Origin of the sequence: Lactococcus protaetiae (genome assembly GCF_006965445.1) — a bacterium.
GTDB lineage: Bacteria > Bacillota > Bacilli > Lactobacillales > Streptococcaceae > Lactococcus > Lactococcus protaetiae.
In genome coordinates, this window is record NZ_CP041356.1 from 807,401 (window position 1) to 865,071 (window position 57,671).

Sequence of the window (57,671 nt, forward strand, 5' to 3'; positions counted from 1 at the left end):
CGATGAGATTTATTAATAACTTGGACTATTTGGCGATGGCCGTCATTGGTGGAGTTAAGGTGGTCTCAGGTACGGTAAATTTGGGGATGTCCAAGCCATGCTTCAATACACCAATCAATTTTCACAGCCCATCACAAATATTTCAAATATGCTCAATACGATTCAGGCAACAGTAGCTTCTGCCGAGCGTATTTTTGAAGTTTTGGACGAAGAAGAACTGACAGAAAGCGTAGATTCTCCTGTAAGTCGGCTTTCAGAGTCAGAAAATGCTGACAGTTTCATCAGTTTTGACAAAGTGGCATTTTCTTACAATGAAAATCAACCTTTGATGACCAATGTCAATATTGAAGTAAAAAATGGTGAAATAGTGGCTATCGTTGGACCTACGGGTGCGGGTAAAACTACAATGATTAATTTACTTGAGCGTTTTTATGATACGACATCTGGGGAAATATTGCTTGAAGGTAGAAATATCCGTGAGATGAAGCGAGAAAATCTAAGACGACGTATGGCGATGGTACTTCAGGAAACTTGGTTATTCAATGGGACAATCATGGATAATCTGCGCTATGGCAGGCTTGATGCGACTGACGAAGAAGTGATTGCTGCTTCCAAGATGGCTTATGCAGACGAATTTATTACTACTCTTCCTCAAGGCTATCAGACTGTTTTAAACGAAGAAGCGACAAATATTTCGCAAGGTCAACGGCAACTTTTGACGATTGCACGTGCATTTCTGGCTAATCCTGAAATCTTGATTCTTGATGAGGCGACGAGTTCAGTTGATACGCGGACAGAACGCTTGATTCAAAACGCAATGAATCGTCTGCTCAAAGGGCGTACGAGCTTTGTTGTTGCTCACCGTTTATCAACCATTCGAGATAGCGACCAAATTTTAGTCATGAATCATGGAAATATCGTAGAAAAGGGCAATCATGAGCAGCTTCTTAACCAAGGAGGAATGTATGCTGACTTATATAACTCACAATTTGCTCAATAATGAAGTCAAGACTTATTCAGGGGAAGTTTTAACTTCCCCTGAATTTAAGGTACAACCTCACATCTTAGATATGAGGTCACCTTGTCCAAGAAACCTAGGCGCTAAAAGCGCCAACGTCCTATGGCAGTCGGACGAAACTCGAAGCTTTAGTGCTGCTTCATCCCCTACCTGCAAGGGAGGGAGGTTAGCACGCACTTGCTTTGATGAAAAATGAAAAGTCTGTCAGTTCAATGCGCCCAAGGGAAGCATTGAATCGGCGAATAAAAGACTTATCAGCAGAGCTGAAAAGTCTGTCAGTATACTGACAGACTTTTTTATATGATTTCTTTCCAAAAGTAAAACATAGTATAATATAATTATGAGATTTATATTAAAACAAAATTAAGAACTCATCATTATATGAGTTCAACTCTTGAATGAAAGGAGAAACGAATGTTTGCAGGTTCTTACAAAATTATTGACGGAAAAACTCAGCTGACAAGACTTGGTATTTTTGGTTCAATCGTTAGTTTTATGATGTTGAGTTTGATGATTCAGTGGCCTTTACTGCAGGCAGAAAGTCAATTCTCAGCCTTTAGCCAATTTATGCTTTGGACAGCACCAGTGTTGGTCCCATTGCTTTTGTCAGGCATTTACTTTGCAATTGCAAAATGGCGCTCAACTCATAATAAAACGAGCTATAGTTACGGTGTAGCTTATCATTGGACATTAGCCAGTCTTTTACCTGTCGCTGCACTTGTCTCGCTCGCAGAATATTTTGCAATTGAAGCCCTTCCTACAGCGGTCGTTCATGCCACTGGACTCATCGTTGCCTTAACCGTTTATGGAATGTTGCTTTTGAGTCGTAGAGCAATGATGAAGCACAGTCGAGTATTGCTTTTCACCTATGGTTTCTATGCCCTAGCCGCAGCACTACAAGTTGTACTATTTGTGGCTTAAAAATTGTCATAAAAACTGTGTCAGTATGCTGACACAGTTTTTATTTTGCCGACAAAGGTTAATAATTTTTTATCTATGAAACAGTACGAATCACGGTGCCAGAATAATTAAATACTTGTTTCCAACTCATTTTGAAACCGGGATGGTAATCACTTAAACGATTAATACCAACCCCACCAGTGGGAGATGAGGGAGAATCATGTAGAAAGAATCCATCACCCAAATAAATCACAACGTGACTATCATCTGGGCGGAAAAGAATAATTAAATCGCCACGTTTAATCTTTGCCCAAGTATTCGAATATCCTTTAGTAGCAAGAGACCAAGTGTTCGTCCAGGCTTGATTATCAATTGTTTTTCCTCCAAGATGATACATCCAGGAAGCGAAACTAGAGCAGTCAAAATGATTTCCAGCAATAGAGGTTGCGGTTCTTCCACCACCCCAACAATAAGGGCTTTTTCCTATCAAAGAAATTCCATGTAAAATTGTAGACTCAATGACCCGATGTGTTCCTTTTAATTTTTGAGAATAGTTATTTATATAATCAAAATAGGCAGTTGAAGCATCAGTATTGGTAAGATATGCTTTTGTGGTTTTTCCAGGAGCAGCACTTCCTTTTCGAACGAGTTGAATCTTAATAGATTCCATACGTGCAGAAATTGCTGAGGTCCCAGCATTTCCACCATTGTGCGTCCAGTCCAGCCAACCAAAAGATTGAATTTGTGTTTGATAATAAACATCAAAATATTTGGATATATCTCCTGTCAAAGAAATAGAAATAGCCTCAATCCGTAACGCTTTCCCAGTTGTTCCAGCAATAGCACCATTTGAAACCATGCTTTGCCAACCGATACTTTGTACGTGTGCTTTATATTGAATGCTTCCAGATAATCCTTGAGGAACGTTAGAAAGAGAAACCCTAATTCCTTCCATACGCAACGCTTTTCCCACAGTTCCAGAGACAGTTCCATTAGTTACAGAATTTTGCCAACCAATATTCTGTATATGTGCTTGGTAGTTTACTGAAGGTTGGTATAAATAAGGAAAGTTAACTGCCTCTGAGTTAGAAGGTGCAGGAGCAGTATTTTTCATAAGTATTATCTCAATGGCCTCAATTCTTAAAGACATGCCAGTACTACCAGAGACGGCACCGTTTTTAGCCCATGCCATCCAGCCAATATTTTGGACATGAACACGATAGTAGACATCGTATTGCTCAGCGATAGTTCCAGTCAAATGCATTTTTATCGCTTCCATTCGTAGACTTTTGCCAGTAGTTCCAGATTGCTGCCCATTACTTATTTCATTTTGCCAACCGGAGTTTTGGACATAGGCGTTGTATGAGATTCCTCCTTGAAGTCCTGTATTAGTTGTACTCAGTGTAGCCTTCAAAGCTTCAGCACGAAGGGCGCGACCAGTTGTTCCAGCAAGAATGCCATTTGATACGGGAGATTGTCAGCCGATACTTTGTATTTGAACTTGATAATTGATATTTGGAGCTAGAGCAATCACTGTAATTGTAGCTGTTTTGATTAGATTACCATTGGTTACTGTTAAAGTATAAATTCCTGGATTAGAAGTATCAATGTTTCCTGAATACTGTACTTGGTCAGCTGAAAGAACGTTTCCTGAAGCATCTGTAGCTGATATAAATACTTGCTCAGGTGAGAAAGTACTTCCTGCATTGCAACTAACATCTTGGACTACTAGACTTGTTTCGTCTTGTGGTTGAGGAGTCGCTGTGCTTTCATCCGATGATGATGAACTATTAGTTGACGAAGGTGTTGTAACTCCACTATCTGCAGCACTTGAACTTTCTTTGGCTGGAGAGTTTTGTGTGGATGCTAGACTACTAGAAGGGTTTGTTGAGTCAGGAGTGGCGTTTGCACCTATGTTTGTTACTGAAGTAATTGCATCCGCACTATTGTTTGATATAGAATTTGTTGTTATAGTGTCTGCAAACGTTTGGAATGGAATTATTAAAAGTACTATTAACATAAAAAATAAAAATATTTTTCTTTGACTCATTGAGAACCCTCTCTATTAAGTTTTGATTAAGTTTATATATACGATTTTATCATACTTTCTTTAATAGCACATATAAAAAGAAGCAATTCACTTGAAATTACTTCTTTTTGTATTAATATTTTTGTTTATTTTTTAAACCCATTTTCCAATGTAGCGATAACTGACAAGATTTGTTCATCGGTGACTAATTTATCAGCACCATTGATAATGCTCTCATAAGCAGTATCGTAAACACGTCCATAATCACCAGTAACAGTTGGAATATGTTTTACAATGCGATCACCATTAGCGTTATAATAAGTCAGTAATCCAAAATCGGCTGGAGTATCACAACCAAAACCGTCAGCTCCTGGCATTATACCGACCTTAAGGTCATTTTCTTGTTGGTCAACATCATTTTTAACAAAAGTTCCGCGTGTGCCGTAAACAATCCATTTTGGATGTGAGAGAGCAGCAACTTCGGTTGCAGCAACAGTTGCACGAAGCTTAGGGTACATAAGATTGACAGAAAAATAATCATCTACACTGTCGTAATCTCTGGTTGCTCTAATGTCGTATTGCACAGACTCAGGAGTGCCAAAAAGTGAAATCATTTGGTCAACCATGTGAACACCATGACCGTACCAAGCACCATCAAAATTTGCACCTTCACTAAAATCATTAGGACGGTAATGGTCCATATTGACCGTGATATCTACTAAATCACCCAAGTAACCTGTTTCTATTACTTTTTTAACTGTCAAAAAATCACTATCGAAACGGCGATTTTGAAAAGGCATGAAGAAAAGATTCTTCTCATTAGCAATATTAATCAGTTCCTTGGCTTCTTCAACTGTTTCTACCAAAGGTTTATCACATAATACATTTTTTCCACCAAGCAAAAGTTGTTTTACTGTATCATAATGTGCAAAAGCAGGCGTTACAACAACAGCGAGGTCGATAGAATCGTCATTGATAATATCATTGATATCTGTGCTAAAGATAGTTCCAGTGGCTTCTAGCTCAGCTTGTTCAGACCGTTTTCCGAGTGTTCGATTGACGACACGAGTGATTGTCATGTTATCACGCGTTTTTACATAAGGAATATGATAGCGATTTGTTGACTTCCCAAAGCCAACATAGGCAATATTAATTTTTTTTTCCATAATAAGATGTGAGATGGGCTTGTTCATACTAGTTCAGCTTCAATTCTACTTAGTAGAATTGTTAGATGGCTCCGCTGTCCGTTTGATTGCCATTTGGCGTTGCTTCTATTCTTGTCACTTTAGTGACTTAGAGATATCATCGGCACTTTATAGGATAGCCGTTTGTGCTTTAGCACTTACGGATATGCTAGTTGTTTCACCTAGTGCCTTACAGCCAATGCCTTTTGCTCTTGGGGCTTTAGCCCCTAAGCAAACGGACAAATGTCCTATGGTCATGCGAAGCTAACTGCTAAAGCAGTAAGAGCAAAAGGCAAAGTGGCAAGGCGAAATGGTAAGTGCAAGAGATGGTTTGCATCTTACGTAAACTTTAACAGTACTAGAAGTCACTGAAGTTAGTAGAACGAAAGCAACACTATGCTTCGAATTTAGTCTTGACTTCATTTTTATGATTTCTAACCCCTCAAACTCAGTTCCTTTCTTTCTTTGATTCTATTTTTTTACGTAATGCTTCGATTTTTGCTTGAGTGGCGTTTTGAGTATTAATCCCTTTTCCACCCTCTGTCGAGTATTTTTCATGAAACTTTCCGACAGCCTTTTGACCTTTATAGTCAAGTTGATATTTTCCCATTTAATAAAAGTCCTCTCACTTCCAAAAACTTAATGAATGATTTTGTGACCAATTTTGCTGAATAACTTTCATTATAAATTGGACACTTGGAGTTGTATGCCACATCAAAGTTTACTGAAAGTTTTCTCTTGATTGCACGCCCGTAAGCCTTTTTCCCTACAAAATGAAAACGATGGAGAGATGATTTTAACTTAGCAAGGGCGGAGATAGCAGACACTTGCTTGGTTAAACTTCTTGATTGGTCAAATTACCTTACGCTCAAATGGATTTGTTGAAATTCCTTCAGCAAGGATTTTTTTTGCCCACTCTTGTGCGCCGAAAAGTGAATGATTTTTATAATTTCCACATTCTTTCTCAGCGACACCAGGCACATTTCTCCAGCCAAATTCAGGGCTTGCAAGCTCTTCAAGAGAAGACTTAATGACAACAGCGATTTCTTCTGTTGAATGTTCTCCCCACATAATCATGTGAAAACCAGTTTGACAACCAAAAGGTGAAAAGTCAATCATACCATCAATGCGGTCGCGAATTAAACTTGCCATACTATGCTCGATAGTGTGCAAAGCTGCCATACCAATGGCGTTGGCATTGGGTTGAACGAAACGGACATCAAAGTTAGTAATGATGTCGCCTTTAGGTCCTGTCTCGCTGCCGATAAGACGTACGTAAGGTGCGAGTACTTTTGTGTGGTCAAGTTGGAAAGATTCTACTTCAGCCATAATATTTTAGATACTGAGGTCGCTTGAGGATTTTGAGTCTAAAAAACAAAAAGGCTCTGTCTCGGAATTCAGTATCTTCCTCCTTTAATGTGTGATATGAGTTTGCTCTGGTTTTTTAGTTTCAAGGAGGGCAAACCCAATTTTTATATGTTTTATATTATTTTAACATTTTTTGGTCGAAATCTTTTTTTATTCTAATTAAAAAGTGCTAAAATAACAGTAGAACGTTTTCACTTCACCGAGTTCATCTTTTTATACAAAGAAAATCAGAGACCTTTTCAAAGTTGATATCTCTGATTCGACTGTTCCAAAAGGATTAACTCATCTCTTAATGTAACTGAGTTTGCTTTCCTAAAAATGAGTGAAGAGGATAAATTATCTCTCATTTTAGAGGAGTTAAGCTCGCATCTCAAAACTGGTTTCGGAAGATGAGAGGATTAGGAAAAAGATAAAATTTAGAAACTGTACTTAGTTCAGGGTCTAAAGATTGTTCTATTTTTCGTAATCTAAACCATTTTCCTCACATTTAATCAAGGAGAATATTATGACTTTAACAGACACTTATACGCTGAATAACGGTGTTAAAATTCCTGTGGTTGGCTTTGGCACGTGGCAATCAAAAGATGGTGAAGAAGCTTATAACGCGGTAAAAATTGCACTTGATGCAGGTTACCGCCACATTGATACCGCAGCTGTTTATGGAAATGAAGAATCTGTTGGTAAAGCAATTGCTGATTCAGGGATTCCACGAGAAGAATTGTTTATTACAACTAAACTTTGGGGAGTTGGTACAACTGCTGATGCAGCAGCTGCATTAGATGAGTCATTGAAAAAATTAGGTTTGGATTATGTGGACTTGTATCTTATTCATTGGCCAAATCCTAAAGCCTTTCGTCCAGATTTTGAGACACGCAATGCTAATGTTTGGAAGGCAATGGAAGCAGGAGTGAAAGCTGGTAAAGCGCGGGCTATCGGCGTTTCAAACTTCCACCCTCGTCATTTGAAACCATTGCTTAAAGTCGCCGAAATTAAACCAGCGGTTAATCAAATCATGGTTAATCCAAGTGACCAACAAGAAGCAATTGTCAATTTCAATGTGGATCATAATATCTTGACTGAAGCTTATAGCCCGCTGGGAACAGGGAAGATTTTTGAAGTTGCTGAGTTAAATAGTTTAGCCACAAAATATGGTAAAACAGTTGCTCAAATTGTACTTCGTTGGTCGCTTCATAAAGGATATTTGCCATTGCCAAAATCAGTGACAGAATCAAGAATTCGCGAAAATGCTGACCTATTTGATTTCCATTTGAGCATCGAGGATATTGCTTTTATTGATGGACTTCATGGTAAAGCAGGGCTTGCTAAGAGTCCTGACGAAGTTGACTTTTAACTTGGCAAGTGTTGGCACTTTGTGGGCTACAGTGTTAAGTGCTTAACACGTCGTTCTGCGAACGCTCTATGCAACTTTTGCGCTTCACGCAATATGTCAAGGTGGCGGATAAGAAAAGCGATGCTTTTCCCAAGCGTACCAGTATGGTGGAAAACGATACAATGAGGGTGAAAGTGACGGAGAAAAGTCTGTCAGTATACTGACAAAAGTGTTGGTTATCTATTGAAAATCTGTCAGTAAAATTTTACTGACAGGTTTTTGTTAAATATTGAATCTGTTCTGAAACTTATTTTTGGGAACAGATTTATTATATAAATATGAATAAAGGAGTAAGTCATGAAGAAATTACTTGTTGTTGTTGATTTTCAAAATGATTTTATTGACGGAAGTTTGGGAACACCAGAGGCGCAGAATATTGTACCAGCAGTAATTAATAAATTAAAACAATATCCAAAAGATGCCCGTGTGGCAACGATGGATACACACTTTGAAGATTATTTAACGACACAAGAGGGGAAAAATCTTCCAGTGATTCATTGTCTAAAAGGTACAGAAGGCTGGCAAATTCGTAAAGAAGCACAAATGGGATTTAAAGAAATTTTTGAGAAATCAACTTTTGGGTCAACTTCACTTGCGGAATATGTGCGAGATGGAAACTTTACTGAGGTTGAATTAATCGGAGTTTGCACAGATATTTGTGTGGTGTCTAATGCGCTTTTGATTAAGGCTTACGCACCAGAAACTAAACTCATTGTGGATGCAGATTGCTGTGCAGGAGTGTCAAGAGAAAGTCATTTGGCAGCATTGGAAACAATGCAGTCCTGTCAGATTGAAGTGATTAATTACTGATAGAAAATCTGTCAGTATGCTGACGAAAAAAAACTGCGATATATCGCAGTTTTATCAAAGCGAGTGCTTGCCTTGAATTTCGTCCGACTGCCCTAGGGCGTTAGTGCTCTAGCACTTAGGCTTCTGGGACAGGGTGACCTCATATCGAAGATGTGAGGTTGTACCCTAAATTCAGTGGTAAGTTGCCCTTTTGTCAGTCGCTTTGCCTGCTAAGCAAACGAACAGCGTAGCGCAGCGAAGATAGCGACTAGAGAAAATGGACAAATGTTTTATGAAACTCTCATTGAATAAGTCTTGACTTCATTTGATTCGTAAATATTGACCAATCAGTATAGTGTCAGAAGATAAATGATTCCAAGCCTTGATTGAAGCAATTGGACTTCCTGATTTTTGAGAGAGTGCCCAAAGGGTGTCCCCTTTGACTACTTTGTGAATTGAAGATTGATTTGTGGGAGTGTTTTGTGCAGGTTTATTGTTGACAGGTGTTGTGCTTGTAGAGCTGCTACCAACAATTAAGTTTTGACCAATATAGATGGTGTCAGATGATAGACGATTCCAAGTTTTAAGTTGTGCTACACTTGTTTTGTAACGATTTGCCAATGCCCAAAGTGTATCTCCAGATTTAACTTTGATTGTCGTGTTTGTGCCGTTTGGTTTAGCTGGAGTTACTGGTGTTGTGGGTGTAGTGGTACTTGGCTTTGAGCTAGTGTTATTATTTGAACTATTTCCACTTAGGACAAGTTTTTGTCCAATGTAGATAACATCACTCTTGAGCTTGTTTAGACTTTGGATTTGTGTGACACTGATGCCATATCTTTGTGAAATTCCCCAAAGTGTGTCTCCAGCTTTTACGGTGTAGGTTTGTGTAGGTGTATTTGTGGTAGGTGTAGTGGTATTTCCAGTAGTGTTAGAACCATTGGAAGTTCCTCCACCGTCAAAGCGAGTGAGGTTATATTGAGCGATGATGTTATTTAGGGAAGCACCATAACTAGGGTCAGTGGCATATTTTCCTGTTAAGGCGGCAGTGGCTTGTTGATAGGTTGAAGCGTTAGCGCGCCATGCCTTGATGTAATAAGGTCCGCTACCAAAGTTTGTTGTTTTTAGCACATAGGCATTATCTTGGAAACTTTCGTTGAATGAGGGGTAAACTCGGAAAGGCATATCTTTGGTTACCCATTTTCCATTAAGATATTCTTGTGTTTTAAAGACGACGCTTTTGCCTTGATAGCTTCCTTGGATGCCAAAGAGATTGTAGTAAGGGCTATTAGCGAGTTGACTTGTTCCCCAGTTACTCTCTAAGATGGCTTGAGCAATCATGACGGATGGATAAAGTCCATTTGCATCTGCAATTGGTTTGGCGGATGATGCAATGTTTTCAATAAATGCTTCTTTTGAAGTTGTTGCGGCTTGGACGACAGACTCAGAATGTTGGATTAAAATGTCCTGAGTAGTCGTCAAAGTACCAGCAATAATGACAGCTCCTGCTATTTTTGAAGCAGGTTTATAGAGAATAATCGGTTTTTTGGGTTTCTTTTTAAGATGACGATTTTTAACTTTTATACGTGAAGCGGGCATAGATGAGTCCTTTCGATTAAGAGTTGATTTTACATAGGCAAGTCATGAGCTGATAGTGTTCAACCCATGCAAGTATTTTTTCTTTTAATGAATTTTATGCGAAAGCATTTCTGATACTATTCTAACATGATTAAGGTGTAAAACAATAACAATATTATAAAAACATTAGAATAAAATATGTCATTTGTGTGGCCTTTTGTGAAAGCCTTTTTCTGAATGTATCATTTGATTTCATCTGAGATTCTGTTATAATCGAGTGCGCAATACCAGAAGTTATGAGACTGGATGGTGGCACCTATGCTCTGTGAGCAAAACCGCATTTTTCTATCTACGTGCTTTCAGTACATAAGCCAAGTGGCATTTCTCTCCGCTTCTTGACAGTATTGCTCACATCTTGTTATAATTGAGTTCGTACGATTAGAAATGAGTGAAAAAAGATAAATCTCTCCAAGAAACTTCGTTTCTCTCCGAGATTTTCTATTTTTCATCATTTCTTGCAAATCGTGCTCACATCTTGTTATAATTGAGTGCGGCTGCTTAGAACTCAGGAAAATAGATAAAAGTCTCCAATGAGCAAAGCTCATCTCCGTCTTTTCCTAATTTTCATGGGTTCTGGACAAACAGCCTCACATCTTGTTATAATTAAGAGGAACTCAAGGGAGTAGCAGGAGCAAGTATTTATATTCCACGCTCTGGTAAGATCGACAGAACCGAAAGAAATTTCCGGTCTTATCAATCGCTCATGTCTTGTTATCAAAAATGCTTGTGCTATTTTTTGATTCTGACTGGGTAAATTTGCAAGACTTGTGGCAGATTGCTACAGGTCTATTTTGTTATCTTGCACCTGTTTCTTAATTTTTTGGAGGAAGAATTTTGGCTGAAATTCAAGAGAAAAAAGTACAATCGCAGGCTCTTTTTCACCATTTGCCACTGACAGAGGTCTTTGATGAGCTGTCAGCAACTGACAAAGGTCTCACAGAGCAAGAGGCGAAAAAACGTCTCAACCAATATGGTGAAAATGAGTTAAATGTGAGTAAAAAGAAATCTTTACTGGTCAAATTTGCTGAACAGTTTAAGGATTTGATGATTATCATTTTGATTATTGCGGCGATTTTGTCTGTCATCACGAGTGGTGGACATGATTTATCTGATGCGATTATCATTATGGCGGTCGTCATTATTAATGCGATTTTTGGAGTCTATCAGGAGGGAAAAGCTGAGGCTGCGATTGAAGCGCTCAAAGATATGAGCTCGCCAATGGCAAGAGTTAAGCGAGATGGACATATAAAAGAGGTTGATAGTAAAGAGTTGGTGCCAGGAGATGTTGTACTTTTGGAAGCTGGCGATGTTGTGCCCGCGGATATGCGACTTTTGGAGTCGGCAAGTCTGAAAATTGAAGAAGCGGCACTGACAGGGGAGTCTGTTCCTGTTGAGAAAGATGCCAGACATTCTGTCAGTGCTGACAGTGGTATTGGTGATCGGCTGAATATGGCTTATCAAAATGCTAATGTTACTTATGGTCGAGGGAGTGGACTTGTGACGAATACAGCGATGTTTACTGAGGTTGGTAAAATCGCAAGTATGATTGAATCTGCTGATGAAACTGAAACGCCGTTGAAACGCAACTTAAACAAGCTCTCAAAAGTGCTGACATGGGCAATTTTAGCGATTGCAGCAGTGACTTTTCTGGTACATCTGCTGCGTGGTGGCGAAATTGTGCAAGGTTTGATGACCTCTGTGGCGCTTGCTGTAGCAGCGATTCCAGAGGGGTTACCTGCGATTGTCACGATTGTTTTGGCACTAGGAACGCAAGTGTTGGCAAAGAAAAATGCAATTGTCAGAAAGTTGCCTGCTGTGGAAACGTTGGGTTCAACTGAAATCATTGCCTCAGATAAGACGGGAACTCTGACAATGAATCAGATGACCGTGGAGAAAATTTTTACTGACGGCGTGCTTATTAATGCTGACGAAAAGCTATCAGTAGATGACATGACTTTGCGCGTGATGAATTTCGCCAATGACACGAAGATTTCGGCTGACGGAAGTTTGATTGGTGACCCTACGGAAACGGCATTAGTCAAGTTTGGGCGAACGAAAGATTTTGACGTTCGCACGGAACTGACAGAATATCCGCGGGTGGCAGAGCTGCCTTTTGATAGTGACAGAAAGCTAATGTCCACCATTCATCAGCTTGCTGACGGAAAATATTTGGTAGCAGTCAAAGGGGCGCCTGACCAACTCCTCAAACGTGCAAATAAAAAACTGGTCAAAGATGAAGTCAGTCCTTTGTCAGCAACTGACAGAAAAGAAATATTGACGGTCAATCATGAAATGGCTCATGAAGCCTTGCGTGTGCTGATGATGGCATTTAAATACATTGACAAAGTTCCATCAGTTCTGACAAGTGAGGATTTGGAGAATGACCTGATTTTCGCTGGACTTGTTGGGATGATTGATCCAGAGCGTGCCGAAGCCGCTGAGGCTGTGCGCATCGCCGTCGAGGCTGGCATTCGTCCGATTATGATTACAGGTGATCATCAAGACACTGCTGAAGCTATTGCGAAGCGTCTGGGTATCATTAATGCTACTGACACAACAGACCATGTACTGACAGGTGCGGAGCTTAATGACATGGACGATAAGACTTTTCAAAAAGTGGTTAAACAATATAGTGTTTATGCGCGAGTTAGTCCAGAGCACAAAGTTCGCATTGTCAAAGCTTGGCAAAACGAAGGTAAAGTCGTCGCTATGACTGGCGATGGTGTCAATGATGCACCAGCGCTTAAAACGGCGGACATTGGTATTGGTATGGGGATTACTGGTACGGAAGTGAGCAAGGGTGCTTCGGACATGGTGCTTGCCGATGATAATTTTGCTACAATTATCGTTGCTGTCGAAGAAGGACGGAAAGTCTTTGCCAATATCCAAAAAACAATTCAATATCTCCTTTCTGCTAACACAGCGGAGGTGCTGACTATTTTTCTTGCCACTATGTTTGGTTGGGATGTGCTGCTTCCTGTACATCTCCTTTGGATTAACCTTGTGACAGATACTTTCCCAGCAATTGCGCTAGGTGTAGAGCCAAATGAACCAGGCAGTATGCAACAAAAACCACGTGGTAAAAAAGCATCATTCTTTAGTGGTGGTGTGCTATCTGCGACGATTTATCAAGGACTTTTGCAAGCAGCGTTGACACTCGGAGTTTATGGACTTGCGCTTGCTTTTCCTGAACACGCAGGCAATCATACCATGATGCATCAAGATGCATTGACAATGGCCTTTGCGACACTAGGCTTGATTCAACTTTTCCATGCTTTTAATGTCAAGTCGATTCATCAGTCCATCTTTAAAGTTGGCGCATTCAAATCAAAGACATTTAATTGGTCCATCCTTGTCAGCTTTGCTCTACTTGCTTGTGTTATCCTCGTTCCAGGTCTTAATGGGATTTTCCACGTCAGTCACTTGGATTTATACCAATGGGGAATGGTACTGGGCATGAGTTTTGCTGTCATTATCATTGTTGAAATTGTCAAATTCGTTCAAAGATTGATGATGAAAAAAGCATAAACATCATTATCAAACGGTGATGAAAAAATAAAATCTTGTCAGTATACTGACAAGATTTTTTGAATTCAAAATATGACATTTTTTGAACAAAACAGATACATTTACACAGAAATTTTTAATAATTACCTGAAAACACAACGACACAAGATATAGTATGGATTTACATAATATACCACTAGATGTTGTGCCTTGCGAGATAATTTGATAGAATAGAGAGTAAAGAAAATTAGATTTAAAGAGGATAGGTAGATGAAAGTTGGAGTAGTAAGCCCTGATGCCGAAATTGATGTAATCAATGTTGTTAAACGTGATGGACGTTCTGTCAAATTTGACAGCCAAAAGATTTTTGATGCGCTAACAAAAGCAGCTGAAAAAGTTGGAACGGTTGACCTGTCAGAACTGACAGAAATCACTGACAGAGTGGTCAGCGAGATTTTTAGTCGTTTTCATGAAGATGTAAAAATTTATGAGATTCAGAGCATTGTTGAGCAAGAATTAATTGAATCAGGCAACATAGAACTTGCTGAAGAATACATTAGTTATCGTGCTAATCGTGATTTGGCACGTACCAAAGCAACTGACATCAACTTCACTATCGAAAAACTCATCCAGCGCGATGCGACGGTTGTCAATGAAAATGCCAATAAAGACAGCAACGTTTTTAACACGCAACGTGACTTGACCGCAGGGGCCGTTTCAAAGGCGATTGGTCTGAAATTATTGCCACCACACGTCGCAAATGCGCACCAAAAAGGCGATATTCACTATCATGACCTTGATTATTCACCTTTTACTACCATGTCAAACTGTTGCTTGATTGACTTCAAAAATATGTTTGAAAATGGCTTTAAGCTAGGGAACGCTCAAGTTGATTCGCCAAAATCAATCCAAACGGCAACAGCTCAGGCCAGCCAAATCATTGCCAATGTCGCAAGCTCTCAGTATGGCGGTTGCTCATTTGACCGTGCAGACGAAGTCCTTGCGCCTTATGCCAAACTCAATTATGCGAAGCACCTGAAAGATGCTGAAAAATGGATTGAAAATCCTGAAAAACGAGAAGCCTACGCCAAAGAAAAGACACAAAAAGACATCTACGATGCCATGCAATCTTTGGAATATGAAATTAATACACTCTTTACCAGCAATGGTCAAACGCCATTTGTCACAGTTGGTTTTGGACTGGGTACGGATTGGTACGCACGCGAAATCCAAAAAGCAATCCTTAAAGTCCGAATTGGCGGACTTGGATCCGAACACCGCACGGCGATTTTCCCTAAGCTGATTTTCACACTCAAACGTGGACTCAATCTGGAAGTTGGCACGCCCAATTATGACATCAAACAACTTGCTCTCGAATGCTCAACCAAACGGATGTACCCAGATATTTTGAGCTATGACAAGATTGTTGAGTTGACAGGCTCATTTAAAGCCAGCATGGGTTGCCGGTCATTTCTTCAAGGTTGGAAAGATGCTGAGGGCAATGATGTCACGGCAGGTCGTAACAATCTCGGTGTGGTTACGGTCAATCTGCCTCGTATTGCACTCGAAGCTGCAGGCGATAAAGCAAAATTCTGGGAAATCTTTAACGAACGCATTGAAATTGCGCATGATGCCCTTGCTTTTCGTGTAGAACGCGCCAAAGAAGCCCAACCCAAAAATGCGCCTATTCTTTTCATGAATGGAGCCCTTGGAAGACTTGAAGCGGATGGCTCTGTCGATGAACTCTACAATAATGAACGCGCGACCGTCAGCCTTGGCTATATTGGACTTTACGAAGTGGCGACCACTTTCTATGGTCCGACTTGGGAGTCTAATCCAGAAGCCAAAGCTTTCACGATTGAGATTGTCAAACGCATGCACGAAGACTGCGAAGCTTGGTCTAAGGCATCTGGTTACCATTACTCAGTTTATAGCACACCATCTGAGAGCTTAACTGACCGTTTTTGTCGTATGGACAAGGAAAAATTTGGCAGTGTCCCTGACATCACGGACAAAGACTACTATACCAACTCTTTTCACTACGATATCAGGAAAAACCCCACACCATTTGAAAAATTAGAATTTGAAAAAGACTATCCCGTCTATGCCAACGGCGGCTTTATCCACTATTGCGAATATCCGATGATTCAACAAAATCCTAAAGCGCTTGAAGCTGTCTGGGATTTCGCTTACGACCGTATAGGCTATCTTGGAACAAATGCCCCTATCGACCACTGCTACGAATGTGGCTTTGAAGGCGATTTTGCGCCAACCGAACGTGGTTTCAAATGTCCACAATGTGGCAATGACGACCCTAAAACCTGTGACGTTGTCAAACGAACTTGTGGCTATCTCGGTAATCCCCAAGCACGCCCAATGGTACACGGTCGCCACAAAGAAATCTCTGCGCGCGTGAAGCATATGAACGGCTCTATAGGTGTATTGAACGACGGAAATCTGATTGATTCAGAAGTGGTTGATGAAGCGAAGAGTAAGTATTTTGTGGAGAAATAAAAAATGAACTACTTATATGCGGTAAACATATTTTGGGATAACACTGGAAATTTTCAATGGGGAGTATCGCAGCAATAATCAGTTTGTTCTCTGCCTGTCTAAGTGTCTGGGGTATTAAGCGGAATATAGATGCAAATCTTAGAGCTAAGGCTAGGATTGAGTGGATTCAAGAAGTTAGGAAGCAGACTGCAACAGTTTATAAATCATACAGAGAGTTACGTTCTGCATATTTACAAAAAAGTGGGAGAGCGATTGCTTATACAAAATATCAAACTGATTTGAGATTATTGAAATTGTATTTTGCAGATAATGACGACAACATTTCAGGCGAATCGAATAAGGCAGTAATTTTAAAAAATAGTAAGAATAACAAAAGCAAAAATAAATATCTTATTAACGTAATTGACGGATTACAAGAAGTGAAAAGTAGACTAAATGAGAACGATATCTTAGCAGCAACAGGGGATTTTAGTCAATACTATGTAGAACTTGATGAACTTATGGAATATATTAGTATTTATCTCAAAATTGAATGGGATAAGGCGAAAAAAGGTAAATAGAAATCTAAATAAATTAAACTAAATTTTCAAAATAGATTTAGTAATTGACTAATTACTTTTATAATGAGATGATTTTACAAACGAAGAAGAGAGATTACAAAATATGCCCATAAAAACCCTAATACTGACCAACACATGGCTAACTCCGACCTTCGCCGCGGAACTTGAAATTCTATTTGCCAGTCAACCAAACTACGATGTGAAATTCAAAGCTGAGGCAGACTTGACGACTGATGATTTTGCAGAAACAGAAGTGCTGATTGCCATCCCGTCACCACAACTTTTGCCGAAGTTCAAGAAGTTAAAATGGCTTCAGCTCTTCTCGGCAGGCACTAACGGTTATACTGAGGGTGCGGATTTTCCTGAAGGTGTGGCGCTTACCAATGCTTCTGGCACTTACGGTGTGACGATTTCTGAGCACCTACTGACAATGGCGCTTGTTTTGATGCGCCGCTTCAATGTTTATGCGAACCAGCAGAAGCAGGAAATCTGGCAAAACGCTGGTGATTTGCAGTCGATTTATGGTTCAACGATTTTGGTACATGGTTTGGGCGATATTGGTGGGCATTTTGCGCGTATTGTACATAGTATGGGTGCGCACGTGATTGCGGTCAAGCGGACGGTTTATGGCGATGAGCAGTTTGTTGATGAGGTTTATCCTGATCATGAGCTGGATAAAATCTTGCCAAGAGTGGACTTGATTGCAACGAGCGTCCCTGGAACAAAAGAAACTTACAAACTTTTTGGCGCAGAGAAATTTGCCCTGATGAAGCCGACAGCGATTTTTCTCAATGTTGGACGTGGGACAAATGTGGATTTGGAGGCGCTGTGTGATGCGTTATCTAGTCACAAATTAGGCGCTGCAGGTCTTGATGTTACTGACCCAGAACCATTGCCAAAAGGTCATCGTGCTTGGCATACGTCAAATTTGCTGATCACACCGCACGCATCAGGCGGTTATACTATTCCTGAGAGCAGACACCGTTTTGCCCAGATTTTGCAGACGAATTTGCAGAATTATATAGAGGGTAAACCCTTACGCAATCTGGTTGATATGGAGACGGGATATAAGAAAAGATGAAATGAATTGGCAGATAAAATCTGCCTTTTGTACAGAATGAAGTCAAGACTTATTCAGTGTGAGTTTTAACTCGCACTGAATTTAGTCGGACGAAATTCAAGGCTTGCCATTCCGACTAGGTGCTTCAGCACCGTAGCGAGGATGGACAGCGTAGCGCAGCGAAGATAGTGTTGCTTTATCCCCTACCTAAGAGGTAGGGATATTGCGATTGCGACTAGATGCTTTAGCATCGTAGCGAGCATCGACAGCGTAGCCGCAAGGCGGAGATAGCACGCACTTACTTTGATAAAATGGAGAGGAAATCTCATGAATAATCCTAAACCAAAGGAGTGGAAGGCAGCAGATTTATCTCAAAATTATGTTGCTGATTATAAACCGTTCAATTTTGTGGACGGCGAGGGCGTACGTTGCTCACTTTATGTGAGCGGTTGTCTGTTTCATTGTGAAGGATGTTATAACCAAGCGACTTGGTCCTTTCGTTACGGGACGCCTTATACAAAAGCACTTGAAGAACGAATCATGGCAGATTTGGCGCAACCCTATGTGCAGGGATTGACCTTGCTTGGTGGCGAGCCATTTCTCAATACGACTTTTTTGATCCCTTTACTTAGGCGAATTCGGCAGGAGTTACCTGAAAAAGATATTTGGTCTTGGACAGGATATACTTGGGAAGAGCTGATGGTAGAAACGGGGGATAAACTTGAAATGTTAGAGTTGCTAGATATTTTAGTTGACGGGCGTTTCGAGTTGTCAAAGAAAAACTTGATGTTACAATTTCGAGGGTCATCTAATCAACGTATTATTGATGTGAAGAAATCGAGAAGTAACGACAAAGTCATGATTTGGGATAAACTCAACGATGGTGATCAAGCATTTGAACAAATACACAAAGAAAAATTAATCTAATACTTTTAATTTCCAAAATACTCTTAGAAGTTCCTCTGTGCAACCTTGAAAGTTGTGAATGAGAGAAGTATTATTTTTCCCAATTGTCGCAAGACTAAATAGAAAAAATAACCTCTGTCAGTATGCTGACAGAGGTTTTAGTCGTTGATTTTATGCTTATTTTGTTCGAATGAAACTGTCAGCATACTGATAGAAATTTTATCAGAGGAAGTGCGTGCTATCTTCGCCCTTCGGGCTGCGCTGTCCGTTTGATTGCTATTTGGCGTTGCCTCCATTCTTGTCTTTAGTGACCCAGAGATAGAGGACAAATGTTCATCGGCACTTTAGTGCCTTACAACCAATGCCTTTTGCTCTTGCTGCTTTAGCGGCTAAGCAAACGGGTCATGCGAAACTAGCTACTAAAACAGTAAGAGCAAAAGGCAAAGCACCTAGTCGGAATGACAAACCTTGAATTTCGTCCGACTACCCTAGGGAGTTAGTGCTTTGCGTCTCGACTTGTGGCTTTATCCACTTAGCGAGCATGGATACCTGCGGTGTAGACAACGTAGCAAAGCGGAGATAGAGCGAATGGGTAACGAAGCGAAGCGGAGGTGTGACCTCATATCTTTGATGTGAGGTTGTACCTTAAATTCAGTGGGGAATTGCCCTTTTATCAGTCGAATCGCCTTTTGCTCTTGCTGCTTTAGCAGCTAAGCAAACGGACAGCGTAGCGCAGCGAAGATAGCGACTAGAGAAAATGGACAAATGTTCTACGAAACTCCCACTGAATAAGTCTTGACTTTATTTGAATAGTTTACCAAAATCAATGTCATCATCATCAATTTTGACTTGTGCTAATACTTTTTTTAGTGGTAAATTTTTCTTTTTTGTTTTTAGATAGGGCTGTAGTACTTGACGTTTAATAGTTTCTTGAAGAATTTTTTGAGGTTCATTCTGAGTTTTTGGATATTTTTTAAGTGACTTATTTGGGGATTTTGGTAACATAAAATTTTCTGATGGAAATGTTTCGTTGAGCTTGTTGATAATGGTCTCAATGCCAAAGTTACTGCTAATCCAAAAAGGTGTGCCAGTCATTTTGCAAGCTTCTTTGGCAAATCGGACAGAATGATGTGCAACGTTGCGATTGCGCATGATGACAAAGTCAGCCTTTGCAACAAGTTGATTGATTTCTGAGCGATTTGGTGTTTTTTTGTCAAAACCTAGAAAAGTGACGCCTACTTTTGAAAGAAGCGTCTGTAAATCTCCCCAGTATTTTGCCTCCTCAATGACTAATAATGTTTTCATTAACGCTCATTTCTAACAAAAAACGAACCAATAGGTTCGTACGAATAAGGAGAGAAGGGGATTCGAACCCCGAAACGCTTTTGACGTTTACACACTTTCCAGGCGTGCTCCTTCGACCACTCGGACATCTCTCCACGACTTTTCTATTATATCAAATTTACGTGAAAAGTTGCCAATGAAAAGCGCTGACAGAATTTTGTCAGTGAATTTTTTGACAAAAAATAGTACGAAATATAAAAGGAAGTCACGCAAAGAAAGCAAAATTTGATATAATAGGGGCTATGAATAAAATTCTCGAAGTAGAAAATTTAGTTTTTAAATATGAAAAAGAAAGCGATGTGAATCAGCTTAATGGTGTGTCATTTTCAGTGGAGCGAGGAGAATGGTTGTCTATTATTGGACAAAATGGCTCTGGGAAATCGACAACTGCGCGCTTAATTGATGGTCTTTTTGAAGAATTTGAAGGAACAGTTAAGATTGACGGCGAGCTTTTGACGAAGGAAAATGTCTGGTCTCTGCGCAGAAAAATCGGAATGGTTTTCCAAAATCCAGATAACCAATTTGTAGGAGCGACGGTTGAGGACGATGTGGCTTTTGGTATGGAAAATCAAGGGATTATCCGTAGTGAAATGTTGCGTCGTGTAGATGAGGCTTTGGCTGCGGTTAACATGTTAGACTTCAAAACGCGCGAGCCTGCACGTCTTTCTGGAGGTCAAAAACAGCGTGTGGCTGTAGCTGGAATCATTGCCTTACGTCCAGAGATTATCATCCTTGATGAAAGCACTTCAATGCTTGACCCAACAGGACGGGCAGAGATTATGCGCGTGATTCGTGAAATCAAAGATAAATATCACTTGACAGTTTTGTCTATCACGCATGACCTTGACGAAGCGGCAAGTTCTGACCGTATTTTAGTGATGCGTGCGGGGGAGATTATCAAGGAAGCTGCACCATCGGAGCTTTTTGCGACAAGTGAGGATATGGTGGAGATAGGACTTGATGTCCCATTTTCATCAAATTTGATGAAAGATTTGCGTACGAAGGGTTTTGAGTTGCCAGAGAAGTATTTATCAGAAGATGAATTGGTTGAATTTTTAGCTAAGGAGTTTCAAAAATGATAATTCGTGAAACTGTTGAAGAAGATTAGTCGGTTTTTAATGAATTTCGACTTTTGTACTATCCTATGGCTTTATCTTTGCCTTCTACTTAAATATTAAAGTTTATGTTATTCTTGAGCCACTTTTTAGAGCTGTTAAATGAAAAAACTTAATCTTCGCAAGGCTGTAGTTCATCTGATAATTCTTCTTAGAAAAATATTAGACGAACGAGTATAAGCACAGGAGATTAGTGATCTCTGTGTTGATTTTACATTAATAGAGCTGATAAACACTGAACTAGCAATAATTTTCACAAAGAATTTTGAGATGAAATATGAGTATTAAATTTGAAAAAGTAAATTACACTTACCAACCTAATACACCTTTTGCAAGTCGAGCGCTTTTCGATATTGACTTGGAGGTTCAAAAAGGGAGTTACACAGCAATTATTGGGCATACAGGTTCTGGTAAATCTACACTTTTGCAGCATTTGAATGGACTCTTGCAACCGACAGAAGGGACTGTTACTGTCGGAGATATTGTCGTTAAATCAACGAGCAAGCAAAAAGAAATCAAACCTGTCCGCAAAAAAGTAGGGGTTGTTTTCCAATTTCCAGAAGCGCAGCTTTTCGAGGAAACCGTGCTAAAAGACGTAGCTTTTGGCCCTCAAAACTTTGGTGTATCAAAAGAAGCAGCTGAAAAAATTGCTGCTGATAAACTTCAACTTGTAGGACTTGCTGAAAAGTTTTGGGAGAAATCACCCTTTGAGCTTTCTGGGGACAAATGCGTCGCGTTGCGATAGCGGGTATTCTCGCTATGGAGCCAGAGGTATTGGTGCTTGACGAACCAACGGCAGGACTTGATCCTAAAGCCCGTATTGAGATGATGGAACTTTTTGAAAGTATTCATGAATCTGGTCAAACGGTCGTTTTGGTGACACATTTGATGGACGATGTTGCAAATTATGCGGATTATGTCTATCTTCTAGAGAAGGGACGTATTATTAGTTGCGGAACGCCAGAAGATGTTTTTCAAGAAGTTGATTTTTTAAAGTCACATGAGCTAGGAGTACCCAAAGCAACGGAATTTGCGAGTCAGTTGCAGAAAACTGGAGCTGTTAGTTTTGATAAACTTCCGATTACACGAGATAATCTTGTCAGTATGCTGACAGAGGCAAAATTTGGTACTGACAGAAACTTGTCAGAGCTGACAGACAAAAAAGGAGGTGAACACCATCAATAATATGCTTATGGGACGCTATATCCCAGGGAATTCTATCATTCATAAAATGGACCCTCGCTCAAAACTATTGGTAATGATTGCTTTCGTGGTTGTCATTTTCCTTGCACATGACTGGCTGGGCTATCTCCTTCTTTTGATTTATACTTTTGCAGGAGTTAGTTTGTCAAAGATTTCTATAAGTTATTTTCTAAAGGGCTTACGTCCAATGCTTGGATTAATTCTATTTACAGTGATTTTTCAGATGCTTTTCACCCCTGGTCAAACCGTCCTTTTTCATCTTTGGTTTATCAAAATATCAACGGAATCATTGATTAATGCAGTATATATCTTTTTTAGATTTGTTTTAATTATTTTCATGTCAACCATCTTGACCTTGACAACACCTCCATTGACTTTAGCAGATGGGATAGAAAAAGGGCTTGCTCCGTTGAAAAAAATCAAAGTTCCAGTACATGAGCTAGGCTTGATGTTATCAATTTCACTTCGCTTTATCCCAACTTTGATGGATGATACAACGATGATTATGAATGCTCAAAAAGCGCGTGGAATGGACTTTGGAGAAGGAAATTTGCTTCAAAAGATTAAGTCCGTCATTCCAATTCTCATTCCACTCTTTGTCAGCAGCTTTCGTCGTGCTGACGACTTGGCGATTGCGATGGAAAGCCGTGGTTATCAGGGAGGGGATGGAAGAACAAAATATCGCCAGCTCAAATGGTCAATGCGTGATAACATTCTCGTCGTGAGCATTATTATCATAGCAGCTCTTCTGATTTTGTGGTCTAAATTTTCGTAAAATGATGCTGGCTTATCATTAAAATCCAACAGGATTTTATACCATCACGTCAATATGTTGTTGTTTTTCACAATGAATGAAATAGATTGAATTCATATCTTAATAGGAGAAAAAATGATTACCCTAAATGTAAATAGTCTTGAAAATGCAGAAATTTTTTGGAAAGAACTTGGCTTAGAAGATGAAATTGCACTGAATGAGGACTTTAACCGCGTCCCTCAAATGCTAGCGATTTCGGTTGAATATATTGATGAAATCTATGATAAAGTTGTAGCGCTTGGATTGCAGGTAAGTCCAATAACAGCAAGCGTTAATGGTAAGCATATGTTCAGTTTTGTAGCACCGGAAGGGAATACATTTATCTTGATTGGTGAATGGGTTGAGGAACCTTACAATGGTGATAAACGCGCGCTTTATTTTGAAAATATATCAAATGTGACAGTGTCTGCACCAAGTGAATTGTCAGAGTTAACAGACGAAGCGATTCTCTTTTTTGGACGTGTCACTTGCCCTTGGTGTCGCCGACTTTCTCACCAAATCAAAAATGTTGACCGTCAGATTTTTTACATTGATACCGAAGATACAGATATTAACCCAGCGCTCAAAACATTGCGTGACAAGTACGACGTTGCCACGGTTCCAACAGTTATCAAACGCTATACTGATGGAACTTTCGTTAAATTTGATGCAAAAAGTCAAAGCTTGCAAGATTTTGTGAAATAATTTATTTTAAATCCAGAACAAAAAAATTCTGGTTTTTTTACGCTCAAAAATCGCTGATACACTAGATGTATCAGCTTTTGACAATCCTGTCAAAAGCAATACTAAGGAGCGATTGATGAAAAGAAAAATTTTTCCGATTTTGATGATTGTTTTGACAACATTTTTGACCTATTTGCCTTACTTTAAAAATACTTTTGGGATTGACACCAGTACGATGATGCTTGATTCGCATGAAATGCTGGAGGGCTATCTCTCGCAAGGGCGTTTTGGTATTGTTTGGATTTTCAACCTTTTCATTCATCATTATGACAATGCCCTTGTGCCTTTTCTGGTCGTCCCGCTTTTGGCACTTGCAGCGGTCTATCTTTTCTATCTCATCAGGCACTTTGATGAAAAATCTCGCCCATTTTCTGCGATGATTTTTGCAATTTTCTTTGTGAACAATCCTGTTGTGTATGCGCAACTTTATTTCAAGCTTCAAGCATTGGAAATCACACTTGGTCTGCTTTTTGTTCTTAGTGCAAGTCACATTTGCTTGACTGAAAAAATTCGCAGACCAGTAAAAATAATGCTCAGTACAGCCTTTCTCAGCCTCTCAATTTTGATTTATCAAAGTTTTGCTTTCTTTATCTTCTCACTTTTTCTTTTTTGGCTACTCATTTTGCCAAGGAAAAGAAAAATCATATTTCAAAACTTTTTGCCAAGCTTGATGATTGCGGGACTGATTTATCTGTTGACCTACCTCCTCTATGCCATGAAAATCAACTATTCAAGCTATGGCAGTCAAACTTATCTCATGTGGAATAAATTTGCAAGTCTAGGACATCTTCATCAAGCCCTCATGCTTGTCATGCTGTTTGGAGTCTTAATTTATCTTGGATTTATCTTCATCACAATCCGACGTGCTAAGCACAATCAACCCCTTGAAATGTTACTCATCATTTTATTATTTTTGTCCTTGTTCAGTTTCAACGTTGCTTTTGGCACAAGTACTAAAACACCAAGAATTTATTTTGGCACATTTTCTGCGGTTGTTATTGGCTTGCTTTACTACTGGAACAAGCCGAAGTTTTTCGGGATTCTGGCTATTGCTTCAATGATTTTTACTTTCTCGCTCAGTTTTCATGCAAATCAAGCTTATCAAAATGACCTAAAACTCACGAATGAAGTCGCAGACCAAATTTCGCAACATCAGGCGAAAACGGTAGTTTTCATTGGAAACTTACAAGAAGAAAATCTCGTCAATGAAGTCAAGACTTATTCAAGGGGAGTTTCAACTCCCCTGAATTTAGTCGGACGAAATTCAAAGTTAGTGCTGCTTCATCCCCTGCTCAAGAGGTAGGGATGTTAGCTCGCACTTACTTCGATAAATTTCAAGATATTTTCATCACAGGTGCGACGCGCAGCTCATTTTTCCAATTCGATGATCCATTGACATCTGACAGACCTTATAATTTTATGACCTTACAAGGTCATGCTTATCCAGTCCCAGAGCAAGCATTACGGACAAGTCTTGTGTCAAAATATGCAGCATTGCCTGACTATCCTAATCCAGAAAGTGTCAAATTTGACAGCAATAGTCAAATTCTTGTGTTCAAACTATCAAATTAGCGCTCAACAGAGTGCTTTTTTGCTGAGCATGGTATAATATTCTAAAAGAGTTTTTTCAAGGAGAAGCAAATGCAAGCACAAAAATTATCAGCTCAAGAAATCATCCAATTCATCGGAAATGCCGAAAAGAAAACGAACGTCAAAGTAACTTATTCTGGAAAATTAAATGGAAAAGTCCCAGAAAATGTCGTTCACCTAGAAGCACCAAATAAATATCAAAAGGCAACAACAGCAGACTTTGGTGTCTTGTTTGGTGACTGGAAAGACATTGAACCGCTCTTGTCAGCACTGACAGAAAATAAAGATTACATTGTCGAATTTGACGGCAGAAACTCAGCTGTACCAATGCTTGATACACGCTACCTCAACGCACGGATTGAGCCAGGAAGTATTATCCGTGACCAAGTGACGATCGGAGATGGTGCGGTGGTTATGATGGGCGCCATTATTAACATCGGTGCTGAAATCGGTGAGGGAACAATGATTGACATGGGCGCGGTGCTTGGTGGCAGAGCGACAGTCGGCAAACACGCTCATATTGGCGCAGGTGCGGTGCTCGCCGGTGTGATTGAGCCAGCAAGCGCAGAACCTGTACGGATTGGCGATAATGTCCTTGTCGGTGCGAATGCGGTCGTCATCGAGGGTGTGCAAGTAGGTAGCGGTTCAGTAGTTGCAGCAGGTGCCATTGTCACTCAAGATGTCCCAGAAAATGTTGTCGTAGCAGGTGTCCCAGCTCGTATCATCAAGCAAATTGATGAAAAAACACAACAAAAAACAGCGCTTGAAGATGCGCTGCGGAATTTGTAAATTATGATTGAAACAATTAAAAAGGAATTAAACCGAATTGAACAGCAGGAGAAAATAGAGATTCTCTATGCTTGTGAGAGTGGGAGTAGAGCTTGGGGATATTCTTCTGCAGATAGTGATTACGATGTTCGATTTATCTATAAACGTAGTAAGGATTGGTATCTGAAGCTAGAAAAAACAAGAGATAATCTTGATTTTCCTGTGAATGATGAACTCGATTTATCAGGTTGGGATTTGGATAAAACATTATTACTTTTGAAAAAATCAAATCCATCTTTGATGGAATGGTTTAATTCCCCCATTATTTATTATAAAAATGAACAATTTTTTGAAGAAATCAAGCAACTGACTGACCAATATGTCAGTGCTGAGCATCAACTTCATCACTATTATCATCTTGCTCAAAGTACCTTTGAAGACTATCTAAAAACACCAAAAGTGAAAGTTAAAAAATATATTTATGCCATTCGTCCATTGTTAGCTTGTATGTGGATTGAACAAAAACATGAAATTCCTCCTGTATCATTGGATGAACTGATAAAAGTCAAAATTTCCGATTTATCCGCGTTTTCTGAAATTCAAAAGTTACTTGGGCGCAAAAAGTCAGGTGGAGAATTCGATGTGGAAGTGCAAAATGTGAGTTTGCAAGCTTTCATTGAAGAGCAGCTTGAACACTATGAGAATTATATCCGCAAACTTCCACAGATTCCAAAAATGGCATATAGTGATTTAGACCAATTCTTTCTCAAATGGATAGGAGAATAAATGCTAGACCTCATAAAAATCCGCCGACATCTCCACAGTACCCCAGAAATCGGCTTACAAGAACATGAAACACAAAAATATCTGCTCGAAATCATCAATTCTGTCATTGCTGACAAAGCTTTCGCAGAGTTAAAAACTTGGCGAACAGGGATTTTAGTCATGCTTCATGGTAGTCAAGCCACGAAAACGATCGGTTGGCGGACGGATATTGATGGCTTGCCAGTCGAAGAGCAGACAGGATTGCCTTTTGCCAGCAAAAATGGTAGAATGCACGCTTGCGGACACGACATTCACATGACGACAGCGCTAGGTTTGCTCGAAAAACTCTCCGAGACCCAGCCACGCGAAAATCTGCTCTTTCTTTTTCAACCTGCTGAGGAAAATGAAGCAGGTGGCAAGCTCATGTATGATGAAAATGCCTTCGGCGATTGGATTCCTGACGAATTTTACGGCTTGCACGTTCGCCCAGAGCTGAAAGTTGGAGACATTGCGACCAACACGCATACGCTCTTTGCAGGAACTTGCGAGGTTGAGCTGACCTTTAAAGGTAAAGGCGGACACGCCGCTTTTCCTCATGAAGCCGATGACGCGCTCGTTGCTGCGGCCTATTTTGTCACACAAGTGCAGACCATTGTCAGTCGTAACGTTGACCCGCTCGGCTCTGCCGTTGTTACTTTTGGCAAAATGGAAGCAGGAACAACCAATAATATCATCGCAGAAACCGCCTTTCTTCACGGGACAATCCGAACCTTGACTCAAGAAATGAACACGTTGACACAAAAACGGTTGACGGAGATTGCCCAAGGCATCGCGCAATCATTTGGTATGGAGCTTGACCTTAAACTCAAACAAGGCGGCTATCTTCCTGTCGAAAATAATCCTCAACTTGCTTCAGAACTCATGACTTTTTTTGAAAATGAGCCTGCGGTCAATTTGATTGACATTGAGCCTGCCATGACAGGTGAGGATTTTGGCTACCTGCTCTCAAAAATCCCTGGTGTGATGTTCTGGCTTGGTGTTGATAGCTCTGCACCCCTTCATTCAAATAAGATGACACCAAGTGAAACAGTGCTTGATTTTGCAGTGGAAAATATCGCAAAGTTTTTGGAAATGAAAGCAAAGCGTTAAATACTTATTTTAGATAGAAGAACAATGAATTCAAGAATATATTTACAACCTGATGCAGTACCAACACAAGATGATATTCGTACAGCAAATCGTATTTTTCGTCATTTTGGCAAAGAAGTTACTTTTTTACAACGACAAGATGTGGACTTTCCAGATATTACAATGAACCGATTACGTTGGGCGATTTCCAACTTTACAAATGGAGAGGAAGAAACGGTATTAAGCAAGGAGATAGCAAAATCACCCAATGTTATTATTGATTTTTCTAACTTTGACGGTGACGAGGGCGATTCAGTAAGGCTTTTCCAAGAGCTGTTTGAGGCAAATGAAGAAATTGCAAATCTTGTCCTTGTAAAAAAATCAGAGCAAGTGGAAGAATTTGCGAAGAAAAATCAAAATAAAGCTAAACGTAAAAAATAGAAGTGGCTTTTGGATGGATATAGAGGTGTAAGTCAGTTTAGAGTGTAGAATAGAGCTGAACTGGCTAGTCACTTATCGGAGAACTAAAGATTATTATCTAAAATTTTTTCAGATAAATGAGTTTATTCTTGACAGTCAAGAGTAAAATTGATATACTGATATAGTCGTTTGAGAGAAACGCAGGCGTGGCTCAACTGGATAGAGTACCTGACTACGAATCAGGCGGTTGTAGGTTCGAATCCTACCGCTTGCATAAACAAGATGTGACGAAAGTCACTTTTTTGTTGAAATAGCTAATTCAATGTTTGCCACAGGAAGTAGCTCAGCTTGGTAGAGTTCGAAACACTGTTTCGAAGTTGCGGATGAAAATTTGCGTAGCAAATTTACCTTGCAAGTACTCTAATGAAGTCGTAATTGGCTGGATAGAGTAGTGCTAAAACAATTAAATAAAAGCTACGGGAAGTAGCTCAGCTTGGTAGAGTACTTGGTTTGGGACCAAGGTGTCGCAGGTTCGAATCCTGTCTTCCCGATTACCGACTAACCCTAACTCATCTTTCGTGGATGAGTTTTTTTGATGTTAAAAACAATATAAACCAATTAACATTGAAAATTATGAACGTCGAATGTGAAGAATCGCAAAGCTGTCCTAAGCAACATTATATGACATGAGATACATGTGCAGATTATTATCATGAGTTTATCAGAATGAGGTTGTACTAAAGTTTCTTGACAATCTTCTAAATTTTGGTATAATGAAAAGGTTGAATATAGCAGTCAGCTAGAAAGTCGTCAACATTTCGGCGGTTCCAAGTAAGTAACCGAAGCTATCAGGCGAAGTCGAAATGCACGAATTCGAGGCTGATTATCTCTGTATTCCTCATAAAAATAGAGGAGGGCATTATAAAATGTCACGTTACACTGGTCCATCATGGAAACAATCACGCCGTTACGGTATCTCACTTACAGGTTCTGGTAAAGAACTTGCACGTCGTAACTATGTACCTGGACAACATGGTCCAAACAATCGTTCAAAACTTTCTGAATACGGTCTTCAGTTGGCTGAAAAACAAAAACTTCGTTTCTCTTATGGTGTTTCTGAACGTCAATTCCGTAACTTGTACGTTGCAGCAACTAAAATCAAAGAAGGAACTGTTGGTTTCAACTTTATGACTTTGCTTGAACAACGTCTTGATAACGTTGTTTACCGTCTTGGTTTGGCTACAACTCGTCGTCAAGCACGTCAATTCGTTAACCACGGTCATATCCTTGTTGACGGAAAACGTGTAGATATTCCTTCATATCGCGTACAACCTGGTCAAGTGATTTCAGTTCGTGAAAAATCTATGAAAGTTCCTGCAATCCTTGAAGCTGTTGAAGCAACTAAAGGTCGTGCTAACTTTGTATCATTTGATGCTGATAAACTTGAAGGAACACTTATTCGTCTTCCAGAACGCGACGAAATTAACCCAGAAATCAACGAAGCACTTATCGTCGAATTCTACAACAAAATGATGTAATCGAGTATCACTCGAAAATGGAGAAGCCCTTCGAGGCTTCTTTTTTTAATGATGTTCGTATCTCTATCAATTTTGGAGTAAAGTTTATTTCAAAATTTACTATTATAGCTAAGCCACTCTAAAATCCAACCAAGATTGCTTCACAATTAATTGAGTTCGGTGCGCTAGAAGCTAGGAAAATAGATGCTCCGCTGTCCATTCGCTCTACGCGAGTTAAACTCGCTAGGCGAAATGGCAACTTGGAACCTGTCCTTGCGAACAGAACCTCAATTTCCTATCTACGCAGCAAGCTGCTCCGTTGTCCACACCGCAGGTATCCATGCTCGCTACGGCACTAAAATGCCTAGTCGCACTGGTTCTCGCTAAGCGACTGAAGTCGCAAGTCGAGTGGCAATTTTCTACGCTTCTGAACGAACGTACCTCACATCTTATTTTCGACAGACTGAGGTGAAAGAACGCAGATCTTGCTGGCGCAAGTCAAGGACGACAACGAAAGACTGGCGGAAAATTTGAGGAAGATTTGGGGGATTTTAGAGTGGTTTGGTTATATTACCATGTGATTGAACAAAGGTTGATTTTTATAAAGGGTTAACTAGAGTATCAATTTGTATGAGTTAGTCTTGAAGTGTATATTTTGAAGGTTAAGAGTAATAAGAGTAATTAGAAATGGTTCAAATGGAAAATAGTAAAAAAATCGCTGAACAGCTTAATATTAAAGTTTCTCAAGTTGAAAAAGTACTGGAGTTGACTGCCGAAGGGAATACAGTTCCTTTCATTGCACGTTATCGTAAGGAAGCGACAGGTTCACTTGATGAGGTAGAAATTAAGCGAATTATTGATGAAAATGACCTGCTGACAAAGCTGTCAGAGCGCAAGTTGTCAGTGCTGACAAAGATTGAGGAACAGGGCAAGCTGACGGACAGACTGAAACAGCAAATTGAGGCTGCTGAAAAATTGTCAGAAGTTGAGGATTTGTATCTCCCTTATAAAGAAAAACGCCGGACAAAGGCAACGATTGCTAAAGAAAATGGTCTTTTTCCATTAGCGCAATTGATTGTCAGAAATGTGGCTGATATAGAGGAGCAAGCGAAAAACTTTGTCAATGAACTTTTTGTCAGTGCTGACAAGACTTTGCAAGGGGCAATTGATATTCTGTCAGAAGCGATTTCTGAGGATGCAACTTTGCGTGGCTGGTTGCTTCGAGAAATTAAGTCCAATAGTTTACTGACAAGTAGCCTTAAAACTGACAGTAGCGATGATAAGCAGGTTTTTCAGATGTATTATGATTTCTCAGAAAAAGTTTCTGATTTACCCAATTATCGTGTATTAGCACTTAATCGGGGAGAAAAATTGGGGATTTTATCGGTCAAGTTTGATAATAATGAAGATAAGATTTTGCGTTATTTCGCCGCTCGTTTTACCGCTCAGACAAATAAATATATGCTAGTTGCGATTAAAGATGCGGTCAAGAAAAAGTTGATTCCAGCAATGGAACGTAGTGTTAGAACTGAACTGACAGAAAAGGCAGAGATTGCTGCGATTGAAGTATTTGGCGAAAATTTAAAAAATCTGTTACTTGTTGCACCTCTTAAGGGGCGTGTAGTCATGGGATTTGACCCTGCTTATCGGACAGGGGCAAAGCTTGCAATCGTTGATGCTACTGGTAAGTTGTTAATGACAACAGTTATCTATCCAGTTAAGCCAGCATCAGCTAGCCAAATTGCACAGGCGAAGAAGGATTTGGCACAATTGATTCGTGAATTTGGCGTAGACATGATTGCGATTGGAAATGGTACAGCGAGCCGGGAATCAGAGTCTTTTGTCGCTGAAGTATTAAAAGAAAATGAATTTTCTAATGTTTACTATGTGATTGTCAGTGAATCAGGCGCATCAGTTTATTCTGCAAGTGAACTTGCAAGAGAAGAATTCCCAGAATTGACTGTTGAAAAGCGCTCTGCAATCTCTATTGCTAGACGTCTTCAAGACCCTCTTGCTGAGCTGGTCAAGATTGAACCAAAAGCCATTGGCGTGGGGCAATATCAGCACGATGTTTCTGAGAAAAAACTCACGGAAAACTTAGATTTTGTGGTTGAAACGGTGGTCAACCAAGTTGGTGTAAATGTGAATACTGCAAGTCCAGCACTTTTGTCACACGTTGCGGGTCTTAATAAAACACTTGCACAAAATATCGTAGCTTACCGCGAAGAAAATGGCGCGCTGGGTACGCGTTCTGAGCTGAAAAAAGTGCCACGATTGGGGGCAAAAGCCTTTGAACAAGCCGCAGGATTTTTGCGAATCCCTGAAGGAAAGAATTTACTTGATAATACGGGTGTCCATCCAGAATCTTACTCTGTTGCTGAGCAAATATTACGTGAAACAGGTGCTGATAAGAATCCATCAGTACTGACAGAAATCTCGTCAGCAAAAATTATTGAGTTGTCAGAGAAATTTGGTGTTGGTCGTGAAACTTTGACAGACATTATTGCGGATTTACAAAAGCCAGGTCGTGATTTGCGAGAGACCTTTGATGCTCCGATACTTCGTCAGGATGTCCTTTCTGCCAGTGATTTGCAGGTAGGGCAACAGCTTGAAGGAGTAGTACGTAACGTTGTTGATTTCGGTGCTTTTATTGATATCGGAATCAAAAATGATGGATTAGCACACGTATCGGACCTCAGCAAAAATTTTGTAAAAAATCCAAGTGATGTTGTAGCGGTTGGACAAATCGTTACAGTCTGGGTCAAATCGATAGATTTACAACGTGGAAAAATCAATCTGACACTTGTTAATCCGCGGGAAAAAGAGAAGTAAATTTATCTTGTCATTTACTTGTAGGAAAGCAACAGATAGCTCTGACAGAAGTATCAATCATTGACAGAATTCTGTCAGTAAGTACGAAGTTGAAGGCATAAGTAAACAGCCCGCTGTGCAGCCCGCAGCGTTATTGAAGTCTGCTCATTGCTGACAGCGTCCCTAGATTTTCTGTCAGTATACTGACAAAATGAGAGGAGAGAAAATGTTAACTAACCAAGAACTGACAGATAAAATCCGCAAGATTTCTCTCTCAAAATTCTCGCTTTCTTTTGAACACCAAGCTTATTGGAACAATAGACTACGTACAACTGGGGAAGATTTTTCCCAAAAGATTTACATTTGGATTTTAATCCTAAGATGGCCGAACATCCCGAGTTTGATCGTATCATTCTACACGAACTAACGCATTATCATCTCTATCGTGCGAAACGAGGTTATAAGCACAAAGATACAGATTTTAAACGACTGCTTGCTCAAGTTAACGGTTTAAGATACGCTCCAACTGTGGAACATAAGAAATATAAGTATCAGTATACTTGCTCGCAATGTGGTCAGACATACATAAGACAGCGAAAAATTAATGTGCAAAAATATCGTTGTGGAAATTGTTACGGAAAACTAAAAATCACAAAAAATATCCGTTAAGGATATTTTTTATCAAAACAAGTGCGTGCTACCTCCGCCTTACGGCTACGCTGTCGATGCTCACTAAGGCGCTGAAGCGCCTAGTCGCAATCGCAATACTCCGACCTCTTGGGTCGGAGATAAAGCAGCCGACTAAATTCAGTGGTGAGTTGAAACTCCCACTGAATAAGTCTTGACTTCATTAGATGAATGGATAACTTATTCACAATTTATCCTGAATTTGTCCTCAATCTGTTAATAACTTGATAAAAAATGTGTATAAATTGACCAAAAAAGGATGTAAATGCAAACTTTCATTTATCCACTACTAAGCGACAGGTTCTATAGCAAATACAGAACAGTGTAGTTCATTTTTTGCTTTTTATCTCAAAAAGTCGTAAAATAGTAAAAATATATTTGCTATCTTGATACAAAAAGGAGAAAATCGTGCTTAGACCAGAAACCATCGCTCAAATGCCCAAAGTTGAACTTCATTGTCATCTTGATGGCTCGCTCAGCCTTTCTTGCATCAAAACACTTGCAAAAAATGCAAAAATTAATCTAAATCTAACAGATGAAGAAATTTTAGAAAAGGCACAGGCGCCAGAAAATACACGTAATTTACTGGAATATCTTGCACGTTTTGATTTTGTTCTCCCACTTTTGCAAAGTTACACCAACCTCGAACTAGCAGCTTATGATGTGGCGCGTCAGGCAGCCTTGGATAATATACGATATATTGAAATTCGTTTCGCCCCAGAGCAGCATCTTCTGCAAAATCTAACTCTTGAAGAAGCGGTGGAAGCTGTGGTTGCAGGTTTGTCACGTGCAGAAGAAGATTTTGATATTATTGCTAACGCACTCATTTGCGGTCTTCGTCAAAGCACATTAGAGAAATTAGAAAAATTGCCTCCTATTTTTGATCATATCAATGATTCTCACCTTGTCGGTTTTGATTTAGCAGGTGATGAATTAAATTATCCACAACAGAAATTTTCTGGCTTGTTAGCTCAAGTGAATACTAGAAATGTTCATATCACACTCCACGCTGGTGAATGTCCACATTGTGAACAAAATATTGTTGACTCAGTCAATATGGGGGCAACGCGTATTGGACATGGCATCATGAGTAAAAATATACCTGATTATCAGGAAATATTGATTTCCAAAAAGATTGTGTTAGAGATGGCACCAAGTAGTAACTTTCAGACAAAATCGGTCACACGTATTGAGGACTATCCTTTCAAACAACTCTATGATAAGGGCGTACACGTCACTTTAAATACTGATAATCGAACGGTGAGTAATACCACGCTGCAAAAAGAATATGGAAAAATTTCAACTTGGTATCCTGATTTTGGGATAGAGGATTTTGAGCAGATTAATCATTACGCGATTGACGGCGCTTTTATTGATGCAGTGGAGAAGGAAGCATTACATTTTAAATTTAATGATGAATATAAAAAAATCTCTGATTAAATCAGGGATTTTTTGTTATTTTAATACTCGGTTTTCAATGACATCTGCATAGAGCGCACGGTGTTTGAATTTCCAAGTATTATTAGTTTTAATCAAAGTATCTTTGTATCGGAGGTAGGCAATCATCAGGGATTTTGAGCCATCTTCTGCGACGATAACGTGATGCGCAATGGTGTAGACATAGGCAGTGGCTGTTGTTGCTTGCTCATCTTCTAAGTCAATGGAGACCTGACCAATGAAATGAAAGGTTGTTTCATACTGTTTGAGCGCTAAAAAAGTATCAAGAAGTTGTTCAGAAGTTGTTATTTCCTCAGCAACTCCATTATTCCATGGGTAGTAGACGCTCATTCCTCCGTTTGTGTCAAAAAGTTCAAATTGTGCCTGAGTTTCCCTAGAATCTGCAAAGGTTGCATAGTCATAAATCAGTTGTTGAATTTGTTCTTTGTTGTTCATTTTTGAATTTCTCACTTTCTTGTTGAGCTAGTTTTTCATGAAGAGCTATTTTATTAGTCAAAAATTCCCGTGTTTTCTGGAGTTCCAAAATTTTTTCATCGAGTTCCAATGCTGTTTTACGAAGTAACTTGACAGAAAGCTGATGGTTCTCATAGCTATCAAAGATTTCATGAATATCTTGTAAAGAGACACCAGCGGTACGATAATGTAAGACAAGTTCAAGTCTTGTTAGACTTTCTTCGTCAAACACTCGATTGCCATTATTGTCTCGAGGGATTTTGAGAAATCCTTTTCGTTCGTAAAAACGGATACTTGAAGCAGGAACATTAAACTGTTTTGAAACGTCTTGAATAGTGGACATTTGTTCTCCTTTTGCTCTTCATGGATAAAGTATAGCACCTTAAACTTGGTTTAAGTCAAGGGATTAGTTTAAAGGAAGTGTAAATTTTTATGCGGTAGATGAGGATGAGTAGAAATTTAGTTCAGTAATACCGTTGTCTATTGGGTTTGTGGGATTTTTCTATTAGTACGACGATTGATTATACTCTCTTAAAGTATAGCAATGGACAGCTCTAGTGTGACGAAGAGGGCGGAGGAAAAAGTGAAAATATCTTGCGAGATAAATACTTCATCAAAAAAGTCCTCTTATTCGAGGACTCATTAGATATGAACTTTTATCGAAGTAAGTGCGTGCTATCTCCGCCCTTTGGGCTACGCTGTCGATGCTCGCTAAGGCGCTGAAGCGCCTAGTCGCAATCGCAACACCCCTACCTCTTAGGCAGGGGATGAAGCAGCACTAACTTTGAATTTCGTCCGACTAAATTCAGTGGCGAGTTGCCCTTTTATCAGTCGCTTTAGCGACTAGAGAAAATGGACAAATGTTTTACGAAACTCCCACTGAATAAGTCTTGACTTCATTTTTCATCGGGTGTCATAATCATTGGTACAACCAATGGTTCACGTTCTGTTTGTTTGTAAAGGAAGGGGCTAAGTGCTTCACGCATTGCTCTGGCAACAGAAGCTTCATTTGCATTTTCTTCGTTCATTGCTTCTCGAATGGCGTTGAATAAAACGCGTTGACCACTACGAATCAAATCACCAGATTCACGCATATAAATGAAACCACGTGAAAGCATATCTGGTCCAGCAAGGACGGTTTTATTTTCGAAGTCAACGGTTGCAACAGCAAGGACAATTCCGTCTTCTGAAAGCTCATGGCGATCGTGAAGTACAGCATTTCCGACATCGCCAATACCAGAGCCATCAACATAAGTATCGCTAGCTGGGAAATGGTCAGCATAGCGCGCGCTATCTGCAGTCAGAGCTAACACATCTCCGTTTTCAAAAATAAAGCAATTTTCTTTTGGAACACCAGTATCTTGAGCAAGACCAGCATGAATTTTTAACATACGATATTCACCATGAACGGGCATGAAGTATTTTGGTTTAATCAAGCGAAGCATAAGTTTTTGCTCTTGTTGTCCACCATGACCTGAGGTGTGAATATTATTCATTTTGCCATAAATTACTTCTACACCAGCTTCAGCGATTTTGTTAATGAGTTGGTTAACTCCGTGGGTGTTACCAGGGATTGCATTAGATGAGAAAACCACTGTGTCGCCCATTTGTAGAGTGATGTGGCGGTGCATTCCGTTTGCAATACGACTAAGTGCTGCCATTGGTTCACCTTGTGAACCAGTACACATGATAACGAGTTCATGTGAGGGGTATTGATTGACCTCATTTGGCTCAATAAATGTTCCTTTTGGTGCTTTAATATAGCCGAGCTCTAGTCCATTGACAATGGCTTTTTCCATTGAACGTCCAAAAACGACAATCTTACGACCAGTTTTTACTGCGCCATCAACAGCTTGTTGTAGACGGAAAATATTTGATGCGAATGAAGCAAAGATAATACGACCCTCAATACGTTCAAAAATTTTCATGATACTAGCACCAACTACTTTCTCAGAGTGAGAAAAAGTAGGGATTTCAGCATTTGTTGAGTCTGAAAGAAGCAGTAAGACACCTTCTGTACCCAGTGCTGCCATACGGTGAAGGTCAGCTGGAACGCCAACAGGTGTAAAGTCAAATTTGAAGTCACCAGTGGCAACGATTTTGCCTTGAGGTGTATCAACAACAACAGCAATAGGCTCTGGAATAGAGTGAGTGGTACTAAAGAAACTCAAGCTCAAATGATTAAATTTGATTTCACTATCAGGATGGATTTCATAGAGTTTGGCATCGCGTAAAAGCCCATGTTCTTCAAGCTTTCCACGAATCAAGGCAAGAGATAGAGGTCCTGCGTAGATGGGGATATTTGCTTGTTTGAGAAGGAATGGAATCCCACCGATATGGTCCTCATGTCCATGAGTGATAAAGAGACCTTTAATACGGTCAATATTTTCCACGATATAGGTATAATCAGGAATGACGTAATCAACTCCAAGAAGTTCATCTTCTGGGAACTTGATACCGGCGTCAATGATGACAATCTCGTCTTTGTATTCGACACCGTAAGTGTTTTTACCGATTTCGCCGAGTCCACCGATAGCATAGACTGCGACTTCATCAGATTTTATTTTTAATTGTTTTGGCATATTTCTCCTGTTCTAAGACTGTTTAAAGGTTAAAGTTTGTATTATGTTAGATCTCTATTTATACTAGCGCGATTGATGATTATACTTAGCACGTTTTTTATCAGTTTTGTCTGTTAGATACGTGGTTGTTGGATGTAAATGGGCAAAGCTCATGATGAACATTTGTCCTCTATCTCTAAGTCACTAAAGTGACAAGAATAGAAGCAACGCCAGATGGCGACAAAAGGACAGCGGAGCAACGGAGTTTTGTTGCCATTCGCAGAAAGGCACATAGAGTTCACGCCATGAAGTTAGACTGGAACGTCAATCCATTGTTGATTTTTATAATCGTTTAGCTATAGTATTTGTTTTGCATTGTGACATTGTAAAAATGAGAAATTAGCTTTAGAAATTAAACAGTATTAAATATATTCTTGCATAGTTTATATTGTTTGGTTTATTTAGCTTGTGAAAACTCTGTCTTTTCTTCAAACTGGGTAATGATGCTTATGACTTTTTTGTATCGAAAGCTATTAAATTTATTTATATTTATCGAAGTAAGTGCGTGCTATCTCCGCCCTTCGGGCTACGCGATAAACATTTGTCCGTTTTATCTAGCCGCTGAAGCGTCTGATAAAACGGCTGTCGATGCTCGCTAAGGCGCTGAAGCGCCCAGTCGCAATCGCAACACCCCTCTACCTACCTCTTAGGCAGGGGATGAAGCAGCGCTATCTCCGCTTCGCTACGCTGTCCATTCGCTCTAAATCGCTAAAGCGATAAGGCGAAGTAGCAACTTTGAATTTCGTCCGACTGCCATAGCGCCTAGGCTTCTTGGACAAGGTGACCTCATATCTTTGATGTGAGGTTGTACCTTAAATTCAGTGGCGAGTTGCCCTTTTATCAGTCGCTTCAGCGACTAGAGAAAATGGACAAATGTTTTACGAAATTCCCACTGAATAAGTCTTGACTTCATTATATTATTTTTTGTACGACAAAATCACTTTAAACTACTATCATTTTTGACAATAATCTAAAGTGGCTTGGTTTTTCGATTAATTGAAAATTAGAAGCTTGTGATTTCAAAAACGCCAGTTTCTTTTTCATATTCTACAGCTTCGTCTGAGAGTCCATCAATAAATTCGATGTGGTACTCAGTGTTCTTGGCGAGAAGTTCGCGCGCAATGATAATGCCATCGGAGATGTTATCAACATCAATGTCAAGATATAGTGTTTCGGTTGTTTCGCGTCGTGGTGAGCGGCTTTTATCTTTTTGGTAGAAAACTTTAAAAATCATTCTATATTACGAGCAGGGGCTCGTTCCTTTCATAGTGGTTCGTGTTTGCTGTTCTTTGCAATTACTATCATTTTAGCATAAATGCGTAAAAATGGAAAGTTGATGCTCATTCATCTTTGATTTTGTTATTATAAAGCGTTGTCATATTTTATAGGGGTGGAACTTGTGAGTGAAGCGTGGTAAAATATAGAGAAGTATATCTTAGAACTATATAAAAGTAAGGGATGTGGTTTTTATATTGTGTACTAGATTAACTTTAAAATGGTATATTTTATTAGTTAATCTGCACGCGTAATTAATCAAAAACAGAACGTCTTTTGGCTAATTCGGTGTAGGTAAACATATTAAAACTAGATTGATAATAATAATGAAAATATTAGCATTAGATAGCTCTTCAATTGCATTGTCCGTGGCTCTCGTTGAGGATGGAAAGTTACTTGGGGAAGTTAATTTAAATTTAAAAAAGAATCATAGTACAACACTTATGACGTCGATTGATTTTTTGATGGAACAGGCGAATCTTGAGGCAAAGGATATTGACAGAATCGCTGTGGCAAATGGCCCAGGTTCGTATACGGGACTGCGCTTAGCTGCAACTGTTGGGAAAACATTGGCTTATTCACTGAATAAAGAAATTGTTGGTGTGTCAAGTTTGTTGTCAATAGCCCTTAGGGTCAAAGGAGCAGAATATTTGGTTGTTCCTGTAATGGATGCAAGACGTGGCAATGCTTATACAGCGGTTTATCAGGATGGGAAATCTGTCATTACTGACCAACACTGTGTTTTTAGTGAATTTCTAAGTCGACTATCATCTGATTGTCCTGTCAGTACTGACAGAATTGTTTTTACGGGTGAAACAGAGCAGTTCCTTGAAGATATTGAGCGAGCTGGTTTTGACAGAGGTCAAGTGGTTACTGACAGCTTACAAAAATTGCCGTCAGCATATGAAATTGGGAAGATTGCGGAGCATCTCACTCCTGAAAATGTGCACAGTTTTGTGCCAAACTACCTTAAAAAAGTAGAAGCTGAAGAGAAATGGTTGGAAACTCATGAAGAAGCTGAAAACGCTGCTGACAACTACGTTCAAAGGGTTTAAGAGCAAAGGTTTTAATCCACGTCGTTATCTTGAAATGGTGGATGTCGAATTGGAACATGACAAGGATGGGGTGCATTATCGCTTGGCTGAGCGTTCGGATATTGTAGCGTTGCTTGCGATTGAGCGTGATGTCTATAATGGTGATATTCCGTGGACATTTTCACACTTTGAGCATGAAATTGTGAAAAATAATGATGCCTTTTTTGTGATTGCTGAACTTTCTGGAAGTGTGGTAGGATTTGTCGGCACACGCATTAATCATCATGGTGCGGATGCTCATATTACAAATTTGGCAGTTTTTAAGGCATTTCAAGGACGACAAATTGCTTCAACGTTGATTGGTCAATTAGTTCAGCTGATGAGTTTGCTTGGCAAAAGCGAGATGACACTTGAGGTAAGGCGTGATAATACCAAGGCTCAAGGGCTTTACCGAAGGCAAGGTTTTGAAACGACTAAAATTCTTCCACAGTATTACGAAGATGGTGGCGATGCCATTTGGATGGTCAAAAAGCTAAGACATGAAAATTAGAAGATTGACGCACGAAGAACGTTGTGCTGACAAAAGCCTGTCAGTGCTGACAGAAAAGATTTTAGCGATTTTATTGGAAAATTATGAAGAAACACCGTGGTCAGCTCGCTACATTGCAGCAGATTTGGCTAATGTTCATTCACATTATTTTTTAGCAGAATTAAATGAAAAAGTGATTGGGTTTTTAGCAATTTCTTCGTTTATGGATGAGATTGAAATTACAAATATTGCCGTTTTGCCTGAATTTCAAGGACATGGAGTGGCGAGTCAGTTACTGACAGAATTGTCAGTATTTACAGGAACAATATTTCTGGAAGTTCGCGAGTCAAATCATGTAGCGCAAAAATTGTATGAGAAATTTGAATTCAAAACTTACCATATCAGAAAAAATTATTATGATAAACCGCGTGAAAATGCGTTGCTTATGAGAAGAGAACAGTTTTGATGATAGTTTTGGCATTGTTCTGCATTGGCGAGTTCTGGTACGCTTTTTGTGCTAGGGCGGATACGAAGCACTGTAAATCATTGCTTTTTTACAATGATTTAGCTATGTACTAGTCCCGCTTTGAAGTGATTACTTCATCAATGGGAGATTCTTTCTCTTCCACTGATGTTAGTAGAACGAAAGCAAAGCTTAGTGTTGCTTATCCCTCCACCTAAAAGAGGTGGGGGATTTAGCAGACACTTGCTTGGTTAAAATCCAAAAGGATTTTACACCACGGGTGTCCAGTCATTCTAAGTTGCCATAGCATCAAGACGAAATGGCTTGCTACAGCACTAAGGTACTGAGTCAAAGTCGAAAACCGCTGTGTGCCTTTTGTTCTTGCTACTAAAAGGACAGTGGAGCACGGAGCTGTGTAGAATGTTCGCAGAATAGCGCACGAAGTAGGGTGTCATGGTGCCGTATTTTACACCGTGAAGTTAGATCGCTATGTCAATCCGTTGTTGGTTTTTACAACGGATTAGTTCATAGTACAAAAATAAGAAGAAAAGATTGATGAAAGATAACTATATATTAGCTTTTGAAACATCTTGTGATGAAACTTCTGTGGCTATTTTAAAAAATGGTACAGAATTATTGTCTAATATCATTGCAAGTCAAATTAACAGTCACAAACGTTTTGGTGGTGTCGTGCCTGAAATTGCCAGTCGGCATCATGTGGAACAGATTACAGTTTGTATTGAAGCGGCACTTGAAGAAGCAAAAATTAGCGCATCTGAGCTGACTGCTGTTGCGGTGACACAAGGACCAGGGCTAAATGGGGCATTGCTTGTAGGAATAATGGCTGCCAAAACTTTTGCTTGGGCAAATCATTTGCCCTTGATTCCTGTGAATCATATGGCAGGTCATTTGATGGCTGCCAGGCTCGTTGATGAGATTGAATATCCAGCGATGGCACTCTTGGTTTCGGGAGGACACAGTGAATTGGTTTATGTTGAGCGCGAAGGAAGCTATAAGAAAGTTGGGGAAACGCGTGATGATGCGGCTGGTGAGGCTTATGACAAAGTAGGGCGTGTCATGGGGTTGACTTATCCAAGTGGGAAAGTGATTGATGAACTTGCACATAAAGGACAAGATACTTACCATTTTCCCCGTGCAATGATGACGACAAATGAAGTTGAATTTAGCTTTTCTGGTCTGAAATCAGCATTTATCAATCTCGTGCATAATGAAAATCAAAAGGGAAATGATGTGGTAAAAGATGATTTAGAAAATCTTGCAGCATCATTTCAGGCAGCGGTTATTGATGTTTTGGTCGCAAAAACTAAATTGGCCATTGAGAAATACCCAGTGAAAACTTTGATTATTGGTGGAGGTGTTTCAGCAAATCAGGGTCTGCGTGATAGATTGAATGATGAAATTGTTGAGCAAAAGCTGATTGTTCCCCCTCTTAGACTTTGTGGGGACAACGCTGGAATGATTGCAGCGGCAGCATATGTTGAGTGGGAAAAGGGAAGTCGTGGCAGTCTTGCGTTGAACGCTAAGCCAAGTCTTGTATTTGAAGACTTAGCTTGATATTATAGCCAATTACAGTATGAAACAAGGATGAATGGACGAAGTTCTATCCGATTTTAACTTAGCAAGTGCGCGAAGCGGAGGTGTGACCTCATATCTTTGATGTTAAGCAGACTGTTGCAGCTTTAGCTACGTACAGGTCACCTAGAGGTTGTGTCCTAACATTGATGGGGAGAAAGAATCCCCCACCAATGAAGTAATCACTTCAAATTGGATAGATCTCTTCAGTTTTTGAAAGGAAAGTTAGTGCTAAAAATTAAAGGAAAAACATTGTCAGGTTTTATATTTGATGATGAGTTTGAAAGTGTTGCCGAGTTCATTCAGCTTCAATTGGAGGATTTTCCAGCAATGGATGATAGTGTTGAGATTCTAAATGTTGAAATTGATGAAGAAATTTATCATTTTATGGGTAACGCAGGCGAATTATATTATGAACTGACTAAAAAATAAAAATGCACTAACAGAAGCTTCTGTCGGTGCATTTTTATTTGTTTTGCATTTGAAATACTGAATAGTAGTCGCTCAGAACGGCTAAGTCAAGAACAGCTATCAATGTTTTGTCTATTTTTTTACGACAGGAACCCAGAATTCACCATAGGCAGTACCGTCTTCGTTAAGTTTACGGTAAGTCGCATTTGGACCGCCGATATAGGCATAGTCGGTAATCTGGCTGAGTACTTCACCAAATGCGCGATAGGTCAGCTCGTCAAATAAAGTTTCAGGTGCTCCATTGCCTGAAACGACGATATATTCGCTTTCTGGAAATTCAATAATCCGAGTTGCATCAGCGATTGTTTTGCTTGTTTCTACTGCAAAGTAATTCCAGGGCTGACCTTGATAAACTTCATTGACGGACCATTCAAGCTCATTTTTAGCTGAATTTTTGAGCTTTTCAAATCGTCCATCATACTTGAGAGATTGCCAAAATTCATTCTTTTCAGCAATGAGTGCTTGAGGATTTTGAAAATCTGCTTGGATGGTAAAGCCATAACCGACTAAACTAAAGGCGGTTTTGTGTTCTAAAGTATATTCTAACATCTTATGCTTTCTATATTTTGGATTGATGGGCAGATTTTTGCTCGTCAATCATTTGGGACTGACAACGGTTAGTTCGTGAATAGACCGACCCTTGTCGTCAATAAAGAGTAGCCAACTGTTTGTGCCAGCAAAGTAGAGAAAATAGCTCACATCATTGACTGAGCGCAGAACAATATCTTCAGTTGTTACCCAGTTTTTGTTATCAAATTGTGCTTTATGCTCATCGCGCAATGTTTTTGTAAAAGTCCACGCCAGACCAAGAGAACCATCAGCACGCTTTGGACATTCACTGTCTGGTAACATTTTTGCACCTTTTTTTATCCGCATTTCAGTGGATTTTTCCCAGATAATATCAGCCTTTGCACCTTGATAGTCCACATGAAAGACAATGTCTGAAATGGCTTTTTTCCAGCGATGTTGGGCTTTGGGAGAAACAAATTTTTTCTTTTCTAGCTTGATACCAAAAGCCAAAAGAGCTAATAGAAACTCATCAGCGGCTTTCGCGCAGGCGTTATAGATATTTGGGGGTAATTTGACCGGTTCAGGTTTTGCAGCTAATTTCAGACCTGTACTTTCTGCTGTTTCCACTAAGTATTGTGTGAGATGTAGCGTTTCCAAGTCATAGCCAGAGGGATTCAAGATAATGACTTGCTCAAACTCCAGTTTTGGAATAAGGATTTGATTGGCTGCTATCATTTTGATTTGCTTTTTATTTAGCAAGAAGAAAATCTCATTTTCATTAAGTTTAAACCTGTTATTATTACAATCTAATAGTTGTAAATGGCTTCCAGAAGGTAAATTAATCAAAGTCTTTTGTCCGTCAAAAGTCACGCTAAATGTTATTTTTTTCATAGATTTATTATATCAAGATGTGAGTACGATTGGCAAGAAATGATGAAAAATAGAAAATCTCGGAGAGAAACGGAGTTTCTTGGAGAGATTTATCTTTTTTCACTCATTTCTAATTGTACGAACTCAATTATTACAAGATGTGAGTACGATTGGCAAGAAATGATGAAAATAGATAAATTTCTAACCGTGCGGACCAGGTAGTATCACTGACGAAATTACTGTCAGTGATTTTCTATATTTTTTCGGCGCGTAGCCAAAGTTCTCCGTGTCCGTCAGTACTGACAAAAGCATAATTTCCTGGACCTACATATTTGTAATCTGTAATCTCTTGTAAAAGTCCACCAAATACTTTTCCGGTCAGCATATCAGTAGTTTCATTCTCTCCTGAAACAACGATATAATCACCTGCGAGAAAGTTCAACACTTCGGAGCCTTCAATGTTAAAATCGCCCATTGCACCGAAACCACGCCACGCCTTACCGTCTATGACATAATTGATTTGATATTCTTGACCATCAGCGAGTTCAAGTAATTCAGCAAGTTTTCCGTTTTCAGTAATTTCTGCTTTTTTTGTGGTGGCTTTTGCAGCATTTCCCGCCCAATCATTAAAGTCATCAAAAGTTACGCCAAAGGCAGTCATTTTGTAGTCATTGTCTATGTGTTTAATTGTATAAGTCATAGTTGTGCTCTTTTCTTTTTTTGATAAAATAAGTATAATCATTAAATGTATCAAAAAAAGATACTTTTTATAGAAATGAGATTAACATGAACAAAATGACTCACTTACTTATTTTTACCATCCTCTTAGCGAGCATAACGGCACTTTATCATTTTCATCAGTTTCAATCTATGCCTTTTTATCAAAACAAGTGCTGACAAGATAGAAATTACTTACAAATAATTTACTGACAAACTCCAAAAAATCCTGTCAGTATGCTGACAGAACTAGAAAGGTGAAATTTATGAAAAAAACAGAACGAATTAACCTTATCATGCGCTATATCAATAATCGTGCGCATTTTACGATCGCAGAAATTCAACGTCAATTTAAAGTTTCAAGAGCGACTGCCATCCGCGACATCAATGAAATTCAAGAAATGGGTTTTCCTTTGACAACAGAGTTAGGACGAGGTGGTGGCTACTATGTACTACAAAATCAGTATTTACCAGCTGTAAGATTTAATCCCGAAGAGCTTAAAGCGATATTTATTAGTTTTCTTGCTTCTAAAAATTCACAACTTCCCTATTTGCAAAATCGACGTTCAATTACTGAGAAGTTGATTGGGATTGCGAATCTCACTCAGCAAGATGAACTGATTGCGCTGGGCGATATTTTATTGTTTGAAAATACTAATCCAGCTAACCCTCATATTTTTGAATTAGATGACTATGCGCCTTTTGAGCTCAATCAACTCATTGACGTCGCGGTACGTGACCGTCATTTGCGCGTGACTTATGAAGAAAACTCTGGTTGGCCACAATTGATGGATATTTGGCTTTTGCACATTTTTAATACGAATGGACAATGGTTAGTTGAATTATTTGATTTTGAAAGTGAGCATTTTATGTATTTGCCTGTAGATAAGTTGCGACATTCCGCGATTTCTGATGAAGAACTTTTGCTATCTGAGCAAGAAATTTTAGAGCGGAAATTAGAAGAAGCAAGAGCGGCAAATCTGGCTGTAAAACTTGATGGAATTGCGATACAGCGTTTTAAAAGAATGCATCCACCAGGAATCATCCTGTCTTTTACAGGAATGTTCCAGTCGAGCGGGAGTTTTAATATACAACTTGATGTTGAGGATAAATCTCTTGTTGAATACTATGCAGACTGGCTTTTATTTCTAGGAAAGGGAGTTCAGTTTGACCGTATTCCAGAGGAACTGCGAAGTGTTTTGGAGCAACGGCTGAGAGATTTAAGGTTACCTTGAGTATGAGCTAAGTTTTCGTAAAGATTATCTTGATATACTTTCTTCAAACGAAAAAGAAAGCAGGACAATCTTATGAAAAAAACAATTATGATTAAAAATATTAGCTACGAATTTGTGAAATCCGAAGAATCAATGCTCCACCCATTTCAAGAATCAGACAATCAGTATAAAAAGCTAATCAATCCAGAATGAGAAAGAGTGTTTTTATGCTAAAATAATGTTGAGAAAGCGAGGAAACACAAAATGGTACAAGAAATCACACTTCATGGAGAAAAAGTTGCAAAAATTAATCCTGTAACCACAGGAAAAGCTCCTGATTTTACGCTGACAGACTTGAATGGAAATAGTGTAACGCTGTCTCTACTTACAAAACCTGTATTAATCAGTATTTTTCCTGATATTAATACAAGAATTTGTTCATTGCAGACGAAACATTTTAATGTTGAAGCGGCAAAACACACAGAGATAGATTTTTTAAGTATTTCTAACAACACAGCTGAGGAACAAAGAAATTGGTGTGCCGCAGAAGGTGTAGATATGACAATTTTGGCAGACAATGGCGAATTTGGACGTGCTTATGGACTGATTCTTGACGGTGGACCGCTTGAAGGACGTCTTGCTCGTTCGGTTTTTGTCATAAAAGATGGAGAAGTCATCTATAGCGAAATCTTAGAAGAATTGAGCGAAGAACCTAACTACGCAGCAGCTCTCGCAGCAACAAAATAATTCATCTTTATCAAAGCAGCTATTCTTTCAAAATGTGCCAATGCCTTATTGAGTGGTGCTAATAAGAATTTGTGTTAAGAATTGAAGTGATTACTTCATCAGTAGGAGATTCTTTCTCTCCTACTGACGTTAGTAGAACGAAAGCAAAGATTGCCATTTCGCCTTGTCGCTTTAGCGATTTAGAGCGAATGGACAGTGGAGCGAAGCGGAGATAGTGCTGCTTATCCCTCCACCTAAAGAGGTGGGGAGTTGCCACTCCGACTAGGTGCTTTGCCTTTTGCTCTTGCAAGCTTTGCTTGCTAAGCAAACGGACAGCGGAGCAACGAAGTTGCGTAGACTGTTCGCAGAACGGTGTGCGAAGCACGTAGCACCGTAGCGAGGATGGACAGCGCAGCCCAAAGGGCGAAGATAGCACGCACTTGCTTGGTTAAAGTAAATCAGTGTGATAGTGTGTTCTGTCAGTACTGACAAAAGTAGAAAATCAGACAGGCAATTTGCCTGTTTTTTTATATGCAAGTAAACCGAACAATTAGAAAAATCTCATATCAAAATTACAAAATATTTACACGCATTCTGCGGAAAAAGTAGTAGAATGGGAATAGTGAATTAAGAATCAATTTAGGAGAAAATATGATTGACGTAATCGATTTGAAAAAGCAATTTGACAATGGTTTCACTGCACTGGAATCAGTCAGTTTTTCCATTGAAAAGGGAGATTTGGTTTGTCTTCTAGGCCCGTCAGGTTGTGGTAAATCAACGATATTGAATCTTGTAGCTGGTCTTTTGACCCCTTCGGCAGGCGATATTCAATTTAGTGGAAAGTCCGTGGTTCACACTGCACCCAAAGACAGAAATATTGGTTTCGTCTTTCAAAACTATGCGCTTTATCCGCACATGACTGTCCTTGAAAATATCATGTTTCCATTGACTGTTGGTAAAAATAAAATCAAAAAAGATGAAGCAAAAAAGATTGCTGAAGAATATATGGCACTAACAAATATTGAAGATTTAAGTGCTAAAAAACCGGGAACACTTTCTGGTGGTCAACAGCAACGAGTAGCAATCACGCGCGCTCTGGTTCAAAAACCAGAAGTGCTTTTACTTGATGAACCACTCTCCAACCTAGATGCTAGATTGCGTCTAAGAATCCGTGAGGAAATTCGCAAACTTGTTAAAGAAGTTGGGATTACAGCAATTTTTGTTACCCATGACCAAGAAGAAGCACTTTCTATCTCTGACAAAATTATCATCATGAATGAAGGTGTTGTTCAACAGTATGATGACCCACAAAATCTCTATCTTGAGCCAGCTAATTTGTTTGTTGCAAAATTTATCGGCTCACCTATTATCAATACTTTAGAAATTAGAATTTCCAATGGTCAAATTGATTTCGGTGCTTTTACAACACCTCTGTCAGTACTGACAGAAAGTCGTCAGAAGAAAAAATTGCTTGATGGTGTTTATACTTTTGCAATCAGACCAGAGGATGTCCAACCTGTTACAGAACACGGTCTTGTCAGTATGCACGCTGCTGAAAATGAGGTGATTGGGCGTGACTCAATCATTCGCTTTGAAAAAAACGGAACGACCATCAAATCTATTGTCAATCTCGAAAATACAGTTCGTGATGAAGAAAAATTGCTCCATTTTAATTTTAATAAAGCGTTTATTTTTGATGAAAGTGGGGCGCGTGTTTATTGATGACAAAGAAAAAATATCGACCTGAAAATCAGAAAAAAGCATGGTGGTTTTTGCTTCCTTCTTTGCTCGTGATTGCAGTGTTCAGTATCTATCCACTATTTCGGTCATTTTATATGAGCTTCCAGTCTGGGTTTTTGCTGAATCAACAATTTGCAGGTTTTAGTAATTATATTCAGATTTTCCATGACCCTGTTTTTATTCAGGCACTTGAAAATACAGCAATTTTTGGGATAGTGGTTGTTCCATTGGCACTCGCTATTTCACTTTTAATTGCATGGATTATCTTTGAAAAAGTTAAACATAAAGCCATTTTTGAAACGATTTTCTTTATGCCTTATGTCACATCAATGATTGCCGTTGGGATTATTTTTCAATATTTCTTCAATAAAGATTATGGGATGGTCAACTTTTTACTAGGTCTTGTTGGAATTCCATCGGTCAATTGGCTAGATAATATTCATATGAGTATTCCCACACTCATTATCTTTGGGATTTGGAATGGACTTGCTTTTAACATTATTATTCTATTATCAGGCTTTCGTAATATTAATCCTGAGTATTACACCATTGCAGAAATGTATGGGGCAACAGGCTGGGAAAAATTCAGCCGTATCACCTTTCCGCAACTTTTGCCTACGATTAGTTTTCTTTTAACAGTGAACTTTATCGGTGCTTTCAAAGTCTATACCGAAGTTTTCGCACTATTTGGCGGGCAAGCGGGGATTGCAAATTCGGCAGTCACGGCAGTCTTCTATATCTACAATAAGTTCTACTTGATGGGCAGACCAGGGGTGGCTATGGCAGCATCAGTTGTACTTTTCTTGATTATTATTGTAATTACGATTGTTCAGAGAATGTTGACAAGGAGAAAAGATATATGAGAAAAATAACTACGGGACTTGCTTACGCTTTCTTATTGGTCATGTCGCTCATTACGTTATTTCCCTTTGTTTATATGATTTTGACAGGATTGATGACTCATCAAGAAACGGTGCAAATGCCGCCTACATTGATTCCACATAGTTTACAATTTTCAAACTATGTAGAAGTTTTCAAAGAGATTCCGTTTTTACGTTATTTCGTCAATACACTCTTTGTGTCAGTGATAACGACCGTCGCGACACTGATTACTTGTACGCTCGCTGCATTTGCTCTGACGAGTTTACAGTTTAGGTTCAAAAAACTAATTTTTACCATCATGGTTGGACTTTTGATGGTTCCTTATGAGTCTATTATTTTTACGAATTATAATACGATTGCCAATCTTGGACTACTTAATACTTATGCAGCATTGATTGTGCCGTTTTTGACGAGTATTTTCTATATTTACTTCCTCAATAACTATATGAAAGCCATGCCCGATAGCATTTACAAGGCAGCAAAAGTTGATGGTGCAAGTGATATGGAGTATATTTGGCGAGTGTTGGTGCCAATGGTGCGGCCAGCTTTAGTTACTGTGGGTATTCTGACTTTTATCATGAGTTGGAATTCATTCCTTTGGCCTCTCCTTGTCACGAACAACGACAATATGCGGCTCTTGAATAATGGATTGGCTGCTTTTGAAACAGAATCAGGAGCGCAAACGCAGCTGCAAATGGCAGCTGCAACGATGACTGTCGTGCCAGTGTTGATTATTTATTTTGTTTTCCGAAAGGAAATTATTAAAGGAGTATCAAATAATGGAACAAAAGGATAAAGTTGAAATTACTTTTCATGCTGGAGTCTTGACAATTGGTGGAACAGTTGTTGAAGTGGCTTACAAGGATGCGCATCTCTTTTTTGACTTTGGAACGGAGTTTCGTCCAGAGCTAGACTTGCCTGATGATAAGCTGGAAACACTTCTTTTACATCAGTTGATTCCTGATTTAGAGGGACTTTATGATGAACGTTTGAATCACGTTTATCAAGGAGAAAGCGTTCGTCAGTTCAAGCATACGGCAGTTTTTATATCACATGCGCACTTGGATCATACGCGTATGATTAATTATCTTGAACCCTCTATTCCTATGTATGCATTGGAGGCTACGGCATCAGTTGTTCCAGCACTTAATAAGAATGGTGATTTCTTAATCCCGTCTCCTTTTGAAGTTCAAAACTTTACGAGAGAGATTACTGGTCTAAAACCTTATAGTAAGGTTCAGCTTGGTGAGATAGAAGTTGAGATTGCTCCTGTAGACCATGATGCTTACGGTGCGGCAGGATTGATTATTCGTGTAGCTGGGAAAAAAATTGCTTATACAGGTGATCTGAGACTTCATGGCTACGACCCACAAGATACCGTGGAATTTTGTAAACGTGCTTTTCATGCGGATGCATTGATTATGGAAGGGGTATCTATCAGCTTTCCTGAGCGAGACCATGACGCTGAAGCAGTAGAAATTCAATCTGAACAAGATTTGATTACGCAAATGATAAAGCTTATCAATGAAAATCCAAAGCGTCAACTGACTTTTAATGGCTATCCAGCCAATCTGAAACGTTTTAGCCAAATTGTGAAACAATCACCACGAGAAGTGGTGCTAAATAGCGAAATGGCAACACTTTTGCTCGAAGTTTTTGGGCAAAAAGTGCATTATTATACTGACGAAAATACGGTCAGTACTGACAAACTTGACCCTCAACTTGAAGTACCTTATCAGGAACTTCTTGATGATGATGAACATTATTTTTGGCAAGTTACCACTCATTTTGAGCGGTTACAAAAAGGCGGATTATATATCCATTCGGATGCAACACCACTTGGGGATTTTGATCCTGCTTATGCCAAATTCCTTGCGCTACTTGCTGAGTTGGACATTACTTTTGTTCGCTTGGCTTGCTCTGGTCATGCAATACCAGATGATTTAGATAAAATTATCAGTATGATAGAGCCCCAACTTTTGCTTCCTATCCATAGCTATCATCCAGAAAAATTGGAAAATCCCTATGGTCGAAGAATCTTGCCTACTCGTGGGCAAACTGTCGCTTTGTGAGCTTTGCTTACTTGTTGTATTTGTTTATCTCTAATTCATGAAAAGTTAGGTGTTAAACAGTATTAGTAAAGATGTTTTAAAGTTCATTTGACTTTGTATGCCTGTTCAAATATCAGCTTTAAAACATGACTCATTTTGTTGTGTTATCAGCTCTTTAGAGTTGATGACAAAAATATTTTTATTGGAGTTAGGAGACTCGATGAAACTCAAAACCATTGGACTTGGTGTCCTTACACTTGCTGCTGTTACGACACTTGCTGCTTGCGGAAATAGTACTTCTGCATCAAAAGATGCTTCAAAAAAAATTGAAACTTCGGTTGACAAAAAGACGACCATTACTTTCTGGCATGCCATGACTGGAGCACAAGAAAAGGCACTCCAAAAATTGACTACCGATTTTGAAAAAGCAAATCCAAAAATCACGGTCAAATTACAAAGTCAATCTTCTTATCCAGATTTGCAAGCAAAATTGACTTCAACGATGCAATCACCAAAGAATTTGCCTACAATCACGCAAGCTTATCCAGGTTGGCTCTTAGATGCTTCTAAAAATAACCTGCTTGTTGATTTGAAACCTTATCTTTCAAACAGCAAGATTGGAATTTCTGGTAGCGAAGCGATTAAACCAGAGCTTTTGAAAGGGGCACAATTTAGCGGTGTGCAATATGGTATTCCATTCAACAAGTCAACGGAAGTATTATTTTATAATGCTGATTTACTCAAAAAATATGATCTCAAAGTTCCAACAACAATGACAGAACTCAAAGATGAGTCTAAAACAATCTATGAAAAATCAAATCATCAAGTCGTAGGAGCTGGATTTGACGCTTTGAATAACTACTACTCAACAGCACTTAAGGATGCTGGTGAAAACTTTACATCAAAAACAGATTTTACAGGTCAAACTTCTAAAGATGCGATTGATTATTATTTCCAAGGTGTAAAAGCAGGCTATTTCCGTATTGCTGGCTCTGATAAATACATGGATGGACCATTTGATAATCAAAAAGTAGCTTTCTATATTGGCTCATCTGCTGGTGAAAGCTTTGTTGCACAAGATGCGAAATTTAACTATGGTGTCGCTGCACGTCCTAGCAAATATGCGATTTCACAAGGGACAGACATCTATATGTTTAGCCAAGCAAGTCAAGACCAACGTACAGCAGCTTATCTTTATGAAAAATTCTTGGCTAAGACAAGCTCAACGGTTTACTTTGCAAATCAAACAGGCTATATTCCTGTAACCGAAGCTGGTATGAAAGATGCTGCTTATGTAGATAACAAGACTTCTAAAGTACCTGCGATTATCTCAGATGCAACAAAGAATCTTTTCACAACACCATTAGAAACAAACTCTGATGCTGCTTATACGCAATTGACAGCAACAATGCAAGCCATCCTGTCTAACCCTAAAGGCAATGAAGATGACTTGATTAAACAAGGGGCAGCCCAACTCAAAAATGCTTGGAATCAATAATTCTAATCTCATTTTGATAAAATAGTGGCTAGTTTGCTGCTATTTTATTTTGTCAGCATACTGACAGATTTCTGTCAGTAAATTTTTGAGAAAGAAAAGATAAAATGATGAAAATTACGATTTTAGAAACAAGCGATATGCATGGTTATATTTTGCCGACGAATTATACAGCGCGTAACATGGATTTCCCTTTTTCGATGGCTAAGGCACAGACAAAGATGGAAGAACTTTCAGAAGTAGCGGATGGTCCTGTGATTAAGATTGAGAATGGCGATATTTTGCAAGGCTCAGCTCTGGCTTACTATCTAGCCAAACAACGTAAAAATGGGATTTCTGAGTTGACTGCTGTGACTAATTCCTTTGGATATGATGTCGGTTTATTGGGAAATCATGAGTTTAACTATGGCATTGATTATTTGAAAAGTTATATTGATGGAGCAGATTATCCTATTCTGACAGCAAATGTGTTTGACGAATCTGGAAATTTAGCATTTGGTCCCGCTTATAAAATTATTGAGAAAGACGGAATAAAAATTGCTGTGGTAGGACTTTTGACGCAGTTTATTCCACATTGGGAGCAACCTGAGATTATCAAAGGATTGACTTTTAAATCTATTGTCGAAGTGGCAAAAGAGTTACTTCCTAAACTTCGTGAACTCGCTGACATCACGATTGTTGCTTATCATGGCGGTTTTGAGCGCGATTTAGAGACGGGCTTACCATCAGAAGCGCTGACAGGCGAAAATGAAGGCTATCAGTTACTGACAGAATGTGGTCAGTGGATTGATGCATTTGTCAGCGGTCATCAGCACCGAAAAATTGCCCAAAATGTGCTTGGTGTACCTGTTGTGCAGCCGGCCTATCGTGGAGAAACTGTTGGAGAAATCACATTAGAATTTGATGAAAAAACAAAAAAAGTGACAGCTACAACAGCGCAGTTGCACGAAACAGGAACTTCAAAAATTAGCTCTAAAATACAACAATTAATTTCAGAAACTCATGAAGCAGCAGAAGATTGGCTTGACACTCCAATGGGAAAAATTTCAGGAGATATGACGATTAGCCAGCCATCCGAAGCGCGAATTCATGAGCATCCTTACATCGAATTTGTCAATAAAGTACAAATGGAAGCAACAGGCTGCAAGATTTCTGGGACTTCCCTTTTCAATAATGAGGCTAAAGGTTTTGGGCAAATCGTGACGATGCGGGATATTTTGACCAATTACATTTATCCCAATACACTTGCTGTACTGCGCGTGACGGGTCGTGATTTAAAGGCGGCGCTTGAACATACAGCAGAACATCTTGAGCGCTCCGCTTCAGGAGATATTATTTTTAGCCCACGTTTTATTGAGCCTAAACCCCAGTATTACAATTATGATATGTATGAAGGAATTGATTATACGATTGATCTGAAAAAGCCTGTTGGTTCAAGAATTACACGACTTGAAATTGATGGTAAATCTGTCAGTGCTGACGAATTTTTAGATATTGTTGTCAATCAGTATCGCGCAGTTGGCGGAGGAAATTATGATATGTTTTCTGCTGACAAAATTATCAAGGAAGTCACAGTAGACATGACAGAACTGATTGCCGAGTATCTCAAAGCACACCCAGTTGTTGAGGCGACAGCCAATCATAATTTTGAAGTATTGAAGTGATTACTTCATCAGTGGGAGATTTTTTCTCTCCCACTAGCTTAGTGCTGCTTATCCCTCCACTTTAAAAGAGGTGGGGGATTTGGCAGGCACTCGCTTGGTTAAAAATCAAGCAGTATTAGAAATTTTCAAACAATTTTGTTATAATAAAGAAAATTGTTTTTTTAAAGGAGGGCAGTAAATTCTGTCAGTATACTGACAGAATTTATAAACAAAAAATATGGCAGTAAAGCGTTTAATTGAAACATTTATCCCAGAAAATTATAAAATCTTCTTGGATATTGACCGTAAATCAAAAACATTCAAAGGGCAAGTTGCCATCAAAGGTGAAGCGCTAAGTGATGTAATTTATTTCCACACAAAAGATTTGAATATCAAATCCGTCAAAGCTTTCAGCGTAGAAACAAATTTTATCAATGATTACGACAATGAAGAAATCGTTGTACCTGTTGGAGCAAAGGGACCTGTTACAGTATCATTTGAATATGAAGCAAAATTAACAGACAATATGATGGGGATTTATCCTTCATATTATGAAGTAAATGGCGAAAAGAAAATGCTCATTGGTACACAGTTTGAAAGCCATTTTGCCCGTCAAGCTTTCCCATCTATTGATGAGCCAGAAGCAAAAGCTACGTTTGACCTCTCTGTCAAATTTGACGAAGAACCAGGCGATATCATCGTATCAAATATGCCAGAATTGCTTAACATCGAAGGCATTCATGTCTTTGAACGTACAGTACGTATGAGTTCTTATCTACTTGCCTTTGTCTTTGGAGATATGCAATACAAAAAAGGCAAGACAAAATCTGGTGTTGAAGTTGGGGCATTTTCAACTAAAGCACACAGCGCGGCGGCATTGGATTTCCCACTTGATATTGCGATTCGCTCAATTGAGTTTTACGAAGATTACTACAAAACACCATATCCATTGCCACATAGTTGGCACATTGCGCTCCCTGACTTCTCAGCAGGTGCGATGGAAAACTGGGATGTATCACTTATCGTGAAGTTTGTATGCTTGTTGATCCAGAAAATGCCACAGTTCAAAGCAAGCAGTACGTGGCCACAGTTATTGCTCATGAATTAGCTCACCAATGGTTTGGTGACCTCGTTACAATGCAATGGTGGGATGACCTTTGGCTCAATGAATCCTTTGCTAATAATATGGAATACGTTGCAATTGATGCACTTCAACCAGAATGGAACGTTTGGGAATCATTCTCAATTTCTGAAGCAAGTATGGCGTTGAACCGTGATGCGACTGATGGCGTTCAATCTGTGCACGTTGATGTCAACCATCCAGACGAAATCGGAACCCTATTTGACCCAGCGATTGTCTATGCCAAAGGTTCAAGGTTGATGGTTATGCTTCGTAAGTGGCTTGGAGACGAAGATTTTGCTGCCGGACTTCATCTTTACTTTGAATCTCACAAATATGGGAATACAGTTGGAGATGACCTGTGGAATGCTTTATCTGAAACATCAGGTAAAGATGTTGCAGGATTCATGCATAGCTGGATTAACCAACCAGGCTATCCAGTAGTCACAGCTGAAGTAGTTGATGACACGCTCGTTTTAACTCAAAAACAATTCTTTGTTGGTGACGGAGTAGATGAAGGACGTTTGTGGAATGTTCCTTTGAACACAAACTGGACAGGACTTCCTGATTTACTTTCGACTGAAAAGGTTGAAATAGCAGGATTTGCAGCTCTGAAAGCTAAGAACTCTGGCAAAGCCCTGCTTTTAAATGATGCAAATATGGCGCATTATATCATTGACTACAAAGGTGAGCTTTTGGAAGCCCTGCTTGCAGACCTTTCAACTCTTGAAAATGTCACAAAATTCCAAATCATCCAAGATCGTAAACTTTTAGCTAAAGCAGGTGTGATTTCATACGCGGATGTAGTAAATATCCTTCCAGCTTTTGCCAATGAAGAAAGCTACATCGTAAATACTGGACTTTCACAATTGATTAGCGAACTTGAACTCTTTGTTGATGAAGAAACTGATACAGAAAAATCTTTTAAAACATTGGTTGGCAAACTTTTTGCAAAAAATTATGCGCGACTTGGTTGGACAAAAGTAGATGGAGAATCAGCGGGAGATGAAACTCTCCGCGGAATTGTACTCGCTAAGACATTGTTTGCTGAAAATGAAGAA

Annotated in this window: 48 protein-coding genes, 3 tRNA genes and 4 pseudogenes (2 of these 55 running past the window's edge); 40 read left to right on the forward strand and 15 right to left on the reverse strand. The window is 39.3% G+C overall.

Going from position 1 to position 57,671, the window contains the following annotated elements; all coding sequences use genetic code 11:
* Nucleotides 1–1,000: pseudogene (locus tag FLP15_RS04160) on the forward strand (ABC transporter ATP-binding protein); it begins 847 nt to the left of the window's first position.
* A gap of 432 nt (nt 1,001–1,432) precedes the next feature.
* Nucleotides 1,433–1,939, forward strand: coding sequence for a hypothetical protein (locus FLP15_RS04165; RefSeq protein ID WP_142766115.1), 507 nt, complete (start codon nt 1,433–1,435; stop codon nt 1,937–1,939).
* Nucleotides 1,940–2,012: 73 nt separating this feature from the next.
* Here FLP15_RS04165 and FLP15_RS04170 read toward each other — a convergent pair whose 3' ends face one another.
* The 5 genes from FLP15_RS04170 to FLP15_RS04185 form a co-directional block, all read right to left on the reverse strand.
* Nucleotides 2,013–3,332, reverse strand: a complete 1,320-nt coding sequence (locus FLP15_RS04170; protein WP_142766116.1) for an NlpC/P60 family protein — start codon at nt 3,330–3,332, stop codon at nt 2,013–2,015.
* 63 nt (nt 3,333–3,395) lie between these two features.
* Nucleotides 3,396–3,968 (reverse strand): bacterial Ig-like domain-containing protein, encoded by a 573-nt coding sequence (locus tag FLP15_RS04175; protein WP_142766117.1) that lies wholly within the window; start codon nt 3,966–3,968, stop codon nt 3,396–3,398.
* Between the two features lie 125 nt (nt 3,969–4,093).
* Nucleotides 4,094–5,113 (reverse strand): Gfo/Idh/MocA family oxidoreductase, encoded by a 1,020-nt coding sequence (locus tag FLP15_RS04180; protein ID WP_142766118.1) that lies wholly within the window; start codon nt 5,111–5,113, stop codon nt 4,094–4,096.
* Nucleotides 5,114–5,579: 466 nt separating this feature from the next.
* A complete protein-coding gene (locus tag FLP15_RS12695) occupies nt 5,580–5,741 on the reverse strand; it encodes a hypothetical protein (protein ID WP_162930897.1) in 162 nt (53 codons plus the stop codon).
* A 242-nt stretch (nt 5,742–5,983) separates the two neighbouring features.
* Complete coding sequence (locus FLP15_RS04185; RefSeq protein ID WP_142766119.1) at nt 5,984–6,460, reverse strand: S-ribosylhomocysteine lyase; 477 nt, start codon at nt 6,458–6,460, stop codon at nt 5,984–5,986.
* Nucleotides 6,461–7,004: 544 nt separating this feature from the next.
* Between FLP15_RS04185 and FLP15_RS04190 the strand changes: the two genes are divergently transcribed.
* Both FLP15_RS04190 and FLP15_RS04195 read left to right on the forward strand, forming a co-directional pair.
* On the forward strand, nt 7,005–7,850 hold the full coding sequence (locus FLP15_RS04190) for an aldo/keto reductase (RefSeq protein WP_142766120.1): 846 nt from the start codon (nt 7,005–7,007) through the stop codon (nt 7,848–7,850).
* A gap of 336 nt (nt 7,851–8,186) precedes the next feature.
* On the forward strand, nt 8,187–8,699 hold the full coding sequence (locus FLP15_RS04195) for a cysteine hydrolase family protein (RefSeq protein WP_142766121.1): 513 nt from the start codon (nt 8,187–8,189) through the stop codon (nt 8,697–8,699).
* 300 nt (nt 8,700–8,999) lie between these two features.
* Here FLP15_RS04195 and FLP15_RS04200 read toward each other — a convergent pair whose 3' ends face one another.
* On the reverse strand, nt 9,000–10,274 hold the full coding sequence (locus FLP15_RS04200) for a LysM peptidoglycan-binding domain-containing protein (RefSeq protein ID WP_142766122.1): 1,275 nt from the start codon (nt 10,272–10,274) through the stop codon (nt 9,000–9,002).
* Between the two features lie 882 nt (nt 10,275–11,156).
* Between FLP15_RS04200 and FLP15_RS04205 the strand changes: the two genes are divergently transcribed.
* The 5 genes from FLP15_RS04205 (at nt 11,157) to nrdG (ending at nt 18,881) form a co-directional block, all read left to right on the forward strand.
* Nucleotides 11,157–13,841, forward strand: a complete 2,685-nt coding sequence (locus FLP15_RS04205) for a cation-translocating P-type ATPase (protein ID WP_425351490.1) — start codon at nt 11,157–11,159, stop codon at nt 13,839–13,841.
* 249 nt (nt 13,842–14,090) lie between these two features.
* Complete coding sequence (nrdD, locus tag FLP15_RS04210) at nt 14,091–16,334, forward strand: anaerobic ribonucleoside-triphosphate reductase (protein WP_142766124.1); 2,244 nt, start codon at nt 14,091–14,093, stop codon at nt 16,332–16,334.
* Between the two features lie 56 nt (nt 16,335–16,390).
* Nucleotides 16,391–16,894, forward strand: a complete 504-nt coding sequence (locus FLP15_RS04215; protein WP_142766125.1) for a hypothetical protein — start codon at nt 16,391–16,393, stop codon at nt 16,892–16,894.
* Between the two features lie 103 nt (nt 16,895–16,997).
* Nucleotides 16,998–17,975 carry a D-2-hydroxyacid dehydrogenase gene (locus FLP15_RS04220; RefSeq protein ID WP_142766126.1) on the forward strand — a complete coding sequence of 326 codons (978 nt, stop codon included), beginning with the start codon at nt 16,998–17,000 and terminating at the stop codon, nt 17,973–17,975.
* 306 nt (nt 17,976–18,281) lie between these two features.
* Entirely contained in the window at nt 18,282–18,881 is a 600-nt protein-coding gene (gene nrdG, locus FLP15_RS04225) for an anaerobic ribonucleoside-triphosphate reductase activating protein (RefSeq protein ID WP_142766127.1), read from the forward strand.
* Between the two features lie 780 nt (nt 18,882–19,661).
* Here the strand turns inward: nrdG and FLP15_RS04230 are convergent.
* Together FLP15_RS04230 and FLP15_RS04235 are read right to left on the reverse strand one after the other, a co-directional pair.
* Complete coding sequence (locus FLP15_RS04230; protein ID WP_142766128.1) at nt 19,662–20,165, reverse strand: DUF2325 domain-containing protein; 504 nt, start codon at nt 20,163–20,165, stop codon at nt 19,662–19,664.
* 47 nt (nt 20,166–20,212) lie between these two features.
* Nucleotides 20,213–20,299 (reverse strand) — tRNA-Ser (locus FLP15_RS04235).
* A 147-nt stretch (nt 20,300–20,446) separates the two neighbouring features.
* Between FLP15_RS04235 and FLP15_RS04240 the strand changes: the two genes are divergently transcribed.
* The 16 genes and pseudogenes from FLP15_RS04240 to add all read left to right on the forward strand — a co-directional run bounded on the left by FLP15_RS04240 (nt 20,447) and on the right by add (nt 35,185).
* Complete coding sequence (locus FLP15_RS04240; RefSeq protein ID WP_142766129.1) at nt 20,447–21,283, forward strand: energy-coupling factor ABC transporter ATP-binding protein; 837 nt, start codon at nt 20,447–20,449, stop codon at nt 21,281–21,283.
* Between the two features lie 313 nt (nt 21,284–21,596).
* Nucleotides 21,597–22,504: pseudogene (locus FLP15_RS04245) on the forward strand (energy-coupling factor ABC transporter ATP-binding protein).
* Entirely contained in the window at nt 22,497–23,297 is an 801-nt protein-coding gene (locus tag FLP15_RS04250) for an energy-coupling factor transporter transmembrane component T family protein (RefSeq protein ID WP_142767425.1), read from the forward strand. The pseudogene FLP15_RS04245 and the gene FLP15_RS04250 overlap by 8 nt, the downstream one beginning before the upstream one ends.
* A 114-nt stretch (nt 23,298–23,411) precedes the next feature.
* The gene (locus FLP15_RS04255) at nt 23,412–24,020 is read left to right on the forward strand and encodes a thioredoxin domain-containing protein (protein WP_142766130.1); all 609 of its coding nucleotides are present in this window, start codon (nt 23,412–23,414) and stop codon (nt 24,018–24,020) included.
* A gap of 115 nt (nt 24,021–24,135) precedes the next feature.
* Nucleotides 24,136–25,362, forward strand: a complete 1,227-nt coding sequence (locus FLP15_RS04260) for a glucosyltransferase domain-containing protein (RefSeq protein WP_142766131.1) — start codon at nt 24,136–24,138, stop codon at nt 25,360–25,362.
* 2 nt (nt 25,363–25,364) lie between these two features.
* Nucleotides 25,365–25,631, forward strand: coding sequence for a hypothetical protein (locus FLP15_RS04265; protein ID WP_142766132.1), 267 nt, complete (start codon nt 25,365–25,367; stop codon nt 25,629–25,631).
* A 69-nt stretch (nt 25,632–25,700) separates the two neighbouring features.
* Nucleotides 25,701–26,438 (forward strand): 2,3,4,5-tetrahydropyridine-2,6-dicarboxylate N-acetyltransferase, encoded by a 738-nt coding sequence (gene dapD, locus FLP15_RS04270; RefSeq protein WP_142766133.1) that lies wholly within the window; start codon nt 25,701–25,703, stop codon nt 26,436–26,438.
* Nucleotides 26,439–26,441: 3 nt separating this feature from the next.
* The gene (locus tag FLP15_RS04275) at nt 26,442–27,203 is read left to right on the forward strand and encodes a nucleotidyltransferase domain-containing protein (protein ID WP_142766134.1); all 762 of its coding nucleotides are present in this window, start codon (nt 26,442–26,444) and stop codon (nt 27,201–27,203) included.
* Complete coding sequence (locus FLP15_RS04280) at nt 27,204–28,331, forward strand: N-acetyldiaminopimelate deacetylase (protein WP_142766135.1); 1,128 nt, start codon at nt 27,204–27,206, stop codon at nt 28,329–28,331.
* 24 nt (nt 28,332–28,355) lie between these two features.
* Complete coding sequence (locus tag FLP15_RS04285) at nt 28,356–28,751, forward strand: hypothetical protein (RefSeq protein WP_142766136.1); 396 nt, start codon at nt 28,356–28,358, stop codon at nt 28,749–28,751.
* Nucleotides 28,752–28,930: 179 nt separating this feature from the next.
* Nucleotides 28,931–29,004 (forward strand) — tRNA-Arg (locus FLP15_RS04290).
* A gap of 203 nt (nt 29,005–29,207) precedes the next feature.
* Nucleotides 29,208–29,281 (forward strand) — tRNA-Pro (locus FLP15_RS04295).
* A 375-nt stretch (nt 29,282–29,656) separates the two neighbouring features.
* Nucleotides 29,657–30,268 carry a 30S ribosomal protein S4 gene (gene rpsD, locus FLP15_RS04300; protein WP_120773017.1) on the forward strand — a complete coding sequence of 204 codons (612 nt, stop codon included), beginning with the start codon at nt 29,657–29,659 and terminating at the stop codon, nt 30,266–30,268.
* A gap of 675 nt (nt 30,269–30,943) precedes the next feature.
* Nucleotides 30,944–33,079, forward strand: coding sequence for a Tex family protein (locus tag FLP15_RS04305; protein ID WP_142766137.1), 2,136 nt, complete (start codon nt 30,944–30,946; stop codon nt 33,077–33,079).
* A 205-nt stretch (nt 33,080–33,284) separates the two neighbouring features.
* Nucleotides 33,285–33,727: pseudogene (locus FLP15_RS04310) on the forward strand (SprT family protein).
* A gap of 426 nt (nt 33,728–34,153) precedes the next feature.
* Nucleotides 34,154–35,185: an adenosine deaminase gene (add, locus tag FLP15_RS04315; protein ID WP_142766138.1), complete on the forward strand. Its 1,032-nt coding sequence runs from the start codon at nt 34,154–34,156 to the stop codon at nt 35,183–35,185.
* A gap of 15 nt (nt 35,186–35,200) precedes the next feature.
* Here the strand turns inward: add and FLP15_RS04320 are convergent, their stop codons facing one another.
* The 3 genes from FLP15_RS04320 to rnjA all read right to left on the reverse strand — a co-directional run bounded on the left by FLP15_RS04320 (nt 35,201) and on the right by rnjA (nt 38,238).
* On the reverse strand, nt 35,201–35,638 hold the full coding sequence (locus tag FLP15_RS04320) for a nuclear transport factor 2 family protein (protein ID WP_142766139.1): 438 nt from the start codon (nt 35,636–35,638) through the stop codon (nt 35,201–35,203).
* A complete protein-coding gene (locus FLP15_RS04325; protein WP_142766140.1) occupies nt 35,601–35,999 on the reverse strand; it encodes a MerR family transcriptional regulator in 399 nt (132 codons plus the stop codon). The genes FLP15_RS04320 and FLP15_RS04325 overlap by 38 nt, the downstream gene beginning before the upstream one ends.
* A gap of 553 nt (nt 36,000–36,552) precedes the next feature.
* The gene (gene rnjA / locus FLP15_RS04330) at nt 36,553–38,238 is read right to left on the reverse strand and encodes a ribonuclease J1 (RefSeq protein WP_142766141.1); all 1,686 of its coding nucleotides are present in this window, start codon (nt 38,236–38,238) and stop codon (nt 36,553–36,555) included.
* Between the two features lie 188 nt (nt 38,239–38,426).
* Here rnjA and FLP15_RS13010 point away from each other — a divergent pair, with 188 nt between their 5' ends.
* Nucleotides 38,427–38,573 (forward strand): hypothetical protein, encoded by a 147-nt coding sequence (locus FLP15_RS13010; protein ID WP_223804723.1) that lies wholly within the window; start codon nt 38,427–38,429, stop codon nt 38,571–38,573.
* A gap of 707 nt (nt 38,574–39,280) precedes the next feature.
* On the opposite strand, the gene FLP15_RS04335 is transcribed toward FLP15_RS13010, so the two are convergent.
* Nucleotides 39,281–39,511, reverse strand: coding sequence for a DNA-directed RNA polymerase subunit epsilon (locus FLP15_RS04335; protein ID WP_142766142.1), 231 nt, complete (start codon nt 39,509–39,511; stop codon nt 39,281–39,283).
* A gap of 367 nt (nt 39,512–39,878) precedes the next feature.
* Here FLP15_RS04335 and tsaB point away from each other — a divergent pair, with 367 nt between their 5' ends.
* The 5 genes from tsaB to FLP15_RS04360 all read left to right on the forward strand — a co-directional run bounded on the left by tsaB (nt 39,879) and on the right by FLP15_RS04360 (nt 43,603).
* A complete protein-coding gene (tsaB, locus tag FLP15_RS04340; protein WP_142766143.1) occupies nt 39,879–40,607 on the forward strand; it encodes a tRNA (adenosine(37)-N6)-threonylcarbamoyltransferase complex dimerization subunit type 1 TsaB in 729 nt (242 codons plus the stop codon).
* Nucleotides 40,561–41,136: a ribosomal protein S18-alanine N-acetyltransferase gene (rimI, locus tag FLP15_RS04345; protein ID WP_142766144.1), complete on the forward strand. Its 576-nt coding sequence runs from the start codon at nt 40,561–40,563 to the stop codon at nt 41,134–41,136. Before tsaB ends, rimI (FLP15_RS04345) begins: the two co-directional genes overlap by 47 nt.
* On the forward strand, nt 41,126–41,581 hold the full coding sequence (gene rimI / locus FLP15_RS04350; RefSeq protein ID WP_142766145.1) for a ribosomal protein S18-alanine N-acetyltransferase: 456 nt from the start codon (nt 41,126–41,128) through the stop codon (nt 41,579–41,581). The genes rimI (FLP15_RS04345) and rimI (FLP15_RS04350) overlap by 11 nt, the downstream gene beginning before the upstream one ends.
* A gap of 552 nt (nt 41,582–42,133) precedes the next feature.
* Entirely contained in the window at nt 42,134–43,153 is a 1,020-nt protein-coding gene (gene tsaD / locus FLP15_RS04355) for a tRNA (adenosine(37)-N6)-threonylcarbamoyltransferase complex transferase subunit TsaD (RefSeq protein WP_142766146.1), read from the forward strand.
* A gap of 246 nt (nt 43,154–43,399) precedes the next feature.
* Complete coding sequence (locus FLP15_RS04360; protein WP_142766147.1) at nt 43,400–43,603, forward strand: DUF4649 domain-containing protein; 204 nt, start codon at nt 43,400–43,402, stop codon at nt 43,601–43,603.
* A 111-nt stretch (nt 43,604–43,714) separates the two neighbouring features.
* On the opposite strand, the gene FLP15_RS04365 is transcribed toward FLP15_RS04360, so the two are convergent.
* The 3 genes from FLP15_RS04365 to FLP15_RS04375 form a co-directional block, all read right to left on the reverse strand.
* Nucleotides 43,715–44,191 (reverse strand): GyrI-like domain-containing protein, encoded by a 477-nt coding sequence (locus tag FLP15_RS04365; RefSeq protein WP_142766148.1) that lies wholly within the window; start codon nt 44,189–44,191, stop codon nt 43,715–43,717.
* A 48-nt stretch (nt 44,192–44,239) separates the two neighbouring features.
* Nucleotides 44,240–45,043, reverse strand: a complete 804-nt coding sequence (locus tag FLP15_RS04370) for a hypothetical protein (RefSeq protein WP_142766149.1) — start codon at nt 45,041–45,043, stop codon at nt 44,240–44,242.
* 232 nt (nt 45,044–45,275) lie between these two features.
* Complete coding sequence (locus FLP15_RS04375; RefSeq protein WP_142766150.1) at nt 45,276–45,722, reverse strand: early set domain-containing protein; 447 nt, start codon at nt 45,720–45,722, stop codon at nt 45,276–45,278.
* A gap of 283 nt (nt 45,723–46,005) precedes the next feature.
* Between FLP15_RS04375 and FLP15_RS04380 the strand changes: the two genes are divergently transcribed.
* The 9 genes and pseudogenes from FLP15_RS04380 to FLP15_RS04420 all read left to right on the forward strand — a co-directional run.
* Nucleotides 46,006–46,974: a helix-turn-helix transcriptional regulator gene (locus tag FLP15_RS04380; protein WP_223804724.1), complete on the forward strand. Its 969-nt coding sequence runs from the start codon at nt 46,006–46,008 to the stop codon at nt 46,972–46,974.
* Nucleotides 46,975–47,217: 243 nt separating this feature from the next.
* Nucleotides 47,218–47,700 carry a thiol peroxidase gene (locus FLP15_RS04385; RefSeq protein WP_142766151.1) on the forward strand — a complete coding sequence of 161 codons (483 nt, stop codon included), beginning with the start codon at nt 47,218–47,220 and terminating at the stop codon, nt 47,698–47,700.
* A 630-nt stretch (nt 47,701–48,330) separates the two neighbouring features.
* Nucleotides 48,331–49,401: an ABC transporter ATP-binding protein gene (locus tag FLP15_RS04390; protein WP_142766152.1), complete on the forward strand. Its 1,071-nt coding sequence runs from the start codon at nt 48,331–48,333 to the stop codon at nt 49,399–49,401.
* The gene (locus FLP15_RS04395; RefSeq protein ID WP_142766153.1) at nt 49,401–50,282 is read left to right on the forward strand and encodes a carbohydrate ABC transporter permease; all 882 of its coding nucleotides are present in this window, start codon (nt 49,401–49,403) and stop codon (nt 50,280–50,282) included. The genes FLP15_RS04390 and FLP15_RS04395 overlap by 1 nt, the downstream gene beginning before the upstream one ends.
* On the forward strand, nt 50,279–51,097 hold the full coding sequence (locus FLP15_RS04400) for a carbohydrate ABC transporter permease (RefSeq protein WP_142766154.1): 819 nt from the start codon (nt 50,279–50,281) through the stop codon (nt 51,095–51,097). Before FLP15_RS04395 ends, FLP15_RS04400 begins: the two co-directional genes overlap by 4 nt.
* The gene (locus tag FLP15_RS04405; RefSeq protein ID WP_142766155.1) at nt 51,081–52,373 is read left to right on the forward strand and encodes an MBL fold metallo-hydrolase; all 1,293 of its coding nucleotides are present in this window, start codon (nt 51,081–51,083) and stop codon (nt 52,371–52,373) included. Before FLP15_RS04400 ends, FLP15_RS04405 begins: the two co-directional genes overlap by 17 nt.
* A gap of 199 nt (nt 52,374–52,572) precedes the next feature.
* Nucleotides 52,573–53,850 carry an extracellular solute-binding protein gene (locus tag FLP15_RS04410; protein ID WP_142766156.1) on the forward strand — a complete coding sequence of 426 codons (1,278 nt, stop codon included), beginning with the start codon at nt 52,573–52,575 and terminating at the stop codon, nt 53,848–53,850.
* 107 nt (nt 53,851–53,957) lie between these two features.
* Nucleotides 53,958–55,511 carry a bifunctional metallophosphatase/5'-nucleotidase gene (locus FLP15_RS04415; RefSeq protein WP_142767427.1) on the forward strand — a complete coding sequence of 518 codons (1,554 nt, stop codon included), beginning with the start codon at nt 53,958–53,960 and terminating at the stop codon, nt 55,509–55,511.
* A gap of 217 nt (nt 55,512–55,728) precedes the next feature.
* Nucleotides 55,729–57,671: pseudogene (locus tag FLP15_RS04420) on the forward strand (M1 family metallopeptidase); it runs 597 nt beyond the window's last position.

Coding starts and splice junctions, on each gene's coding strand:
- FLP15_RS04165 (WP_142766115.1), top strand. CDS start 1,433: ATGTTTGCAGGTTCTTACAAAATTATTGACGGAAAAACTCAGCTGACA.
- FLP15_RS04175 (WP_142766117.1), bottom strand. CDS start 3,968: ATGAGTCAAAGAAAAATATTTTTATTTTTTATGTTAATAGTACTTTTA.
- FLP15_RS04180 (WP_142766118.1), bottom strand. CDS start 5,113: ATGGAAAAAAAAATTAATATTGCCTATGTTGGCTTTGGGAAGTCAACA.
- FLP15_RS12695 (WP_162930897.1), bottom strand. CDS start 5,741: ATGGGAAAATATCAACTTGACTATAAAGGTCAAAAGGCTGTCGGAAAG.
- FLP15_RS04185 (WP_142766119.1), bottom strand. CDS start 6,460: ATGGCTGAAGTAGAATCTTTCCAACTTGACCACACAAAAGTACTCGCA.
- FLP15_RS04190 (WP_142766120.1), top strand. CDS start 7,005: ATGACTTTAACAGACACTTATACGCTGAATAACGGTGTTAAAATTCCT.
- FLP15_RS04195 (WP_142766121.1), top strand. CDS start 8,187: ATGAAGAAATTACTTGTTGTTGTTGATTTTCAAAATGATTTTATTGAC.
- FLP15_RS04200 (WP_142766122.1), bottom strand. CDS start 10,274: ATGCCCGCTTCACGTATAAAAGTTAAAAATCGTCATCTTAAAAAGAAA.
- nrdD (WP_142766124.1), top strand. CDS start 14,091: ATGAAAGTTGGAGTAGTAAGCCCTGATGCCGAAATTGATGTAATCAAT.
- FLP15_RS04215 (WP_142766125.1), top strand. CDS start 16,391: ATGGGGAGTATCGCAGCAATAATCAGTTTGTTCTCTGCCTGTCTAAGT.
- FLP15_RS04220 (WP_142766126.1), top strand. CDS start 16,998: ATGCCCATAAAAACCCTAATACTGACCAACACATGGCTAACTCCGACC.
- nrdG (WP_142766127.1), top strand. CDS start 18,282: ATGAATAATCCTAAACCAAAGGAGTGGAAGGCAGCAGATTTATCTCAA.
- FLP15_RS04230 (WP_142766128.1), bottom strand. CDS start 20,165: ATGAAAACATTATTAGTCATTGAGGAGGCAAAATACTGGGGAGATTTA.
- FLP15_RS04240 (WP_142766129.1), top strand. CDS start 20,447: ATGAATAAAATTCTCGAAGTAGAAAATTTAGTTTTTAAATATGAAAAA.
- FLP15_RS04255 (WP_142766130.1), top strand. CDS start 23,412: ATGATTACCCTAAATGTAAATAGTCTTGAAAATGCAGAAATTTTTTGG.
- FLP15_RS04260 (WP_142766131.1), top strand. CDS start 24,136: ATGAAAAGAAAAATTTTTCCGATTTTGATGATTGTTTTGACAACATTT.
- FLP15_RS04265 (WP_142766132.1), top strand. CDS start 25,365: ATGTTAGCTCGCACTTACTTCGATAAATTTCAAGATATTTTCATCACA.
- dapD (WP_142766133.1), top strand. CDS start 25,701: ATGCAAGCACAAAAATTATCAGCTCAAGAAATCATCCAATTCATCGGA.
- FLP15_RS04275 (WP_142766134.1), top strand. CDS start 26,442: ATGATTGAAACAATTAAAAAGGAATTAAACCGAATTGAACAGCAGGAG.
- FLP15_RS04280 (WP_142766135.1), top strand. CDS start 27,204: ATGCTAGACCTCATAAAAATCCGCCGACATCTCCACAGTACCCCAGAA.
- FLP15_RS04285 (WP_142766136.1), top strand. CDS start 28,356: ATGAATTCAAGAATATATTTACAACCTGATGCAGTACCAACACAAGAT.
- rpsD (WP_120773017.1), top strand. CDS start 29,657: ATGTCACGTTACACTGGTCCATCATGGAAACAATCACGCCGTTACGGT.
- FLP15_RS04305 (WP_142766137.1), top strand. CDS start 30,944: ATGGAAAATAGTAAAAAAATCGCTGAACAGCTTAATATTAAAGTTTCT.
- FLP15_RS04320 (WP_142766139.1), bottom strand. CDS start 35,638: ATGAACAACAAAGAACAAATTCAACAACTGATTTATGACTATGCAACC.
- FLP15_RS04325 (WP_142766140.1), bottom strand. CDS start 35,999: ATGTCCACTATTCAAGACGTTTCAAAACAGTTTAATGTTCCTGCTTCA.
- rnjA (WP_142766141.1), bottom strand. CDS start 38,238: ATGCCAAAACAATTAAAAATAAAATCTGATGAAGTCGCAGTCTATGCT.
- FLP15_RS04335 (WP_142766142.1), bottom strand. CDS start 39,511: ATGATTTTTAAAGTTTTCTACCAAAAAGATAAAAGCCGCTCACCACGA.
- tsaB (WP_142766143.1), top strand. CDS start 39,879: ATGAAAATATTAGCATTAGATAGCTCTTCAATTGCATTGTCCGTGGCT.
- rimI (WP_142766144.1), top strand. CDS start 40,561: ATGAAGAAGCTGAAAACGCTGCTGACAACTACGTTCAAAGGGTTTAAG.
- rimI (WP_142766145.1), top strand. CDS start 41,126: ATGAAAATTAGAAGATTGACGCACGAAGAACGTTGTGCTGACAAAAGC.
- tsaD (WP_142766146.1), top strand. CDS start 42,134: ATGAAAGATAACTATATATTAGCTTTTGAAACATCTTGTGATGAAACT.
- FLP15_RS04365 (WP_142766148.1), bottom strand. CDS start 44,191: ATGTTAGAATATACTTTAGAACACAAAACCGCCTTTAGTTTAGTCGGT.
- FLP15_RS04370 (WP_142766149.1), bottom strand. CDS start 45,043: ATGAAAAAAATAACATTTAGCGTGACTTTTGACGGACAAAAGACTTTG.
- FLP15_RS04375 (WP_142766150.1), bottom strand. CDS start 45,722: ATGACTTATACAATTAAACACATAGACAATGACTACAAAATGACTGCC.
- FLP15_RS04380 (WP_223804724.1), top strand. CDS start 46,006: ATGAAAAAAACAGAACGAATTAACCTTATCATGCGCTATATCAATAAT.
- FLP15_RS04385 (WP_142766151.1), top strand. CDS start 47,218: ATGGTACAAGAAATCACACTTCATGGAGAAAAAGTTGCAAAAATTAAT.
- FLP15_RS04390 (WP_142766152.1), top strand. CDS start 48,331: ATGATTGACGTAATCGATTTGAAAAAGCAATTTGACAATGGTTTCACT.
- FLP15_RS04395 (WP_142766153.1), top strand. CDS start 49,401: ATGACAAAGAAAAAATATCGACCTGAAAATCAGAAAAAAGCATGGTGG.
- FLP15_RS04400 (WP_142766154.1), top strand. CDS start 50,279: ATGAGAAAAATAACTACGGGACTTGCTTACGCTTTCTTATTGGTCATG.
- FLP15_RS04405 (WP_142766155.1), top strand. CDS start 51,081: ATGGAACAAAAGGATAAAGTTGAAATTACTTTTCATGCTGGAGTCTTG.
- FLP15_RS04410 (WP_142766156.1), top strand. CDS start 52,573: ATGAAACTCAAAACCATTGGACTTGGTGTCCTTACACTTGCTGCTGTT.
- FLP15_RS04415 (WP_142767427.1), top strand. CDS start 53,958: ATGAAAATTACGATTTTAGAAACAAGCGATATGCATGGTTATATTTTG.